At 69.5% G+C, this 57,671-nt stretch carries 23 protein-coding genes and 2 pseudogenes (2 of these 25 only partly in view); 16 read left to right on the plus strand and 9 right to left on the minus strand.

Annotated elements, in window-relative coordinates:
- The 7 genes from ACZ63D_RS12605 to ACZ63D_RS12635 all read left to right on the plus strand — a co-directional run.
- Positions 1–862, plus strand: partial view of an AMP-binding protein gene (locus ACZ63D_RS12605; RefSeq protein WP_465354401.1) — the 3' portion only. Its footprint begins 608 nt before the window's first position; only the last 862 of its 1,470 coding nucleotides appear in the window; its start codon lies off the left edge, out of view; it ends in the stop codon at positions 860–862.
- The gene (locus ACZ63D_RS12610) at positions 859–2,073 is read left to right on the plus strand and encodes a type III PLP-dependent enzyme domain-containing protein (protein WP_465354402.1); all 1,215 of its coding nucleotides are present in this window, start codon (positions 859–861) and stop codon (positions 2,071–2,073) included. The genes ACZ63D_RS12605 and ACZ63D_RS12610 overlap by 4 nt, the downstream gene beginning before the upstream one ends.
- Positions 2,070–2,546, plus strand: a complete 477-nt coding sequence (locus tag ACZ63D_RS12615) for a cobalamin B12-binding domain-containing protein (RefSeq protein WP_465354403.1) — start codon at positions 2,070–2,072, stop codon at positions 2,544–2,546. Before ACZ63D_RS12610 ends, ACZ63D_RS12615 begins: the two co-directional genes overlap by 4 nt.
- Positions 2,543–3,811 carry a methylaspartate mutase gene (locus ACZ63D_RS12620; RefSeq protein ID WP_465354404.1) on the plus strand — a complete coding sequence of 423 codons (1,269 nt, stop codon included), beginning with the start codon at positions 2,543–2,545 and terminating at the stop codon, positions 3,809–3,811. Before ACZ63D_RS12615 ends, ACZ63D_RS12620 begins: the two co-directional genes overlap by 4 nt.
- Positions 3,808–5,004: a cytochrome P450 gene (locus ACZ63D_RS12625; RefSeq protein WP_465354405.1), complete on the plus strand. Its 1,197-nt coding sequence runs from the start codon at positions 3,808–3,810 to the stop codon at positions 5,002–5,004. Before ACZ63D_RS12620 ends, ACZ63D_RS12625 begins: the two co-directional genes overlap by 4 nt.
- A 108-nt stretch (positions 5,005–5,112) precedes the next feature.
- Complete coding sequence (locus tag ACZ63D_RS12630) at positions 5,113–20,871, plus strand: SDR family NAD(P)-dependent oxidoreductase (RefSeq protein WP_465354406.1); 15,759 nt, start codon at positions 5,113–5,115, stop codon at positions 20,869–20,871.
- The gene (locus tag ACZ63D_RS12635; protein ID WP_465354407.1) at positions 20,868–26,852 is read left to right on the plus strand and encodes a type I polyketide synthase; all 5,985 of its coding nucleotides are present in this window, start codon (positions 20,868–20,870) and stop codon (positions 26,850–26,852) included. The genes ACZ63D_RS12630 and ACZ63D_RS12635 overlap by 4 nt, the downstream gene beginning before the upstream one ends.
- Before the next feature lie 36 nt (positions 26,853–26,888).
- Here the strand turns inward: ACZ63D_RS12635 and ACZ63D_RS12640 are convergent, their stop codons facing one another.
- The 5 genes from ACZ63D_RS12640 to ACZ63D_RS12660 form a co-directional block, all read right to left on the minus strand.
- Complete coding sequence (locus ACZ63D_RS12640; RefSeq protein ID WP_465354408.1) at positions 26,889–27,863, minus strand: glycosyltransferase; 975 nt, start codon at positions 27,861–27,863, stop codon at positions 26,889–26,891.
- 50 nt (positions 27,864–27,913) lie between these two features.
- Complete coding sequence (locus ACZ63D_RS12645) at positions 27,914–28,630, minus strand: GyrI-like domain-containing protein (RefSeq protein ID WP_465354409.1); 717 nt, start codon at positions 28,628–28,630, stop codon at positions 27,914–27,916.
- A gap of 391 nt (positions 28,631–29,021) precedes the next feature.
- Positions 29,022–29,291, minus strand: a complete 270-nt coding sequence (locus ACZ63D_RS12650; protein ID WP_100266930.1) for a hypothetical protein — start codon at positions 29,289–29,291, stop codon at positions 29,022–29,024.
- Between the two features lie 109 nt (positions 29,292–29,400).
- Positions 29,401–30,102 carry a thioesterase II family protein gene (locus ACZ63D_RS12655; RefSeq protein WP_465354410.1) on the minus strand — a complete coding sequence of 234 codons (702 nt, stop codon included), beginning with the start codon at positions 30,100–30,102 and terminating at the stop codon, positions 29,401–29,403.
- 131 nt (positions 30,103–30,233) lie between these two features.
- The gene (locus ACZ63D_RS12660) at positions 30,234–31,556 is read right to left on the minus strand and encodes an HNH endonuclease signature motif containing protein (protein WP_465354411.1); all 1,323 of its coding nucleotides are present in this window, start codon (positions 31,554–31,556) and stop codon (positions 30,234–30,236) included.
- A gap of 288 nt (positions 31,557–31,844) precedes the next feature.
- Between ACZ63D_RS12660 and ACZ63D_RS12665 the strand changes: the two genes are divergently transcribed.
- Both ACZ63D_RS12665 and ACZ63D_RS12670 read left to right on the plus strand, forming a co-directional pair.
- Complete coding sequence (locus ACZ63D_RS12665; RefSeq protein WP_465354412.1) at positions 31,845–34,433, plus strand: helix-turn-helix transcriptional regulator; 2,589 nt, start codon at positions 31,845–31,847, stop codon at positions 34,431–34,433.
- 17 nt (positions 34,434–34,450) lie between these two features.
- Positions 34,451–34,594, plus strand: coding sequence for a LuxR C-terminal-related transcriptional regulator (locus ACZ63D_RS12670; RefSeq protein WP_465354413.1), 144 nt, complete (start codon positions 34,451–34,453; stop codon positions 34,592–34,594).
- 51 nt (positions 34,595–34,645) lie between these two features.
- Here ACZ63D_RS12670 and ACZ63D_RS12675 read toward each other — a convergent pair whose 3' ends face one another.
- The 3 genes from ACZ63D_RS12675 to ACZ63D_RS12685 form a co-directional block, all read right to left on the minus strand.
- A complete protein-coding gene (locus tag ACZ63D_RS12675; RefSeq protein ID WP_465354414.1) occupies positions 34,646–35,602 on the minus strand; it encodes an NAD-dependent epimerase/dehydratase family protein in 957 nt (318 codons plus the stop codon).
- 13 nt (positions 35,603–35,615) lie between these two features.
- Positions 35,616–36,908, minus strand: coding sequence for a nucleotide sugar dehydrogenase (locus ACZ63D_RS12680; RefSeq protein WP_465354415.1), 1,293 nt, complete (start codon positions 36,906–36,908; stop codon positions 35,616–35,618).
- Positions 36,909–36,976: 68 nt separating this feature from the next.
- Positions 36,977–37,660, minus strand: a complete 684-nt coding sequence (locus ACZ63D_RS12685; RefSeq protein WP_465354416.1) for a PIG-L deacetylase family protein — start codon at positions 37,658–37,660, stop codon at positions 36,977–36,979.
- 268 nt (positions 37,661–37,928) lie between these two features.
- Between ACZ63D_RS12685 and ACZ63D_RS12690 the strand changes: the two are divergent.
- Positions 37,929–47,363, plus strand: a pseudogene (locus tag ACZ63D_RS12690) (type I polyketide synthase); the annotation flags it as partial.
- A 676-nt stretch (positions 47,364–48,039) separates the two neighbouring features.
- Here ACZ63D_RS12690 and ACZ63D_RS12695 read toward each other — a convergent pair.
- Positions 48,040–48,750: a TetR/AcrR family transcriptional regulator gene (locus tag ACZ63D_RS12695; protein ID WP_465354417.1), complete on the minus strand. Its 711-nt coding sequence runs from the start codon at positions 48,748–48,750 to the stop codon at positions 48,040–48,042.
- 70 nt (positions 48,751–48,820) lie between these two features.
- Between ACZ63D_RS12695 and ACZ63D_RS12700 the strand changes: the two genes are divergently transcribed.
- From ACZ63D_RS12700 to ACZ63D_RS12725, 6 genes and pseudogenes are all read left to right on the plus strand, one after another.
- Complete coding sequence (locus ACZ63D_RS12700; protein WP_465354418.1) at positions 48,821–49,240, plus strand: hypothetical protein; 420 nt, start codon at positions 48,821–48,823, stop codon at positions 49,238–49,240.
- A 109-nt stretch (positions 49,241–49,349) separates the two neighbouring features.
- A complete protein-coding gene (locus tag ACZ63D_RS12705) occupies positions 49,350–49,580 on the plus strand; it encodes a hypothetical protein (protein WP_465354419.1) in 231 nt (76 codons plus the stop codon).
- 23 nt (positions 49,581–49,603) lie between these two features.
- A complete protein-coding gene (locus tag ACZ63D_RS12710; protein WP_465354420.1) occupies positions 49,604–50,344 on the plus strand; it encodes an ABC transporter ATP-binding protein in 741 nt (246 codons plus the stop codon).
- Positions 50,341–52,896, plus strand: a complete 2,556-nt coding sequence (locus tag ACZ63D_RS12715; RefSeq protein ID WP_465354421.1) for an FtsX-like permease family protein — start codon at positions 50,341–50,343, stop codon at positions 52,894–52,896. The genes ACZ63D_RS12710 and ACZ63D_RS12715 overlap by 4 nt, the downstream gene beginning before the upstream one ends.
- 100 nt (positions 52,897–52,996) lie before the next feature.
- Positions 52,997–53,869, plus strand: a complete 873-nt coding sequence (locus tag ACZ63D_RS12720; protein WP_465354422.1) for a nucleotide disphospho-sugar-binding domain-containing protein — start codon at positions 52,997–52,999, stop codon at positions 53,867–53,869.
- A 221-nt stretch (positions 53,870–54,090) separates the two neighbouring features.
- Positions 54,091–57,671 (plus strand): annotated as a pseudogene (locus tag ACZ63D_RS12725) (type I polyketide synthase); its annotated part runs 1,432 nt beyond the window's last position; the annotation flags it as partial.

The raw sequence follows: 57,671 nt of genomic DNA on the forward strand, positions 1-57,671 counted from the left end.
GACGCTCGGCCGCAGCGAGATCGTGCTGGCCGACGCCGAGTCCGATCTTCGCCTGCTGCAACGGATGCGCGAGGTCGGCGCGACGGTTGTCCCGATCGTGCCTTCGCTCGCCACGATGATCGCGACGCTGGCCGAGCGAGAGCGGGGCGAATCCGCTCCGGTGCGGCTGTTCACCAACACCGGCGCGGCGCTCCCGGACTCGACGATCGCGAAGCTGCGCGACGCATTCCCCGGCGTGCGCGTCGTCCGGCAGTTCGGCCAGACCGAATGCAAGCGGATCACCATCATGCCGCCGGAGGAAGACGCCGAACGTCCGGGTTCGTCGGGCCTTCCGCTGCCGGGGACGACCGTGCACATTCTCGCCGCCGACGGAACTCCGCTGCCCGCTGGGGAAATCGGCGAGATCGTCGCCGCCGGCCCGCACGTGATGCCCGGCTACTGGCGTGCCCCGGAGCTGTCGGAGCGAGCGTTCCGCCGCGACGAGGCCACCGGTGAACTCCGGTTGCACACCGGCGATTACGGCCGCCTCGACGAGGACGGTTACCTCTACTTCGAGGGTCGCCGCGACGACATGTTCAAGCGCAAGGGAATCCGGATGTCCACTTTGGAGATCGAGGCGGCCGCGATGGACATCCCGGGTGTGCGCGCGGCGGGCGCGATCCCGCCGAGCGACACCCGCGACCTGGCGATCTGCGTGGAAAGCGACCTGCCGCCGACCACGGTGCTCAAGGAACTGGCGCAGCGGCTCGAGCCGCAGAAGGTGCCCGCGCTGTGCCACGTCGTGGACGAGTTCCCGCTCACCGCGCACGGCAAGAACGCGACGAAGGAACTGGCCCTGCTGGTGGAAGGTGCCCGCAAATGAGCAAGTACGACGAGCTGGCCGCACGGTTCGGCACGCCGGCTTACGTGTACGACCTGGACGTGACCGCCCAGTCGCGCGATCAGCTGTTCGGCCTGCTTCCGGAGGGGTTCGCGGTCTACTACGCGCTGAAGGCCAACCCGCATCCGGAGATCGCCCGCGAACTGCGCGAGGGCGGCTGCCGCGCGGAGATCAGCTCGACCGGCGAGCTGGCCAACGCGCTGACCGCCGGGTTCGCGCCGGAGGACATCCTCTACACCGGGCCCGGCAAAACCGACGGCGAGCTGGACGCGGCGATCACCGCGGGCGTTCGGCTGTTCTCCGTCGAATCGTTGACTGATCTGCAGCACGTCGGTGCCGCGGCGGAGCGGCAGGACACCGTCGCGCGGTGCCTGCTGCGGGTGAACACCACGCAGGGCAGCGCGTCGACCGGGATCCGGATGATGGGCCGTCCGTCGCAGTTCGGCGTCGACGCCGAGACGTTGCCCGAGCTGATGCCGCTGTTCAAGGCGGTTACCGGGGCGAAGATCGTCGGCGCGCACTTCTTCACCATGAGCAATGCCCAGGACGAGGACGCGCTGCTCGGCGAGTACGAGTTCGTGCTGCAGTCGGCGGCACAGCTGCGTCAAGAAACTGGTCTCCCGTTGGAGCTGCTGGACATCGGCGGCGGATTCTCGTCGCCGTACGCGGTTCCCGGCGAGCGCACCGACTACCCGAAGCTGCGCAACGGTTTGGAGCAGCTGCTCGACCTCTACCTGCCCGAATGGCGCAGCGGCGAGGTGGAGCTGGCTTGCGAATCCGGCCGGTACCTCTCCGGGACGTGCGGGACGCTGCTGGCCGGTGTCGTGAACGTCAAGGAGAGCCGGGGCCACCGGTTCGTCATTCTCGACGCCGGGATCAACGTGGTCGGCGGGCTTTCCGGGATCGGACGTCTGTTGCCCGCCGCGGTCGGGGTGGATCAGATCGGGGACAACCCGGGGCAGCTCGTCGGTCCACTGTGTACTCCCGGTGACTCGCTTTCCAAAGCCGCGAAGCTGCCTGAGCTGGCGGCCGGAGACCTGCTGACCGTGCCCAACGTGGGCGCGTACGGCGTCACCGCGAGTTTGATCAGCTTCCTCGGCCGTCCGGCACCGACCGAAGTCGTGGTTCGTGGCGACGAGGTCATCTCAGTGTCGCGATTGGACTATCAGCGAGCTTATGAGGTTTCCCCATGAGCGAGGAAGTCCGCGCTTACGGCGGCAGTGTCATCGAGGAGCCCAGCGGGCGCACGGTGATCGTGAGCAGCATGGCGTCGGACTCGCACACCTGGAACCTGGTCTACCTCGAACTTCTCGTCGGGGAACTCGGCTTCGACGTCGTCAACCTGGGCGCCTGCGTGCCGGACGAGCTGCTGGAGTCCGAATGCGTCAGCCGCCGTCCGGCGATGCTGGTCCTGAGCAGCGTCAACGGCCACGGCTACCAGGACGGGCTCCGAGTGGTGCAGCGGTTGCGGGCACTCCCCGAGTTGCGTCGGTTGCCGATCGTCATCGGCGGCAAGCTGGGCACCGGCGGGCCACTGTCCGACGAGCAGACCGCGGAACTGCTGTTCGCCGGGTTCGACGGAGTGTTCGACGAGCAGAACGCCGCCGCCTTCCGGCATTTCGCCGCCTCGCTTCCCGGCGGGGTCAGCCAGCTGGAGGGAGCGTGAGCTTCGAGCGGTTCGTAGCGCAGCGGCACGCGGCCGGGGAACTGGTCGTGCAGCCGCGCATGGGTTTCGACAGTCCGGCCGCGATGCGCGCCGGTCTGGTCGCGACCAAGCACGCGAACGCCGCGACCGTCGGCACGCTCACGCTCGACAGCTACACCCGCGTCCGCGACACCGACTCCGCGGAACACGCACTGCGCAACGGGATTCCGCTCAACGGCTACCCGATCGTCAACCATCCGCCGGAAGTGACCCGGGCGATGCTCGACGGTCTCGAAGGTCCGGAGTTCCCGGTGCAGGTCCGGCACGGTTCGGCGCGGCCGGTGGACATCTTCCGCGCGATGATCGCCGCTGGTCTGCACGCCACCGAGGGCGGGCCGATTTCCTACTGCCTGCCCTACAGCCGGACTCCGCTCGACGAATCCGTGCGGAATTGGGCGTACTGCTGCGATCTGCTGGTCGACGCCGAACATCCGGGGGGCCGTCCGCATCTGGAGACATTCGGCGGCTGCATGCTCGGACAGCTGTGTCCGCCGAGCGAGCTGGTCGCGATCAGTGTGCTGGAGGCGTTGTTCTTCTACCGCAAGGGTGTGCGCAGTATTTCGGTGAGCTACGCGCAGCAGACGAACCTCCATCAGGACCGTGAAGCCGTTGCCGCACTGCGCCGCTTGTGCGCTGAACTGCTGCCGGAAGCGACCTGGCACGTGGTGATCTACGCCTACATGGGCCTGTTCCCACGCACGCCGGACGGCGCGATGTTGTTGCTGGGCAAGGCCGCTGAGCTGGCGATGAGCACTGGCTCGGAGCGGTTGATCGTCAAGACCGCCGCCGAAGCGCATAGGATCCCGACTGTCGCGGAGAACGTGACCGCGCTCGAACACGCGGCAGCGTCGGCAAAAGGCGTCAAGGCCATTGTGGACGAAGACAATCAGGTGTACCGCGAGGCCTGCGCCTTGGTCGACGCGGTCCTCAACAGCCACGCCGATCTCGACCGCGCTCTCGTGGTCGCCTTCAAACGCGGCCTGCTCGACGTGCCGTACTGCCTGCATCCGGACAACGCGGGCCAGGCGCGCAGCACGCTCGACGCGGACGGCCGGCTCGGCTGGTCCGAGCTGGGTTCGCTGCCGTTGCGCGGGATCGCCGAACGCGCGCCGAGCGGCCGGATCACCTCGTCGACGCTGATGTCGGCGCTTTCCTACGTCCAGCACACCCATGACACCCAGGCATTGGAACAGCCGATGACCCCGATCGGAGGGGATTCGAGATGAGCACTCGCCGGACCGTCCGGGCGTATCCGTTCGACATGCACGAGACATCCGTTTCGCAGACCTACCACCAGTTGCAGCGCGACGAGCCGATGAGCCGGGTGCAGCTGCCGTTCGGCGAGCAGGCCTGGCTGGCGACGAAGTACGCCGACGTCAAGCTGGTGACCGCCGACCCGCGGTTCAGCCGCGAGCTGGCCCAGGGCCTCGACCAGCCGAGGATGCGCCGCCAGCAGATGGGCGACGGCATCATGGGCATGGACCCGCCGGACCACACCCGCTTGCGCCGCCTGGTGATGAAGGCCTTCACCGCGCGCCGGCTGGAAGCGATGCGGGAGAGCGTCCGCACGCTGACGCACGAACTGATCGACGCGATGATCGAGAACGGCGCGCCCGGCGACATCGTCGAGGACCTCGCGCGGCCGCTGCCGGTCACGGTGATCTGCAACCTGCTCGGCGTGCCGAAGGAAGATCACACGATCTTCCGCGAGTGGACCCAAGCGCTGGTCAGCGACGCCACGGCGAAGGGCGATGTGCTCGACGTCTACGGCGATCAGCTCGACAACTACGTGGCCCAGCTGGTCGCGCAACGCCGCGAAGACCCGACCGACGACCTCCTGGGCGCGCTGGTCTACGCCCGCGACGCCGGAGACAAGCTCACTGAGAACGAGCTGATCTCGATCGCCGGCGCGGGTCTGCTGACCGGTGGCGTGGAGACGGTTTCCTCGGCGCTGCCGAGCTTCGTCTTCACCCTGCTGACTCAGCCGGAGTTGCTCGCGCAGTTGCGGGCGCAGCCGGAGATCCTGCCGACCGCGGTGGAGGAACTGCTGCGCTGGGTGCCGATCAACACCGCGGCGATGTTCGCCCGGTACGCCCGCGAGGACATCCGGATCGGCGACGTCGTGGTGCGGGCGGGCGATCCGGTGCTGCCCGCGCTGCACGCGGCGAACCGCGATCCGGAGGTGTTCGCGAACCCGGACGTCATCGACCTGACCCGCAGCCCGAACCCGCACGTCGCGTTCGGGCACGGTCCGCACCACTGCATCGGGGCGCAGCTGGCGCGGCTGGAACTGCAGGAGGCGCTGAAAGCGATTCTGGAGCGTTTTCCGGAATTGCGGCTCGCGGACGGCCGCGACGGCGTGAAATGGGAGTACGGGGTGATCGTGCGCGGCCCGTCGCTGCTGCGCGTCGCCTGGTGATTTCCCGCCCCTAACGACGTTTTCTGGGGATCCGGCGCGGCCCGAGCCCGCCTTACGATCCGACCGACGACCCATGAATGCTGCCTGGCTACCGCGGTGGAGTGCGCAATGCGTGAGAGTGAGAAGAATCGGGAATCCGGCTTCGCGGAGCGGCTGACGCTTCTGCCGCCGGCGGACCGCGCGGGGTTCCTCGCCGGCGTGGTCCACGACGCGACGCGGGCCGCGCTGCAGGCCGCGCTGCCCGAGGTGCCAGCCGTGCTCGACCCGGAGAAAGCGTTCTCCGACCACGGTTTCGACTCGCTCGCGGCGGTGGAGCTGCACGCGCAGCTGACCGATGCGACCGGGCTGGAGCTGCCGGTGACGCTGGCATTTGACTATCCGACCCCGGCCGCGGTCGCCCGGTTCCTGCACGCCGAGGTTTTCGGCGCGGAGGAATCAATCGCGGCGCTGGCCAGGGGTGGCTCGGACGACGAGCCGGTCGCGATCGTCGGCATCGGCTGCCGTTACCCGGGCGGCGCGGTGTCGCCGGAAGCGTTGTGGCAGCTGGTCGCCGACGAGGTGCACACCATTTCCGGCTTCCCGGAAGACCGCGGCTGGGATCTCGACAGCCTGTATGACCCGGACCCCGACAAGCCGGGCAGCAGCTACGTCACCGCGGGTGGATTCCTTCCTGGCGCTGGGGAATTCGACGCCGGGTTCTTCGGCATCGCCCCGCGCGAAGCGTCCGCGATGGACCCGCAGCAGCGGCTTGTCCTGGAGACCGCGTGGGAAGCGTTGGAGCGGGCCAAGATCGACCCGTCCACGCTGCGCGGCACACCGGCGGGCGTGTTCATCGGCGCGGAGGCGCAGGAGTACGGTCCGCGGCTGCACGAAGCCCCGGACGGACTCGACGGCTACATGCTCACCGGCAACGCGCCCAGCGTCGTTTCTGGTCGCGTCGCTTACGCGCTCGGCCTGGAAGGGCCGACGCTGACCGTGGACACTGCTTGCTCCGGTTCGCTGGTCGCGCTGCACTTGGCTGTGCAGGCGTTGCGGCGTGGGGAAACGCAGCTCGCGCTTGCCGGTGGCGTCGCGGTGATGGGTGCCCCGGGCACGTTCACCGCGTTCAGCCGTCAGCGGGGTCTCGCGGAAGACGGTCGCTGCAAGGCTTTCGCAGCCGCTGCGGATGGCACTGGGTTCGCCGAGGGTGTCGGTGTCCTGGTGCTGGAACGGCTTTCCGACGCGGTCGCGAATGGACACACCGTGCTGGCGGTCGTTCGTGGTTCGGCGATCAACTCCGATGGCGCGTCGAACGGCCTTACCGCGCCTAACGGTCCGTCGCAGCAGCGTGTGATCAAGCGCGCGCTGGCCGATGCTGGGCTGGAAGCGTCCGATGTGGACGCTGTCGAGGCACACGGCACCGGTACCCGGCTCGGCGACCCGATCGAGGCACAGGCGTTGCTGTCCGCCTACGGGCAGGACCGCGAGACGCCGCTGCTGCTCGGGTCGATCAAGTCGAACATCGGCCACACGCAGGCCGCGGCGGGTGTCGCGGGCGTGATCAAGATGGTCGAGGCCATGCGGCACGGCGTGCTGCCGAAGACGCTGCACGTGGACGAGCCGACGCCGCACGTCGACTGGACCGCGGGTGCCGTCGAGCTGCTGACTGAACAGCGGGAATGGCCGGAGAGCGAACGTCCGCGCCGCGCTGGCGTTTCCTCTTTCGGCGTGAGCGGTACCAACGCGCACGTCATCATCGAGCAGGCTCCGGCTGTCGAGACGGCGGAAATCACGAGTGACGAGCTTCCGGTTGTGCCGCTGGTGGTGTCGGCGCGCAGTGAAGAAGCGTTGAAGGCGCAGGCCGCCGCACTGGTGTCCACTGTGGAAAGCAACAACCTGACTGATCTTGGCTTCTCGCTCGCCACTACCCGCGCCGCGCACGACCAGCGCGCGGTGGTGGTCGCGGAGAACCTCGCGGACGCCGTGCGCGGTCTGCAGGCTCTCGCGGAGGGGGAGCAGGACCCGAACGTCGTGGTCGGCGAGCGCACGCCGGGCAAGCTCGCGATGCTGTTCACCGGCCAGGGTTCGCAGCGCCTCGCGATGGGGCGTGAGCTGTACCTGGCGTACCCGAAGTTCGCTGAGGTCTTCGACGAGGCTGTCGACCACCTCGACGTGCAGATGGAGACCCCGCTGCGCGACGTTCTCTTCGGCGACAACGCTGAGGAACTGAACGAAACGCAGTACACCCAGTGCGCGCTGTTCGCGGTCGAGGTCGCGCTGGCGCGGTTGCTCGAATCGTGGGGCGTGCGGCCGGACATCCTGCTCGGCCACTCGATCGGCGAACTGGCCGCCGCGCACATCGCGGGCGTCTGGTCGCTGGCGGACGCGTGCCTGGTCGTCGCCGCTCGCGGACGGCTCATGCAGGCGTTGCCCGAAGGAGGCGCGATGGTCGCCATCGCGGCGACCGAGGACGAGGTCCAGCCGCTGCTGGGCGACCAGGTCAGCCTGGCCGCGGTGAACGGTCCGGCGTCGGTCGTCGTTTCCGGCGAGCGCGAAGCGGTGGAAGCCGTCGTGTCGGTGTTCCGCATGCAGGGCCGCAAGATCAGCGAGCTGCGGGTGTCGCACGCGTTCCACTCGCCGCTGATGGAGCCGATGCTGGCCGAGTTCCGCGAGATCCTCGAGGTGGTCGACTACGCGGCCCCGGCGATCCCGGTCGTCTCGAACGTCACCGGCCGGATCGCGACCGCCGAGGAACTGTGCTCGCCGGGCTACTGGCTGTGGCACGTCCGCCGCGCGGTGCGGTTCGCCGACGGGGTGCGGGCCTTGGCCGAAGCTGGCGTGACGACCGCGATCGAGGTCGGTCCGGACGCCGTGCTGTCCGCGATGGCCGCCGGCACGAGCGACGCCATCGCTTTCACCCCCGCGCAGCGTCGCGACCGGCCCGAGGTCACCACCCTCGCCGCCGCGCTCGGCCGCCTGCACACCCGTGGCGTGGCGATCGACTGGACGGCGTTCTTCGGCCCCGCGCGGGTTGTCGACTTGCCGACGTATGCCTTCCAGCACAAGCACTACTGGCTCACCGCGCCGACCGGTCACGGCGACGCGGCGGACTTCGGCCAGCTGGCGTCCGGGCACCCGCTGCTCGCCGCCGAGATCGGGCTGGCGGGCGACGACGGCCTGGTCCTCACCGGCCGCGTCGCGCTGCGGACGCACCCTTGGCTGGCTGACCACGCGATCGCCGGTACGCCGGTGCTGCCGGGCACGGCGTTCGTCGAGATGGCTCTGCACGCCGCGGCCCAGGTCGGCTACGGCGTGGTCGACGAGCTGACCCTGCAAGCCCCGCTCGCGCTGCCGGAGAGCGGCGGTGTCGCGCTGCAAACGCTGGTTGGCCCGGATGTCGACGGCCGCCGCACCATCGAGTTCCACTCCCGTCCCGACCACGACGCCGACGCGGCCTGGACTCGGCACGCCGTCGGTGTCCTCGCCGCTGGCCCGGTGGTTGAGCCCGCCCCGCGTGGCGAATGGCCGCCCGCTGGCGCCGAAGTGGTCGCGACGAACGAGCTGTACACCGAACTGGCCGAGCAGGGTTACGGTTACGGCCCGCTGTTCCAGGGCTTGCGCACGGCGTGGAAGCGCGATGACGTCGTGTTCGCCGAGGTCGCGCTGCCCGCGACCGGGCGAGACGCGGCGTTCGGCGTCCACCCGGCGCTGCTCGACGCGGTCCTGCACGCCACCGACTTCGCGCCGGGTGAGGCGCGCGAGCCGGACGAGATCCGGCTGCCGTTCGCGTGGACCGGCGTGCGGTTGCACGCTTCGGGCGCGACTGAGGTCCGGGTGCGGATCACGTCCCCGGCCACCGGCGGCGTCTCGATCGACGTGACGGACGTGGCCGGTACGCCGGTGCTGTCCGTGGAGTCGTTCCGCTCGCGGCCGGTCCGCGAGGCCGACCTCGGCACCCAGGCGCGCGACCTGCTGTACACCGTCGAATGGACGCCGGTCACCGGTGAGTTCGAGCTGCCGACGCTCGCGTCGCTGGGCTCGATCAGCGGTTTCGACGTGCCGGTGGTCGACTCGCTGGTGTCGCTGGTCGATGTGCCGGACGTCGTGCTGCTGCCGGTTTCCGTGCCCGGCAAGAACATCGCCGCCGCCGCGAAGCAGACCGCGCACCGTGTGCGGACTGTGCTGCAGCAATGGCTGGAAGCCGACCGCTATGCGGGAGCACGCCTGGTCGTGCTGACCCGCGGCACGCTGGCCGACTCCGCCGTCCGCGGGCTGGTGCGGTCGGCTCAGGCCGAGCACCCCGGTCGCGTGATCCTGGTCGAGGGCGCTGCCAATGCGGAGACGCTGGCGACCGCGCTCGGCTCGGGCGAGCCGGAGCTGCGGATCGACGGCGACGCGGTGTCAGCCGGTCGGCTGGTCCGGCTGGTGGCAGAAGGCGGCGAGCCGACCTGGCGGGCCGACGGCACCGTGCTGATCACCGGGGGCACCGGCGGTCTTGGTGCGCAGGTCGCGAAGCACCTCGTCACGAAGCACGGCGTCCGCAGCCTGCTGCTGCTCAGCCGCCGGGGCCTTAACGCGCCGGGCGCGGCCGAGCTGGTCGAAGAGCTGGCGGAGCTGGGCGCGACCGCGAAGGTGGTTGCCTCGGACGTCAGCAAGAAGCGTTCGCTGTCGGCGGCGATCAAGAAGGCCGAGCACCCGCTGTCCGCCGTCGTGCACACCGCTGGCGTGCTGGACAACGCGATGATCGGCTCGCTGACCGCTGAGCAGCTCGACGCAGTGCTGGCTCCGAAGCTCGACGCCGCGTGGGCGCTGCACGAGCTGACCGCGGAGCTGGACCTGTCCGCGTTCGTCTTGTTCTCCTCCTCGGCGGGTCTCGCCGATGGTGCCGGACAGGCGAACTACGCCGCTGGCAACACCTTCCTCGACGCACTCGCCGAGCACCGGCACGCTGCCGGTCTACCCGCGACGTCGCTGGCGTGGGGGCTGTGGGCTCCCGACGCCGGTCAGGCGATCGGCATGGGTGCGACCCTGTCCGAAGTAGACCGAAACCGCATCACGCGGCTGGGTCTGGCTCCGCTGACTGTGTCGGAAAGCCTTGCCGCCCTTGACGCTGCTCTCGGCACGGGTGTTCCGACGGTCGTGCCGACCCGCGTTGACCGCGCTGCTCTGCGGTCGCGCGGCGAGGATGTTCCGGCCGTGTTGCGCGGGCTCGTTCCCGCCGGTCGCCGCCGGATCGCGGTCGCCAGCGGCGAAGTTACACCCGAGCAGCAGTTCGCCGAGCGGTTCGCACACCTCGCCGAGGCCGACCGGGACCGCGCGCTGCTCGACCTGGTGCGCACGCACGTCGCGGCCGTTCTCGGCCACGACAGCGCCGACGCGATCAGCCCGGCCCGCCCGTTCGGCGAGATCGGGTTCGATTCGCTCGCCGCGGTCGAGCTGCGCAACATCCTCGATTCGGTCACCGGCATGCGGCTGCCCGCGACGCTGGTGTTCGACTACCCGACGCCGCGCGCGCTCGCCGAGTACCTGGCGTCGCGGCTGGCCGGGCTGGCTCCGGCACGCCCGATCACGCCGGTGACCACTGTGGACCCGGAGGAACCGATCGCCATCGTCGGCATCGCTTGCCGCTACCCGGGTGGCGTCACGACGCCGGAAGACCTGTGGCGGCTCGTTTCCGAGGGCGAGGAAGCGCTCTCGGGCTTCCCGGTCGATCGCGGCTGGAACGTCGACTCGCTGTACGACCCGGAGCCCGGCAAGCCCGGCCGCTCCTATGTCAAGCACGGTGCTTTCCTGCACGACGCGGCCGAGTTCGACGCGGACTTCTTCGAGATCAGCCCGCGCGAGGCGGCGGCGATGGACCCGCAGCAGCGGTTGCTGCTGGAGGTCTCGTGGGAGGCGTTCGAGCGGGCCGGAATCGACCCGGTCGCCTTGCGCGGCAGCGCCACCGGGGTGTTCGCCGGCGTGATGTACCACGACTGGGGCACCCGGCTCGGCACGGTCTCCGACGACATCGCGGGCTACCTCGGCAACGGCAGCCTCGCCAGCGTCGTGTCCGGTCGCGTCTCGTACGCGCTGGGGCTGGAAGGCCCGACGGTCACTGTGGACACCGCGTGCTCGTCTTCGCTGGTCGCGCTGCACTGGGCGGTGCAAGCGCTGCGTCGCGGCGAGTGCACGCTGGCGCTGGCCGGTGGGGTCACCGTGATGTCCACTCCGGACACTTTCATCGATTTCAGCCGTCAGCGCGGGCTTTCCGCAGACGGCCGGTGCAAGGCGTTCGCCGAAGCGGCGGACGGCACCGGCTGGGGCGAGGGCGCGGGCATGCTGCTCGTTGAGCGGCTGTCGGACGCTCGCCGCAACGGTCACCCGGTGCTCGCGGTCCTCCGCGGCTCCGCGGTGAACCACGACGGCGCGTCGAACGGCCTGACCGCACCGAATGGTCCTTCGCAGCAGCGAGTGATCGCCAAGGCGCTGGCCGACGCTGGCCTGCAGCCGTCCGAAGTGGACGCTGTGGAAGGTCACGGCACTGGCACGACGCTGGGCGACCCGATCGAGGCTCAGGCCTTGCTGGCCACCTATGGCCAGGACCGCGAAGAGCCGTTGTGGCTCGGTTCGATCAAGTCCAACATCGGGCACACGCAGGCCGCAGCGGGTGTCGCGGGCATCATCAAGATGGTCATGGCGATGCAGCACGGCCAGTTGCCGCAGACGTTGCACGTCGACCGTCCGTCCACTGTGGTCGATTGGGAGACCGGCGCGGTCCGGCTGCTGACCGAAGCCCGGGAGTGGCAGGCCGACCGGCCCCGCCGCGCCGCGGTGTCGTCGTTCGGCATCAGCGGCACCAACGCGCACGTCATCCTGGAGCAGGCTCCGCCGATTCCGGTCGAGCGGCCTTCCGAGACGCAGACGATCGTTCCGGTCGCGCTGTCCGGCCGGTCCGCCGCCGCGGTGCGCGGACAGGCGGCACGGTTGCGTTCCTGGCTGGCCGACGGCGTTTCCGTCGCGGAGATCGCACGTTCGCTGGCTGCGACGCGGGCCTCGCTGGAACACCGCGCGGTGATTGTCGCCGAGACCGCGGGAGAACTCGCGGACGGCCTCGACGCGCTGTCCGGCGGGGACGCACCGACCGGTCAGGTCGTGGACGGGAAGCTCGCTTTCCTGTTCTCCGGCCAGGGCGCGCAGCGGGTCGGCATGGGGCGCGAGCTTTACGACGCGTACCCGGCCTTCGCGACGGCGTTCGACGCGGTGTGCGCGGCGATCGACCCGCTGGTCGACGTGCCGTTGCGGGACGTCGTGTTCGGCACCACCGAACTCGCCGACCGCGGCCTGCTCGACCAGACGCAGTACACCCAGACCGGGCTTTTCGCGGTCGAGGTCGCGCTGTTCCGGCTCGCCGAATCGTGGGGCTTCCGGCCCGACGCGCTCGCCGGGCACTCGATCGGCGAACTGGCCGCGGCCCACGTCGCGGGCGTGCTTTCCCTTGAGGACGCAGCGAAACTGGTCGCCGCGCGCGGCCGGCTGATGGGCGCGCTGAATGACCGGCGCGGTGCCATGGTCTCGTTCTCCGCGACCGAAGACACGGTCCGCGAACTGCTGCACGGCCACGAAGACGCGGTCAGCATCGCGGCAGTGAACGGCCCGGCCGCCGTGGTCATCTCGGGTGACGCGGACGTGGTCGCCGAGATCGAGCGGGCCGCTGGAGATGTCCAAACGCGACGGTTGCGGGTGAGCCATGCGTTCCACTCGCCGCTGATGACGTCGATGCTCGACGAGTTCCGCGAGATCGCCGCTGGATTGACGTACGAGACGCCGAAGATCCCGATCGTCTCGACGGTCACTGGGAAACTCGCCACTGACGACGAGTTGCGTTCACCGGAATACTGGGTCACCCATGTCCGCGAGACCGTCCGTTTCGGTGCCGCGGTCACGACACTGGCGGAGAGCGGCGTCCAGACGTTCCTGGAGATCGGCCCGGACAGTGTGCTGTCCGCGCTCGGCCCGCAGAGCGTCGACGCGGAGTTCGTCCCGTTCGGCCGGCGCGATCAGGACGAGGTGCGCACCGCGCTCACCGCGGCTGGTCGCCTGCACGTTCGCGGAGCTGTGAAGCTCGGCCCGCTGCTCGGCGACGGTCCGGTTCGGCTCGACCTGCCGACGTATGCCTTCCAGCACAAGCGTTACTGGCTGGACGCGACTCCGTCCGGCGACGTCACTTCGGTCGGTCAGCAACCGCTGGCGCACCCGATGCTGGGCGCGGTGGTGGCACTGTCCGGTTCGGACACCACTGTCCTCACTGGACGGTTGTCCGCGTCGTCGGTGCCGTGGGTCGCTGACCACGTGGTGAAGGGCGCGATCCTGGTGCCCGGCACCGGATTCGTCGAACTGGCTGTCGCTGCCGGTGACCAGGTGGGCCACCCGGTGGTCGAGGAGCTGACGCTGCAAGCGCCGCTCATCCTGGCCCCGGACGGCGCGGTCGCGCTGCAGGTCGTGGTCGGTCCCGCGAACGGCGACCGCCGCCCGGTCACCGTGTTCTCCCGCCCGGTCGAATCGGATGGCGACTGGACCCAGCACGCGCTGGGCACGTTGTCCGCCACCGCGCGGCCGGAACCCGCTGGCCTCACCGAATGGCCGCCGGCGGGCGCGACCCCGATCCCGGTCGAGGGCGCCTACGATCGGCTCAACGAACGCGGCTACGGCTACGGCCCGGCCTTCCAGGGCCTCACGGCCGCGTGGCGCCGGGGCAACGAGGTGTTCGCCGAGGTCGCGCTGCCGGAACCGGCCGCCTCCACGGCGGGCTCCTACGGCCTGCACCCGGCATTGCTCGACACCGCGATGCACGCCGACCTCCTTGGCGACCCGAGCGGTTCGACGCTGCTGCCGTTCGTGTGGAACGGCGTCACGCTGCACGCGGTCGGAGCTTCGGTGCTGCGGGTGCGGATCGTGCGGCTGGACGGGGACGAGCTGTCCTCGATCGAGGTCGCGGACGGCGAAGGCAACCCGGTCGCTTCGGTCGAGTCGCTGGTCTCGCGGCCCGTGCGGACCGAACTGGCCGCGCAGGCGGAGACCACTGACGGATCTCTGCTCAAGATCGGCTGGCAGTCCGTGCCGGTCCCGGCCGCGGAGCCGGGCGATGTCGTCGCGATCGGCCGTGGCCGGGTCGGCGTGGCCGCTACCTACAGCGGGTTCGCGGACCTGCTCGGCGCGGTGGACCGCGGCGAACCGGTACCGGGTCTCGTGACGCTCTCGGTGCCTGTCGCGGAGGGCGCGGTGCCGGAAGCGGCACGGGCCAACGCGACCTGGCTGCTCGCCGAAATCCAGGCGTGGCTGGCCGAATCACGGTTGACCGACACGAAACTCGCCATTGTCACGCAGTCGGCGGTTCCGGCTGGCGGGTCCACTGTGGACGTCACGCAAGGTCTCCTGTGGGGCCTGGCCCGCGCTGCGCAAGCCGAACACCCCGGACGCGTCTTCCTGATCGACGCGGACGCAGAGACGAAGGTCGAGACGATCGCCGCGGTGGTCGCCTCGGGCGAGCCGGAGTCGGCGATCCGCGCCGGTGCGGTGCTCGCTCCGCGCTACACCCGCACCGAATCGACCGGAACCGCCTCGTGGGACGGCACGGTCCTGATCACCGGCGGCACCGGCGGTCTCGGCAGCCTGCTGGCGCGTTACCTGGTCGCCGAACACGACGTGCGGAGCCTCGTACTCACCAGCCGTCGCGGTCTCGACGCACCCGGTGCCGCGCAGCTGGTCGAAGAGCTGACCGACCTGGGTGCGACGGTTCAGGTGGCGGCCTGCGACGTCGCCGACCGTGCGGCGGTCGAGCAGTTGGTCAACGGCCTGCCGGACCTCGGCGCGGTGGTGCACGCCGCCGGTACCGCCGACAGTGGCGTCTTCGACTCGCTCACCGCGGAGCAGCTTGCCGCGGTGCTGCGGCCGAAGGTCGACGCGGCCTGGCACCTGCACGAACTGACCGCAGACCGGCAGCTGTCCGCGTTCGTACTGTTCTCCTCGGCGGGCGGCCAGGTGCTTCCTGCCGGACAGGCGAACTACGCGGCGGCCAACGCGTTCCTCGACGGGCTCGCCGAACACCGGCGCGCGGCCGGACTCCCGGCAACCGCGCTGGCCTGGGGTCTGTGGGCGGAGAACACCGGACTCGGCGGCGACCTCGCCGAAGCCGACCTCGCCCGGATGGCCCGCCTCGGCCTGCCCGCGGTGACCGCCGAGCAGGGATTGGCCCTGTTCGACGCCGCCGTGGCCACCGAAGACGCGGTCATCGCGCCGCTTCGCGTGGACGTCCCGGCGCTTCGGGCGCGTACTGACGAACTGCCCGCACTGCTGCGTGGTTTCGTGCCGCCGAAGGCACGTCGCGTGGCGAAGGCGGCCAAGGCGGCGGACAACGCGCTCGCCGACGAACTGGCCGCGCTGGTCGAAAGCGAACGGGACCGGGTGCTGCTCGACCTCGTCCGCACGCAGGTGGCCACGGTGCTCGGCTACGCGGACAAGTCCGAAGTGGACGGAACCAGGGCGTTCAAGGAACTGGGCTTCGACTCGCTCGCCGCGGTCGAACTCCGCAACCTCCTTGGCACCGCGACCGGACTGACGCTGCCCGCGACGCTGATCTTCGACCACCCGACCGCCAAGGCCGTCGCGGACTTCGTGAAGGGCAAGCTGCTCGGCGCGGTCGCGAAGACCCCGGCGACGACCGCCCGGACGAATGCGTCGATGCAGGAACCGATCGCGATCGTCGGCATGGCCTGCCGCTATCCCGGCGGCGTCCGGTCGCCGGAGGACCTGTGGCAGCTCTTGGTCGACGAGGTCGACGCGGTCTCCGGCTTCCCGACCAACCGCGGCTGGGACATCGAGGGCATCTACGACCCGGAACGCGGCAAACGCGGCAAGACCTATGCCAACCAGGGCGGCTTCCTGCACGACGCGGCGGAGTTCGACCCGGCGTTCTTCGGCATCGGCCCGCGCGAGGCGATGGCGATGGACCCGCAGCAGCGGCTCCTGCTGGAAACCGCGTGGGAGGCCATCGAGCGCGCCGGAATCGACCCGACCGTGCTGCGCGGCAGCCTGACCGGCGTCTTCACCGGCGCGATGTACGACGACTACGGCAGCCGCGCCCCGGGCGCTCCGGCCGACGTCGCCGCCTACATCCCGAACGGCAGCTCCGGCGCGGTCGTCTCCGGCCGGATCTCCTACCTGCTCGGCCTTGAAGGCCCGAGCATGACGGTGGACACCGCGTGCTCGTCCTCGCTGGTCACGCTGCACCTCGCGGTGCAAGCGCTGCGGGCGGGGGAGTGCGGGCTGGCACTAGCCGGCGGTGTCACGGTGCTGTCGCAGTCGGACCTGTTCGTCGACTCCAGCCGTCAGGGCGTGCTTTCGCCCAACGGCCGGTCGAAGTCGTTCTCCGCGGCTTCCGACGGCGTCGGCTGGGCCGAGGGCGCGGGCCTGCTCCTGCTGGAGCGGCTGTCCGACGCGCAGCGCAACGGGCACGAAGTGCTCGCGGTGGTCCGGTCGAGCGCGGTCAACCAGGACGGTGCGTCGAACGGCCTTACCGCGCCGAACGGCCCGTCGCAGGAACGCGTCATCCACGCGGCCCTCGCGGCCGGTGGGCTGCGACCGTCCGATGTGGACGCTGTCGAGGCGCACGGTTCGGGCACGAAGCTGGGCGACCCGATCGAGGCGCAGGCCTTGCTGGCCACCTACGGCCAGGACCGCGACCGGCCGCTGTACCTGGGTTCGGTGAAGTCGAACATCGGCCACGCGCAGGCGTCCGGTGGCGCGGCAGGCGTGATGAAGGTCGTGCAAGCGTTGCGGCACAACATGCTGCCGAAGACGATGCACGTCGACGCGCCGTCGCCGGTCGTCGACTGGACCACGGGCAACATCGAGCTGCTCACCGAGCCGCGGCCGTGGCTGCCGAACGGACACCCGCGTCGCGCTGGCGTCTCGTCGTTCGGCATCAGCGGCACCAACGCACACATCATCATCGAGGAGGCACCGCCCGCTCCGGCTACCGAAACCCGGCGCACCGCACCGGAACTCCCGACGATTCCGTTGCCGCTGGCTGGTTCGGTCGCGTCGGCGCTCGCCGACCAGGCCGCCCGGCTGGCCGCGCACCTGCGGGCCAACCCGGACGTCAGCCTGACCGACATCGGCTACTCGCTCGCCACCGGCCGCGCGGCGCTCGACCACCGCGCGGTGGTCTTGGCGGCCGACCGCGAAGCGGCTCTGAAGGCGCTCGACGGACTGGCCGACGGCCGGACCCCGGCGGGCACCGTGGCCGGCACGGTCAGCGCGGCCGACCTGACGGCGTTCCTGTTCACCGGCCAGGGCGCGCAGCAACCGGGCATGGGACGCGGGCTGTACGAGGCGTTCCCGGCCTTCGCCGGAGCGTTCGACGAGATCTGCGGACTCTTCGACGCCGAACTGGACACCCCGCTCAAGCAGGTGATCTGGGAAGACTCGCCGCTGCTCAACCAGACCGCGTACACGCAATGCGCGCTGTTCGCGATCGAGGTCGCGCTGTACCGGCTGGTCGAATCCTGGGGTGTCAAGCCGGATTACGTCGCCGGGCACTCGATCGGCGAACTGGCCGCCGCGCATGTCTCCGGAGTGTTCTCGCTGGCCGACGCCTGCTCGCTGGTCGCTGCTCGCGGCCGGCTCATGCAGGCGCTCCCGACCGGCGGCACGATGGCGGCGATCGCCGCGACCGAGGACGAGGTGCGAGCCTCGCTGCCCGCGGGCGTGGACATCGCGGCGGTCAACGGTCCGCGGTCGGTGGTCATCTCCGGTCCGGAAGAGGCGGTGGTCGCGGCCATGGCGACCTTCTCCGACGCTGGTCGCCGGACGAAGCAGCTGGTCGTGTCGCACGCGTTCCACTCGGGGCTGATGGAGCCGATGCTGGCCGAGTTCGCGGTGGTGGCGGAGAAACTGACCTACTCCGCGCCGTCGATCCCGGTGGTGTCGAACGTGACCGGCAAGATCGCGACCGCCGCCGAGCTGTGCTCGCCGCAGTACTGGGTGGGCCACGTGCGGGAGGCCGTCCGGTTCGCCGACGGCGTCAGCACGCTGCTCGGTGCGGGCGTGACCAGGTTCGTCGAGCTGGGTCCGGACGCGGTGCTCACCGGGATGGCTCGCGAATGCGACACCGCGGTGGCCGACCGGCCGGACCGGGTCGTCCAGGTGCCCGCGATGCGCCGGGGCCGGGCCGAGGTGCCGACCGTGTTCACCGCGCTGGCGACGCTGTTCTCCCGGGGCGCGAAGATCGACTGGAAGGCGCTGTTCGCCGGCCAGGGTGCGTCCACTGTGGACTTGCCGACCTACGCGTTCCAGAACAAGTCGTACTGGCTCGACGCGACGAAGCCGACCGGCGACGTGAGTACCTTGGGCGCGCAGTCCGCCGGACACCCGCTGCTGGGTGCGCTGGTCGAACTGCCCGACGGTGGCGCGGTGCTGACCGGACGGCTGTCTGTCGCGACGCAGCCGTGGCTGGCCGACCACGTGGTGATGGGGCGGACGATGCTGCCCGGCACCGCGTACGTCGAGCTGGCGGTGCACGCCGGGGGCCAGGTCGGCTGCGACCTCCTGGAGGAGCTGACCCAGCAGGCGCCGTTGCTGCTGCCGGAAGACGGGGTTGACCTGCGCGTGGTCATCAGCGCGCCGGACGCTAGCGGTCGCCGGGAGCTGTCGGTGCACTCGCGGACCGAGTCTGGCTGGGTCCAGCACGCCGCGGGGACGTTGGCCAACGGCGCGGCCGCGGACTTCTCGCTCAGCGAGTGGCCGCCGTCCGGTGCGGAATCGGTTGACCTGACCGGGTTGTACGACGACCTGGCCGGGCTCGGCTTCGGCTACGGGCCGACGTTCCGCAACCTGCGGGCGGTCTGGCTCCGCGAAGGCGAGGTGTACGCCGAGGTCGCTCTGCCGGAAGGCACCGCGGCGAACGAATTCGGCCTGCACCCGGGCCTGCTCGACTCGGCACTCGGCGCGACGGACTTCCTGATCCCGGGCGGTCCGAAGGCGTTGACCGAGACCACCATCCCGTTCGCGTGGAACTCGGTGTCGCTGCAGGCCAGTGGCGCGACCGCGCTGCGGGTGCGGGTCCGGAAGACCGAAAGCGGTTCGTCGCTCGACCTGGCCGACACCGCGGGTGCTCCGGTGGCCCAGATCGCTTCGCTGGTCACGCGGCCGGTGTCGGAAGGCCAGCTCGGCGCGAAGGTGCCGGACTCGCTGTACCGCATCGAATGGCAGCCCGCCTCGGGTGTCCGCCTGGTGCCCTCGCTGGACGGCTGGGCCGTGCTCGGTACCGACGACCTCGGTCTCGGTGTACCGCTTCGGACTGAGCCGGGCGGCGCGGAGGTCTTGGTGCTGCCGGTTGGTTCTGGCTCCGATTCTGTGCCAGCGCAGGTCCATCAAGTCGTGCAGGAAACGTTGCGGCACTTGCAGAACTGGCTGTCGGCCGGAGACGGAAAGCTGGTCGTGGTCACTCGCGACGAGCTGGCGCAGGCCCCGGTCTGGGGCCTGGTGCGGGCCGCGCAGGCGGAGAACCCGGGCCGGATCCAGGTCGTGGACCTCGACGCTTCTCCCGCGTCGGCCCGAGCGCTGCCCGCGGTCGTCGCGTCCGGCGAACCCGAAGCTCGGGTGCGCGACGGAGAGGTGCGCGTGCCGAGGCTGACGCGGGTCACCGAAGTCGGCGAGACAGTCGAGTGGGACCCGGACGGCACGGTGCTGATCACCGGCGGCGCGGGCTTGCTCGGCGGGCTGCTGGCCCGGCACCTGGTCGCTCGCGGGGCGCGTGACCTAGTCCTGACCAGCCGTCGCGGACTCGACGCAGCCGGGGCGCGGGAGTTGGTCGACGAACTGGCCGGCGAAGGCGCGAAGGTGACGGTGGCCGCGTGCGACGTCACCGACCGGGACGAGCTGGCGAAACTGCTCGACACGCTGCCGCGGCTGACCGCCGTGGTGCACGCGGCCGGGCAGATGGACAGTGCGGTGCTGAGCGCGCTGACGCCAGAGCAGGTCGAGAACGTGTTGCGGCCCAAGGTCGACGCGGCCTGGAACCTGCACGAACTGACAGCTGACCGGGACCTGGCGGCGTTCGTCCTCTACTCCTCGGCGGGCGGTCTGCTGCTCGCGGCGGGGCAGGCGAACTACGCGGCCGGGAACGTGTTCCTGGACGCGCTGGCTGAACACCGCTCTTCTCTCGGCCTCCCGGCGACCTCGCTCGCGTGGGGTCCGTGGGAAGGCACCGACGGCGAAGTGGACCTGGCGCACATCGCCCGGTCCGGGGTCGCGGAGCTGTCCGCGGCTGAGGGGCTGGAGCTGTTCGACGCCGCTCTGGCGGCTTCCTCGGCGACTTTGGTGCCGGTGAAGCTCGACCTCAAGGACGCCGACCGCGCGTCGGCGCTGCTGAAGGGTCTCGTCACCGCGGTGCCACGACGGGCGGCTGTCGCCTCGTCGACAGCTCCGGAGGCCGGGTTCGCCGACAAGCTCGCCACGCTCCCGGCGGACGAGCGGGACTCGGCGGCACTGAACCTGGTGCTGGAGCACACGGCGGCTGTCCTCGGATACGACGACGCTTCGGCGGTCGGGGTCGAAAAGGGCTTCACCGACCTGGGCATCGACTCGCTCGCCGCGCTGGAGCTGCGCAACCGGCTCGGCGCCGCGACCGGGCTGCGGCTGCCCGCGACGCTGATCTTCGACTACCCGAGCCCGCTTCCGCTGGCCCGCCACCTGCTGGCCGAACTGGCTCCCTCTGCTCTGGAAGAAGAAGCGGTGGAAGAACTGAACGGCACCGACGACGCGGCGGCTGCGGTCGCCTCGATGGACCTGGCCGACCTGGTCCGCTCCGCGATGAGCGGCACCGACGAACGGGGTGAATCCCAGTGACCGACAAGTCCGCTCCTTCGACCGAGCAGATCGTCGCCGCGCTGCGGCAGTCCATGACGGACAACGAACGGCTCCGTGCGGACAACCAGCGGCTGGCCGCCCGGCAGTCCGAGCCGATCGCCATCATCGGCATGGGCTGCCGGTACCCCGGCGGGGTCGCCACTCCCGCGCAACTGTGGGAGCTGGTGGCCGGCGGCGTCGACGCGATCGGCGAATTCCCCGCCGACCGCGGCTGGGACACCGCCGCCCTGCACGACCCGACCGGCACCCGGCCCGGCACGACCTACTCGAACGAAGGCGGTTTCCTCTACGACGCCGCCGATTTCGACCCGGAGTTCTTCGGCATCAGCCCGCGCGAGGCGATCACGCTGGACCCGCAGCAGCGGTTGCTGCTCGAAACCGCCTGGGAAGCAGTGGAACGCGCCGGAATCGTGCCGTCGACCTTGCGCGGCAGCGCGACCGGGGTGTTCACCGGCGTCATGTACCACGATTACGGTGCGGGCAGCAGCGACGGCAGCCTTATCTCCGGGCGGGTGTCGTACACACTCGGCTTGGAAGGCCCGTCGGTGTCGGTGGACACCGCCTGCTCTTCCTCGCTGGTCGCGATGCACCTCGCCGCCCAAGCACTTCGCCGCGGCGAATGCTCGCTGGCGCTGGCGGGCGGGGTGACGGTGATGGTCACGCCGGACATGTTCGTATACTTCAGCGAACAACACGGCCTCTCTTCGGACGGCCGCTGCAAGGCTTTCGGCAGCGGCGCGGACGGCGTCGGATGCTCCGAAGGCGCTGGAATGCTGCTGCTGGAACGGCTTTCCGACGCTCGGCGCAACGGCCACCACGTGCTCGCCGTGCTGCGCGGCAGCGCGGTGAACTCGGACGGCGCTTCGAGCGGAATCACCGTGCCCAACGGCCCAGCCCAGCAACGGGTCATCCGAGCGGCCCTGGCCGACGCCTCCCTGGAACTGTCCGATGTGGACGCTGTGGAGGCGCACGGAACCGGCACCAAGCTAGGTGACCCGATCGAGGCCCAAGCCCTGATCTCGACCTACGGCAAGGTCGCTACCCCCTCGCGACCGTTGTATGTCGGTTCTTTCAAGTCGAACGTCGGGCACACCCAGGCCGCGGCCGGGGTCGGCGGGGTCATCAAAATGGTGGAGGCCCTGCGCCGGGGCGTGCTGCCGCCGACGCTGCACGCGGACGAGCCTTCGCCCCACGTGGACTGGACGGATGGCACTGTCGCGCTGCTGAATGAGCCCACGCCGTGGCCCTCGACCGGCCGTCCCCGACGAGCTGGGGTTTCGTCGTTCGGCATCAGCGGGACGAATGCGCATGTGATTGTCGAGCAAGGCGATCCGGTTCCGGTGCCGTCTCCTTCTGATGGGCCAGTTACCTGGCTGCTCTCGGCTTCGTCACCGGAGGCTTTGCGGGCGCAGGCTGGGCAGTTGGCTGGGTTCGCTGCCTCGGGTGCTGTTGCTTCGGGCTCGGTTGCGGCGGGCTCCGTCGTTTCGGGTTCGGCTGCGCCGGGCGCTGTTTCGGGTCCTGGTGCTCCGGGCTCCGTCGTTTCTGGTCTAGTTGGTTCGGGCACCGTCGTTTCGGGTTCGGCTGCGCCGAGTCCTGTCGCTTCGGGTTCGGCTGCGCCGAGGCCCGTCGCGTTGGGTTCTGCTGCGCCGAATGCCGTTGTTTCTGGTTCGGTTGTGCCGGGTGCCGTCGCGGTGGGTTCTGCCGCGCCGGGTCCCGTCGCTTCGGGTTCAGCTGTGCCCGGTACCCCCGCTTCGGGCCCCGCCGCTTCGGATTCGGCAATGCCGGGCTCCACCGCGGATATCGGTCTTTCCCTCGCCACCACGCGAACCCTCGGCGAGCACCGAGCTGGCGTGGTGGCTGCGGACCGGGAAGCCGCCGCGCGCGCTCTCGAAGATTATGCAGCAGGCAGAGCTTCCTCCGCGGTGGTCGAAGGCGTGGCCACCACGCGTCGCACGGCTTTTCTCTTCACCGGCCAAGGCGCCCAGCGTGCTGGCATGGGCCTGGACCTAGCTGCCGCGTCCCCCGTCTTCGCCGCCGCCCTGGACGAGGTCGCCGCCGCTCTGGACCTCGACGTCCCCCTGCACTCCCTGCTCGCCGACGCGGACCGGCTCGACCAAACCGGCTACACCCAGCCCGCCCTGTTCGCGGTCGAAGTCGCCCTGTACCGGCTCCTGGAATCCTGGGGCGTCCGGCCTGCCTACCTGCTGGGCCACTCCGTCGGAGAAATCGCCGCCGCCCACGTCGCCGGGGTGCTTTCCCTTGCCGACGCCGGAAAACTGGTAGTCGCCCGAGCCCGGCTGATGCAAGCTCTGCCCGCCGGCGGCGCGATGGTAGCTGTGCAAGCTACCGAAGACGAGGTCCTTCCGCTACTAACCAATGGTGTAGGAATCGCCGCGGTGAACGGCCCTCGGTCGGTGGTATTGTCGGGTGCAGAAGAAGAAGTACTTGCGGTTGCTGGGAAATTCACTAATACTTCGCGGTTGCGCGTTTCGCACGCGTTCCATTCGCCGCTCATGGACCCGATGCTGGACGAGTTCGCCGCAGTGGCGCGCACGCTGACGTACTCCGAGCCATCGGTGCCCATTGTGTCCACAGTGGAACTTTCGGCGAATGTGGCGACGCCGGACTACTGGGTGCGCCAGGTCCGTTCGGCAGTGCGCTTCGCTGACGGCGTGCGAGCGCTAGCCGAGGCCGGGGTAGACACGTTCGTCGAGGTCGGCCCGAGCGCGGTGCTGACGGCGATGGGCCAGAGCTGCGCCGACGCCGCTGCGGTGGGCGGAGCCGGTGGTGGCACGTTCGACGGTGGCGTGAATGGTGCTGCCGTCGGCGTGAATGACGCAGCTGCTAGCGCGAATGGCGCGGCTAGCGGCGTAAACGGTGCCGCTGGTGGCGCGAATGGCGCAGCCGGTGGCGATCGTGCCCGCGGCGATGCTGCCAGAGTCGGCAGCGCGGGCCCGGTTGGCCACGTCGCTGGAGCCACCGGAATCGGCGGCGCAGGCCGGACTGGCGCTGCCGCTGGTGGCACCGGAGTCGGCAGCGCTGGCCGTGTCGGTAGCACCAGTGGTGCCGACAGCATCGCCGCTGCCACCCTCGCCAACGCCGCCTTCATCCCCGTCCTGCGCAAGGACCGAGCCGAAGCAGAGTCGGCCGCCGCCGCGGTCGCGACCCTGTTCACGCTCGGCGGGACGGTCGACTGGGACGCGTTCTACTCCGGCGCGCACGTGGTCGAACTGCCGACCTATGCCTTCCAGCGTAAGCGTTACTGGCTGGACAACCCGACCGGCGCGCGGGCTCGCGGCGTGGCCGAGGTCGGGCAGCGCGAAGCCGCCCACCCGCTGCTCGGTGCGGTGGTCGGCACGGCGGACTCCGGCGGCGTCGTCCTCACCGGACGGCTGTCGCTGGCCGCGCAGCCGTGGCTGGCCGATCACGTCGTCCAAGGCAACGCGCTGTTCCCCGGCACGGCTTTCGTCGAGCTGGCGGTGCGCGCGGGCGACGAGGTCGGCTGCGGCAGGGTCGACGAACTCACGCTGGCCGCTCCGTTGATCCTGCCGAAGCAGGGCGCGGTGCGACTGCAGGTGACCGTCGGCGCGGAGGAAGACGACGGCACCCGAGCGCTGGGAATCTTCTCCCAGCCCGAGGACGCCGACGAATGGACTCAGCACGGCAGCGGCCGGCTCTCCCCAGCTGGTTCACCGTCCGCAGTGGCCGCCGAATGGCCGCCCGCCGGAGCCACGGAGATCGACGTGACCTCCCGGTACGACGACCTGGCCGCCCAAGGCTTCGACTACGGCCCGGTCTTCGCTGGCCTGCGACGAGCCTGGCAGTCGGGTGACGTGCTGGCCGCCGAGGTCGCCCTGCCCGAGCATGCGGACGGCAGTGCGTTCGGCCTGCACCCCGCGCTGCTGGACGCTGCCCTGCACACGATCGGTCTCGCCGGACCGACCGAGGACAAGCCAGTGCTGCCCTTCGCGTGGTCCGGCGTCTCGCTATACGCCGGCGGCGCGGCGACCCTGCGCGTGCTGATCTCGTCAGACGTCGAGAACACCGTCTCGCTCACTGCGACGGACGCGTCCGGCACACCGGTGCTGCGCGTGGACTCTCTAGCGCTGCGCCCCATCGCGGACGACGCCTTCGCCACCGCCGCGCGTTCGGCAGTGGACGATTCGCTCTTCCGCGTCGACTGGATCCCGTGGCAAGGCGACGACGTCACCGCAGTGACTACCGCGATCCTGGGCGACAACCCCTTCGGTCTCGCCGGTGAGTCCTATGTGGACCTCAATGCCCTGCTGGAAGCAATCCAGAACGGTGCCCGAGTCCCAGACGTTGTGTACGTACCCTTCACCGCCCCGGAAACCGCCACCCCGGAAGGCGCACGCGCAGCCGTCCACGACCTCCTCTCGCTGTCCCAAGCCTGGGTCGCCGAGGATGTCCTGGCCGCTTCGCGCCTGGTCGTCATCGCCTCCGGCGCGATCGCTACTCGCCCAGACGAGGGCGCGCCCGACCTCACCCACGCGGCACTGTGGGGCGTGATCCGCACCGCGCAACTTGAGTACCCAGACCGATTCATGGTCGTGGACCTAGACAACGGCCCGCTCCCGATCGGCTCCGTGCTCGGCGCGATGTACGCCGACGAACCCGGTGTCGCAGTCCGCGACGGCGCGGTTCTGGTGCACCGCCTGGCAAAGTACGTCCCGTCCGGCACCGTCGCCTTCGACCCGGACGGCACCGTCCTGGTCACCGGCGGCACCGGCGTGCTCGGCCAACTGATCGCCCGGCACCTGGTCACTGAACACGGCGTCCGCCACCTGCTCATCACGAGCCGCCGCGGCGGCGCCGCCCCAGGAGCCACTGAATTCGCCGCCTCCCTCACGGACCTCGGTGCCTCAGTCTCGCTGGTGGCCTGTGACCTGTCGTCTCGAGACGCAGTCGCAGCTCTCCTCGCCGACGTTCCGTCCGACCACCCGTTGACCGCGGTAATCCACACCGCCGGCGTCGTCGACGATGGCGTGCTCCTGTCGCTGACCCCGGAACGGATGGACGCCGTCCTCCGCCCGAAGGTCGACGCTGCGTGGCACCTGCACGAACTGACCGCGTCCCTGGACTTGGCCGCCTTCGTGCTGTATTCGTCCGCCGGCGGAACCCTAGGTGCCGCAGGCCAAGCCAACTACTCCGCGGCGAACGTCTTCCTGGACGCGCTCGCACACCACCGCGCCGCGCAGGGCTTGCCAGCCGTGTCGCTCGCCTGGGGCCTATGGTCCGAAGGCGGCATGTCCGGCGATTTGGCCGACACCGACCTGATCCGCATGGCCAGGTCCGGCGTCTTCGGCCTGTCCTTCGCCGACGGCCTGGAACTCTTCGACGCGACGGTCGCCGCCGGCCAACCGTCGCTGGTCCCGGTACGCCTGGACATGTCCGGGCTACGCGCCGACGCCCACAGCGTCCCCGCGATGCTGCGCGGCCTGGTCCGAGGCCGCCGCCGCGTCGAGGTCGTCGACGATTCCTGGAACCAGGTACTCCGCCTGTCCGGTCCTGAACGAGTCCGGGCCGCCGTTGACCTGGTCTGCGGCACCGCCGCCGTAGTCCTAGGCTACGAACGCCGAGACGCGGTAGACCCCCGAAAGGGCTTCATCGAACTCGGCTTCGATTCCCTGACCGCCATCGAACTGCGCAACCGCCTCGACGTCCTCACCGGAATGCGCCTGCCCGCGACGCTGATCTTCGACTATCCGTCTGTGCAGGTCCTAGGAGAACACCTCGTAGCAGACGGTGCCCCGTCCGCAGTCGAGGTCCAGCTGGACGCGCTGGAGAACGTCGTACGGGGCTTGGAACCGGACGAAGTCACCGGAGTCGTGACGCGATTGAAGGCAGTGCTGGCTTCGCTGGTCCCAGACGAGGAAGTGGAAGGAGCCAGCGCGGACGAGCTGTTCGCGCTGCTGGACGAAGAACTGGAAGCCCGATAACGCTTTGGGGCCGCCCCTCACCGGGCGGCCCCGGCGTTATTCGACCCACCTAGCCAAGTCACCGGCGACCTCCTTCGGCGACGGCATCCGCGCGATCTCCTCCGCGATCACTTGGGCCGCGTCGCGATAGCCGCTGTTCCGGGACAGCAGTTTCCGGACACTCTCAGCCACGCCGTCCGCACTCAGTTCTCCGGGAGGAATGCGCAACGCCGCTCCCGCAGCGCTGAGTGCCTCGGCATTCGCGAACTGGTCTGCTCCCTGCGGTAGAACCAGTTGCGGCACCCCGGCCGCAAGCGCGCCGAGCGTCGTGCCGCTACCGCCGTGATGCACGACCACGTCGACGTGGGGCAACAGCTCCGCCTGCGGTACCCAACTGTGAACCGTGACGCTATTCGGCACCGCACCGAGCTGGACGTTCCCCGCGGCGACCACCACGTCTGCGTCAAGCGCGGCCAAGCCCTTGATAGCAGTCGTGAGGACCTTCTCCGTGCCGAACGCCGTACCGAGCGTCAGGTAGATCAGCGGACGCGCAGCCCTCTCGACACGCCACTCTGGCATTGGCTCGGAGTAGGCGACCGGCCGCAGCTGGATACGCTCAGCTGCCGCGAGAAAGTCGTTGTCCTGTAAGGACGGCGGACAGATATCAAGATGCAGCCGATCCCCCGCAGGCCTCTCCAGCCCGATCCCTTCGGGAAACATTCGGCCGAATCCGTGCCAAAAACTCGGAATCCCCGCCCGCCGCGCCGCGATGGCCGCCCCCGGCTGCCCCCATTCGTGGACGACAAGATCGGGCCGCAACCGGGCCAGGTCGGGTTCGAGGTCCTCGGCGTAGATCTCGTAGAACGAATCCGCCGGGCGGAACGGCCGCAGTCCGTTGCGGCGCAAGCACGCGTGGACGTTCTGGCCAGCGGCGAAATGCACCTCATGCCCGACCTCCTGGGTGGCGACTGCGAGCGGAATGAGCGGGTAGGTATGACCGACCGACGCGAGGCTGGTGAAGAGCACACGCATCGCTGACCAGCTCCTTTCGAGCTCGGAGGGCGGAGGTTGATGCACAACGCTCACAGTAAGATGTCGTACACAGATGTTTCTAACATCTGAATGAGAGTAGCCTGTTCGAAGTCGCCTGGCCAACTCGGTTCAGCGAACTGCGGCACCGGGGCGGTGAGGAAGACTGGCCAGCCGATCTCGGTTCGCCACTGGGTGTCGTCGGTGCTGTCTCGTTGGCCGACCAAGTAGTTCTCGCGGATGGGCTCGTCGACAGCGAGGGCATGCCGGGCGACGTGCGTTGCGAGGGCAGCATAGGTGCGGTCGACGTCGGCGGACGGTTCGTGAGGCGTCATGACCGCCAGCTCGACGGCGGGAACGGTTTGAGCCGAGACCCACCCAAGGGGCGGATCGGCCTGGCGCGCGGGACGAAGACGGTCACCTGCCCGCAGTGGCGAGTGAACAGTTCGTCGGAGAAGATCCCGCCGACGGGGACGGTGCGGGGCAGGTGCTGCGCTGCCAGGGGTCGAGTGAAGTTCGCCGAGCGCGCCTCGCAGCCACACGACCGCGTCTTGGGCGGCGACAGTCCCGGCGATCACCGCGGCCGGAACGGCAGGCACTCGACGCAACTCGACCTCGGGAGCATCCGCGGCGGGTTCGGGCGCGAGAAGATTCCGCTTTGCGCGGACGGTCTGCTGGGTGCGACTGAGTTCGTTCTCGAGTTGGTTCAGGTGAGCGGCGATCCGGTGGTTGCAGGCCTGCGGATCGCTGGTGGAGAAAGACCGGGCCATCTGCGACTGGATGGGAGTGTCACTTCAAGCCACGGTGGCCTGCACCGAGGCCAACCTGGCGGCGGATGTCAGGCCGGAAATGCGGAATCCGAATCCCCGCCCTGATCGCGCACGGCGACCAAGATGCGTTCGCCCACTCCGGACCTGCGGGCAGTGCTCGGCCGGCTTGGTGCCCGACAGCACGCTCGTGGTCTATCGGGACGCGTCGCATATGCCATCTCTTGCACCGCCAGAAGCTCAACGATGGCGTGCTGGCCTTCGCCGGAGCGCAGAGCATGCGGCCGGGTCGCTAGCCCTCAAATGTGCCGAGATCCCGCACCACCTGAGCGAGTGCGTGCTGCGGACGCGGGGAAGGCGCGTCCCCGAGGGAGCAGTCGGGGCGCGATGCCTGTTACGACTCGGTGGCCATGCCCAGCGAGCACAGGGAACCGGCCAGGGCGATGAGGTCGTAGCGGGTGTCGTCCTCGTTCGTCTCCCACAGGGTGGAGAGAGTGGTGGCGGCCTGGTCGACGTCGCCGTTGTGCTGCTTCAGGGCGATCCACATCGCGGCGGCGACCGGCTCGCATTCGATGTGGCGGTTGGTGGTGCGGCAGGTCAGCTCCAGGTGGCCGTTGGCGAGCATGCGCTGGGTGACGCCGGGGGCGGTGGTGATCGCCATCATGATGGCCTCCTGGTTGAGGGGATGTTTCCTTGATGTACCTAGTTTCTCGGAATGGGGGTTCCGGGACCATGGGGTGTGCTCCTGAGGCTGCCCTGGGGTTTCCCCACCCTTATCCCCGGTGGATTCCCGGTTGCCATCCGGCCAGGGTTGTGATGATCGTGTCTAGGACGGCGTTGAGCTGGTCGTTCAGGTAGAAATGGCCGCCGGGGAAGATCTTCACCTGGCAGGGGCCGGTGGTGTGGCGGCGCCAGGCGTCAGCCTCGTCCAGGTCGGTTACCGGGTCCGTGTCGCCGACCAGGACTTGGATGGGGCAGCTTGGTTCCAAGCCGGGGTGGTGCCGGTAGGTTTCTACCGCGGTGTAGTCGCCGCGGATCGCGGGCAGGACCATGCGCAGCAGTTCGTCGTCCCCCAGTACGCCGGCGTCGGTGCCGCTGAGTTCCTTGAGTGCGGCGATCAGGCCTTCGTCGTCGCGTTGGTGGATGAACTCGATGCGGTGTGCGGACGGGGCTCGGCAGGCGGAGGCGAAGAGGCCTAGCGGGGGAGTGCCCTGGGCCTCCAGGCGGCGGGCTACCTCGTAGCCGACGGTGGCGCCCATGCTGTGGCCGAACAGGACCACTGGCAGGTCGGACCAGCCGGACAGGTCGGCGGTGATCGCGTCGGCGATGGCGGCGACCGTGTCCAGGCAGGGTTCGGCGCGGCGGTCTTGGCGGCCGGGGTATTGGACGGCGACCACCTCGAAGTCCTGTTCCGCCGCGGCGGCGGAGAGCGGGAAGTAGGCGGTCGCCGAGCCGCCGGCGTGCGGGAGGCACACCAGGCGCACCCGTGCCCTGTCGGTTGGGTGGAAGCGGCGGATCCATCGGCTGGTGCGTGCGTTCGCGGGTGTTTCGTCCACTGCGGTCACAAAACCAGGAGTGTTCGGGGCTTGTCGGCACTGGACAACCCCTAGCTGGCCCGGCGTGGGCGGGATGGGGTGGCGGCCGCGGCTGCGGTTCGCAGTGGGGTGGGCGGTGGGTTGTGGGCGGTGTTGCGGAGCGGTTTCCGCTCCGGATCGAGGATGGACGGCGGGATCCAGTACACGGCGCCGTCGCGGAGGACGATTTTCCAGCCGCTGTGGTGCAGGAGGCGGTGGTGGCGTTCGCAGCACGAGGCGAGGTTGTCCAGGTCCGTCGCGCCGCCGTGGGCCCAGTGGACGATGTGGTGCGGTGTGGTCCACTTTGGACCGCGGTCGCAGCCGGGGAAGGTGCAGCCGCGGTCCCGGATCGCCAGTGCCCGGCGTTGGGCGTTCGTCGCGGTGCGGGCGGAGCGGCCCAGGTCGAGGACTTGGCCTTCGGTGCCCAGGACCGCGGGGTAGACCTTGGCGTCGCACAGGATCCGGCGCAGGTGGGACGCGGGCAGCACCGATTCGTCGTCCGTGAAGATCGTTTTCGCGGTGCTCTGCAGGGTTTCCAGGCTGACGGTCACCGTCGCGACTGCTCGTTCGCCGGCTTTCGCCGGGAGATCCGGGGTGCGGGCGGCCAGGTCGACGATCGCGGCGAGGGCGTCGCCGTGCCGTTCGGCCGGGGTGCGGGGATCGGGGGTGCCCGGTGTGGCGGCGGGGTCCGGTGCGGCCAGCGGGACCAGCAGTTGCTCGATCAGGGTGCCGGTTTCGTGGTCTACGTTGCCGGAGAAGCGGAAACGGCCGTTCTGGGTCCAGTGCCAGCGGAATTCCCGCCAGGGGTGGGCGGCCTCAGCGGGACCGGAGCCTGAGCCGGAAGCCGAGTCCGAGTCGGGAAGCGAGTCGGCGTCCGCGTCAGGGGACCCGGGGACGTCGGAAGGATCGTTGTCCCAGTAGATCTTCAGCCGGGTCGCGGCGCGGCGGACGATGTTCGGATTGGCCTGGGCCGCGAGAGCCACCAGGGTGTCTTCCGCGATGGTGTAATCCTCCGGCGTCAGCCATCTCGGCGCGTCCGCGAGGAATTCGGCGATGACGGCCGCGTGCTGGGCGGTGAGTTCGCCTGCGGTCAAGGCTTTCCAAGTCAGCGGCAAGGAGCCGGTGGCTTGGGCGAGCCGGGTGCGGGCCTCGCGCGGCGTCACGTGCAGGATCGTCGCCAGGTAGGCCGCGGTGGAGGAGTAGCCCTCCGGCACGGCGCCGCGCGAGTCCAGTTCGCGGATGGCTTCCAGTTGTGCCGCGTAGGCGATGTTCTGCTGTCTTTGGGTGGTCAGGAGTCTGGTGGTCAGGTCCCGGTCTGCCAGTTGCCAGGCGGGGAGCGTCGTAGTCGTGGACACCTCTTCATTGAATCGAACGCAAGTTCGATTACGCCATCGCTCGAAATGGTCAACCCCGAGTGCGGAAACCTCCCCGGCAAGATCACTGTCCGGAGCCAAAACCCGGCTCTGGCAGCGGAAAACCGCCCCTCGCGTCCGGAAGGCAAGCGGGCAAACCCCAGCCGCCGGCAACGCCAGGTAATCGTGATCACCTGATTGAGTGACTTTAGATCGCGGTTGGCTGTGCTTAGGGGGTGGCTGCGACTGTTGCAGACGCAGGAAGATGACCGTTGGGTCGAGGAGCTTGCGATGGGCGTGAACTGGGGGCAGAACCGCCGCACCGAGCCAAACGAAGCAGTGTCCCTTCTTGAAGGGCTGCTGATCGAATGCGATGCGGGGGCCGGAGACACGGTATTGGTCGGCGGAGGACCGGCCAGCGGCAAAACACAGGTACAGAACCAAGTCGTGGCGCGAGCCCGTGAGCTGGGCGTTCTGACGCTCACCGCGGCGGGAGCGGCGGACGAGCGCGACGTCGACGGAGGCGTGCTCGACCAGTTGCTGGCCAGTCCGGCGTTGCCGCGCGAAGTGCTGGCCGCGGCGGATGGCGAGGATCGGATCTCGGCGTTGTGCAGTGCGTTGCACCGGCTGGCGCGCGAGCGATCTTTGCTGATCGCGGTCGACGATTTGCAGCACGTGGACGATACGTCGGCGCGGTTGTTGCTGAGGTTGCAGCGGCGGGCGAGGTCGGCCGCGATGTTGCTGGTGCTGACGCAGCCGGACGGCTGGTATTCCGGCGAGGGTGTCGAATTCGCCGCGCAGCCGCACCGGTACGTGCATCTCACGCCGTTCACCGTGGAAGGGATCGCGCAGCTGGTCCCGGACCACGGTGAGGCTGAGCGGATCCACGGGCTGAGCGCGGGGAATCCGTTGCTGGTCAGCGCGTTGGTCGACGCTTGTCGTAGCTCGGTGGACGACGGTGCGGCGTATTCCGATGCGGTACAACGGCTTTTGCATCGTTATGGTTCGCCGCTGCGGGAAGTCGCGACGGCGATCGCGGTGCTGGACACCGACGTGACGACGGATGCGGTGGCGGCAGTGGCGGGCGTGGACCCGGTCGAGGCGGAAGCGTCCGCGGGGTTGCTCGTGGAGACTGGGCTGGTCGACGGGGTGCGGTTCCGGCAGCCGCCAGCCGCGGCGGCGGTTGTCGGCGGGTTGCGCGGGTCCGAGAAGGTTCGGCTGCACATCCGCGCCGCTGAGGTGAAGCACGCACGCGGGTTGTCGGCGCCGGAGGTCGCGCGGCATCTCGTGGCGGCGGGCGAAACGCGGGCGGAGTGGGCGTTGCCGGTGCTGGTCGCGGCGGCGGAGCAGGTGATGCTCGGCGACGACGTCGACTTCGCGACTCGCTGTCTGCAGTTGGCGGCTTCGACGACCACCGCGTCGTGGGAGCAGCAGATGATTTCCCAACTGCTGGCCAAGATCACCTGGCGGGTCAACCCGGCGGCGGCCGCACCGCATCTCGCGGCGTTGCGCGAAGCTGATTCGCTCGATCAGTCCGACCGGATCGCGCTGGTACGGCAGTCATTGTGGTTCGGTGATCGGGGAACGTTCGAGTCCGCGCTGGTCCGGCTGGGCGACGACCTCGAGCCGCTGCACCCGCGAACTGCTGCGGAGCTGACCCTCGCCGCGCATTGGCACTACGGCAAGGCACCGGAGCTGTCGATCGACGCATCGGATCCCTGGATGCGCACGGCGAGCACGCTCGCCTCGGTTTGGCAGGTCGGCGGCAGCGAAGAGACTTCGGTGTGCGCGGAGCGGATTCTGCAGAACTGTCGGCTCTCCGACACTTCGCTGGAAGCGTTGGCCACGGCGATCCTCGCGCTCGCGTACGACGGCAAGGCGGAGCGCGCGGAAGGCTGGTGCACTTCGCTGGCCGAGGAGGCCGAGTATCGCGGAGCGGTGACGTGGAAGGCGATGCTCGACGCTCTGGGCGCGAGTCTGCTGCTGCGTCGCGGCGAACCGGCCGAAGCGGCGGAAGCAGCACGCCGTGCGCTTGCCCTGCTTGACGAACCGAACTGGGGCGTCGCGATCACGTACCCGCTAGCCACGATGCTGACCGCGTACACCGCGGCAGGAGCGTTCAAGGCCGCAGCGGCGGTGTTGCGCCACGCGCTGCCCGAAACGGTGTACACGACACTCGGCGGCGTACGGTTCCTCCGGGCGCGCGGGCAGTTCCACCTGGCCACGAACCGGGGGCTGTCGGCAGTGAGCGATTTCCAGCAATGCCAACGGATCCTTCGCGACAGCGATCTCGATCTGCCCGCGGTGGCACCGTGGCGGACCGATCTCGCCGAGGCGAACCTGCGGCTGCGCAACCCGACGCTCGCGGTAGAGCTGGCGAAACAGCAGCTGGCGGACACGAAGGACGCGTTTTCGCAGGCAGTGGCTCTGCGGGTGCTGGCATTCGCCGGGGACAGCGGGGCGCGGTCCGGCCTGCTGAACCGGGCGGCGGAGGCGTTCAAGGAGTCCGGCGACCGGCTTGAGCTGGCCCGCACGGTCCGCGCGATCAACCAGCTGGGCCAGCGCGCGGAACGTTCGGCAGGCCTGGTGAAGCCGGTGCAGGTGCCGCGGCAGCCGATGCGTCCGCTCACGCCGCGGCCGGTGGTGTCGAGACCGGAGCCGCCGCGCGCGGATCCGGAGGGGCCGGCGGCGACGACGTTGAGCGAGGCCGAGCTGCGCGTCGCGGAACTCGCGGCGCACGGGCGGACCAACCGTCAGATAGCCGAAACGCTGTACATCACAGTGTCCACTGTGGAGCAACATCTGACCAGGGTGTATCGCAAGCTCGGCGTGGCTGGGCGGAGCGCGCTGGCGGGCGAACTGGCCGGTGCCGGGCAGTGACGGAAAGCGGGAGAACGGTGCTGACCGACGTAGAACTGCGGGTCGCGGAACTCGCTGCGCAGGGCATGCCGGTGGCGGTGATCGCGGAGGTACTGGGAGTGTCCGCGAACACCGCCGCCCGCCACCTGACGGACGTCTACGTCAAGCTCCGGAACGCGTGAAGGGCCTCTCGCGAACTCTGCGAGAGGCCCTTCACCAGAACCGGGAACAGGTCAGGATCGGTCGGCGACGACTGCGCTGATGATGTCGTCCAGGGTGCGCGTCGGCACGAAGCCGATCTGGTTGTACGCGCGGGTGCAGTCAGGAATGCGGCGCTGCATGTCCTCGTACCCGTCGCCGTACGCTTCCTCGTACGGCACCTTCGTGATGGTGCTGCTCGAACCGGTCGCGCCGATGACGCGCTCGGCCAGCTGCGAGATGGTGGTCTGCTCGTTGCTGCCGAGGTTGAACACCTTGCCGTACGCGGACTCGTCGGCGAGCAGGTCCGCGAGCGCGGGCACGACGTCGTGCACGTGGCAGAAGCAGCGGGTCTGCTGTCCGTCGCCGAACACCGTGATCGGCTCGCCGGCCAGGGCCTGGGTCACAAAGCGCGGGATGACCATGCCGTAGCGGCCGGTCTGGCGCGGGCCGACGGTGTTGAACGGCCGCACGATCACCGTGCGCAGGCCGTGCTCCACCGCGTACAGGTGGGCGAAGGTCTCGTCCAGCGCTTTCGCCTCGGCGTAGGACCAGCGGTTCTTCAGCGGCGACCCGATGATCCGGTCGTCGTCCTCGCGCAGGCCGTCGGCGGTGTTCTTGCCGTAGATTTCGCTCGTGGACGCGACGAGGATCGGCACGTCGTGCCGCAGCGCCGCGTCGAGCATGTTTTCCGTGCCGTGCAGGTTGGTGCGCAGGCTGTCCATGGTCTTGTCGAGGATGGTGAACACGCCCACCGCGGCGGCGAGGTGGAACACCGCGTCGATGCCCGCCATGCACGATTCGACCGAGTTCGGGTCGGTGATCGAACCGCGCACGAACCGGAAGCCGGGGTGCCCGGCGACGCCGGAGAGGTTGTCCAGGGTGCCGGTGCTGAGGTTGTCCAGTGCGACGACCTCGTCGCCGCGGGCCAGCAGATGCTCGGTGAGGTGGGAGCCGATGAACCCGGCGCCTCCGGTGATGAGGTAACGCACAGTAGGTCCTTTCTCAGTTCGCGAAGAGCGCGCGGTCGAAGCGATAGGTGGCGTCGATGACGGTCGGGCAGTCGGTGAGCCATTCGTAGTCGTGGCCCGGCTGGACGGTGTGGATGAGCGCGACGTCCCAGTCCTGGCCGTCCGGTTCAGGGACGGTGTCGAGCGAACCGCCGGTCACTCGGACGTTCGGCACCAGCGGGTCGTAGTAACCGACCTTCGCGCCCTTCGCGGCGAGCAGGTCGAGGATGTCGAGCGCGGACGACGAACGCACGTCCTGCACGCCGGGCTTGTAAGTCACGCCGACCACTAGCACCCGCGTACCGGACATGCCCTTGCCTTCGCGCGACAGTGTGTTCAGTACGCGGTCGACAACCTGCTTCGGGCGCTCCGCGATGGCGTGCATTGCCTGAGTCACCAGCGGCGCGTTGCTCTGCGTCGCGCGAAGCTGCCACAGCAAGTAGTGCGGGTCGCAGGGAATGCAGTGTCCGCCGACGCCGGGGCCAGGGTGGAAGGCCATGAAGCCGTACGGTTTGCTCGCCGCCGCGTCGATGACCTCGATGGGGTCGATCGAGAAGCCGTCGCTGATCTCGGCGAACTCGTTGGCCAGCGCGATGTTCACCGCGCGGAAGGTGTTCTCGTACAGCTTGGTCATCTCGGCCGCTTCCGGCGAGCTGACGCAGTGCACGCTCGGGGTGAGCACGTTGATCACACGCTGCGCCATCGCGGTGCACACCGGGGTGACACCGCCGAGCACGCGCGGGGTCTCGGCCTGGGTGTGCGTGACGTTGCCCGGGTCGATCCGCTCCGGGCTGGAAGCCACGAACAGGTCGCGGCCGATCGTGAATCCCTTGGCCACCAGCGGCTTCACCAGCAGCCGGTTGGAGGTGCCGACGTAGCTCGTGGAGGTGAGGATGAATGTCTGGCCGCGGCGGGCGTTCGCGACCAGCGCCGCGCACGCCGCCTCCAGCGGGCCGAGGTCGGGCATCAGGTACTCGTCAAGCCCGGTCGGCACGCACACCAGCACCGCGTCCGCCTCGGCCATCCGCGCCGAGTCCGCGGTGAGCTGGAAGTCCTCCTGGTGCACGGCTTTCTCGAGCCGGCGGTGGTCGGCTTCGATGAGGTCGACGTCGCCGGAGCGGATCGCGTCGAGCCGGTTCTGCGACAGGTCGATGCCGATCACACCGACGCCGCCGGCGTGCAGGCCGAGCGCGGTCGGCAGGCCGACGTAGCCCATCCCGATCACCGCGACCGAGGTCAGTTCGTTCCGTTCGGCGAGGGCCTCGAATTCAGCGACTGTACTGGTCATTCCTGGTCACCCGTTTCTGGATGGGCTGTGGAAAAGCGAAAGGAAAAAGCGAGCGGGAAAAGCACCGGTCATCGGACCGAGCGGACGATTTCGAAGGCTTCGGCGAGGCCAGCGCTGACCTGTGAGCCGCGGTATTCGGCCAACGCGCGCACGCCGCGTTCGCTGCGCGGACTGGGCCACGGCTCGAGCTCTTTGCCGTAGGCGCGCAGCGCTTCGATTTTGCGTTCGAGGTGGCTTTCGTCGAGCAGTTGCCAGCAGTTCGGCCGGAACGTGACCGGCAGTCCGGAGGCCTCTCCGACGTCGGTGGCGGAGCGGATCTCGAACGTGCGGACCTCGCGCACCGGGCCCTTGCCCGGCCGTCCGGCGACCCGCGCGGCGCGGCTGACCAGCGCGTGGTCGGTGCTCAGGTCGCACATGCTGGTGGCGAAGATGGTGTCCGGCTCGAATTCGCGGACCTCGCGTTCGACGACCTGGTTCAGTTCGAGGTGGCTGACCGTGTCGAGCCGGTTGTCGCCGAATTCGTGGATTCGCACGCGCTCGATGCCGAGCGTTTTCGCGGCCAGTTCGATCGCGTCGGTGCGATCGGTGACCTCGGCGCCGGCCGCCGAACGCGAACCGTCGTCGTTGGTGAGAATGCAAAGCGAAACGGTGACGCCCTCGTCGGCGAGCCGGGCGATGGTCCCGCCCGCGCCGAGCGTTTCGTCGTCGCCGTGGGCTCCCACCACCAGCAGCCTGCGTGTCAACGTGTGCATACGATTCCCCAGTCCTTGTCCGGGCGGTGAAACCCCCAGCGGAAACGAGCCGTGCGAAATGGCTTGGAACGCCAGCAAAATCTGACACCCGGCGGTGGTCAGCGACAACCCCTAAAGACCGTCTAAAGCGGACCTTGGCCGGGCGGGCGGACCGGCGCGGCAGGGGCCGTTAGGGGTGGGTCCGCGCGTGGCCGCGCTCGTATCGTCACGATGTCCGGCGAGCATTGTGACGCGGAAGGAACGTGGGCACGTGGGCAACTCCGAAGAGAAGCTGGTCGGTGCGCTCCGGGCTTCGGTGAAGGAAACCGAGCGGTTGCGCGAAAAGAACCGCAAGCTCACCGAAGCCGCGCGGGAGCCGATCGCGATCGTCGGGATGGCCTGCCGGCTTCCCGGCGGCGCGGGCACCCCGGAAGCGTTGTGGGAATTGCTGTCCGGCGGGGTCGACGCGATCGGCGAGTTCCCGTCGAACCGGGGCTGGGACCTCGACCGGCTCTACGACCCGACCGGGGAACGGCCGGGTTCGAGTTATGTGCGCGAGGGCGGATTCCTGCACGACGCGCTCGATTTCGACGCCGACCTGTTCGGCATCAGCCCGCGCGAGGCGCTGCTCATGGACCCGCAGCAGCGGTTGCTGCTCGAAACGTCCTGGGAGGCGTTCGAGCGCGCCGGGATCGCACCGCATTCGGTGAAGGGCAGCCCGACCGGCGTTTTCGCGGGCACCATGTACCACAACTATCAGGGCAGCTACGGCTCTTCCGGCGTCATTTCCGGCCGCCTCGCCTACACCTTCGGGCTTGAAGGACCCGCGGTGACCATCGACACCGCGTGCTCGTCCTCGCTCGTCGCCCTGCACTTGGCGGTGCAAGCCTTGCGCAACGGTGAATGCACGCTCGCGCTCGCCGGTGGCGTCTCGGTGATGTCGACGCCGCGCACGTTTGTCGAGTTCTCCCTCGACGGCACGCTCGCTCGCAGCGCCCGCTGCCGCACCTTCGCCGACTCGGCGGACGGTACCGGCTGGTCCGAGGGTTGCGGCATGCTGCTGGTGGAGCGGCTGTCCGACGCGCGGCGCAACGGACACCCGGTGCTGGCGCTCGTCCGCGGCACCGCGATCAACCAGGACGGCGCGTCCAACGGGATGACCGCGCCGAACGGACCCGCGCAGCAACGCGTGATCCGGCAAGCATTGGCGAACGCGCGGCTGCGGCCGGACGAGATCGATGTCGTCGAGGCGCACGGCACTGCGACGAAGCTCGGCGACCCGATCGAGGCGCAGGCGTTGCTCGCGACCTACGGTCAGGACCGCGAAGAGCCGTTGTGGCTCGGCTCGATCAAGTCGAACGTCGGGCACACGCAGGCCGCGTCCGGCGTCGCTGGCGTGCTGAAAATCGTGCTGGCACTGAACAACGACCTGCTCCCGAAGACGCTGCATGTCGACAAACCGACTCGGCATGTGGACTGGACCACGGGCAAGGTCGAGCTGCTCACCGAGGCCCGGCCGTGGGAGCGCGGGGAACAGCCGCGGCGTGGTGCGGTGTCGTGCTTCGGGCTGAGCGGAACGAACGCGCACATCATTCTGGAAGAAGCGCCCGCGCCGGAGGCCGCTGAGAACCCGCGCGACGAGGCAGCGGTTCCGGTCGTGGTTTCCGGCCGGACGCCGCAGGCGTTGCGGGCACAGGCAGCGCGGTTGGCGGAACACCTCGCCGCACAGCCGGAGCTGGACCTGCTCGACGTCGCCGCCACCTTGGGCGCATCGCGGACGCATCTGGACCACCGGGCCGCGGTGATCGGGAAGTCCATTGAGGACGTTCTGCCCGCGTTGAACGCTCTTGCGAATGGCGAACTAGGCGCGGTGAGCGGCCTGGCGCGCGGCGAGGCGTCGCTGGCGTTCCTGTTCTCCGGACAGGGATCCCAGCGGGTTGGCATGGGTCGGCAGCTGGAGATTTTCCCGGTCTTCGCCGAGGCTTACGCGGCGGCGTGCGCGGAACTGGACCGGCATCTCGCCCGGCCGATCCGCGAGGTGATCGACGGAGACGCGGACGCGTTGGCGCAGACCGCGAACACTCAGGCCGCGCTGTTCGCGTTCGAGGTCGCGTTGTTCCGGCTGGTCGAGTCGTGGGGTCTCACCCCGGCCGCGCTGTGCGGCCACTCCATTGGCGAGCTCGCCGCCGCACACTGCGCGGGCGTGTTTTCTCTGGCTGACGCGGCGAAGCTGGTCGCGGCTCGCGGAAGGCTGATGCAGGCGTTGCCGAAGGGCGGCGCGATGGTGGCCGTCGAAGGAACACCGGAAGAGGTCACCGCGCACGATCCACAAGGGACGGTCGACGTCGCCGCGGTGAACGGGCCGCGCTCGGTGGTCCTGTCCGGTGCGGAGGACGCGGTTCTCGCGGTGGCCGCGAAGTTCAGCGACGCGGGACGGCGGACGACTCAGCTCAAGGTCTCGCACGCGTTCCACTCGCGCCTGATGGAGCCGATGCTCGCCGAGTTCCGCGCGGTCGCGCAGGGCATCGCCTACGCACAGCCAGCCATTTCGGTGATCTCCAGCGTGACCGGTGAAGAGGTTTACGCCGAGCTGACTGACCCCGAGTACTGGGTGCGCAACGTCCGCGAGCCCGTCCGGTTCGCCGACGCGGTCCGCGCGCTCGCGGCCGACGGGGTCAACCGGTTCCTGGAGCTGGGACCGGACGCGCCGCTGACCGCGGTGGTTCCGCAGTCCGCCGGTGACGCCGTCGCCGTGCCCGCTCAGCGGCGTGACGTCTCCGAGGACGTGGCGTTGCTGACCGCCTTGGCGACCCTGCACGTCCGCGGCGTGGTGCCGGATTGGGCCGCGCATTTCGCCTCGCGCGGCGCGGACCGGGCCGACCTGCCGACGTACGGTTTCCAGCATCAGCGTTACTGGCTGGAGGTTTCGTCCGAATCCGGGGATGTCACGTCGATGGGCCTCGACCCGGTCGACCACCCGCTGCTCGGCGCGGCGACGTTGCTCGCCGACGCGGACGGCGTAGTGCTGTCCGGCCGCGTGTCCACCGCGACGCATCCGTGGCTGGCTGACCACGCTGTCGGCGGCTCCGTCCTGTTGCCTGGCACCGCCTTTGTGGAACTCGCCGTGCGCGCCGGCGACGAGGTTGGCTGCGGCCGGGTCCAGGAGTTGACCCTGCACGCACCGCTCGTGCTGCCCGCGAAGGGTGCCGCGCGGATCCAGGTGCGCATCGGCACTCCGGCCGCCGACGGGACCCGGCCGATCAGTGTCCACTCGCGACCCGACGACCTCGCCACCGCGGCGGGCTGGACCCGGCACGCGGACGGCACGCTCGCGCCCGCCGCTTCGGGCACGAACTTCGAGCTCAGCGAATGGCCGCCGGCCGGGGCCGAGACGGTCGACGTCGAGGGCATGTACGACATGCTGGCCGAGCACGGAATGGCTTACGGGCCGGTATTCCAAGGCCTGCAGGCAGCGTGGCAGCGCGGCGAGGACGTTTACGCCGAGATCGCGCTGCCTGAGCAGGAACGGATCGCGGCCGAGGCGTTCGGCCTGCACCCGGCGGTGTTCGACGCCACCCTGCACGCGGTCGGGCTCAGCTCGGCCGCGGGGGAAGGCACGACGCTGCCCTACGCCTGGTCCGAAGTGGAGCTTTTCGCGACGGGTGCGTCTTCGCTGCGAGTCCACGTGCGACCGACTGGTGAGCAGGCCGTCGAACTGCGGCTCGCCGACAGCACTGGAGCACCCGTCGCGCGCGTCGGCACGTTGAAGTTGCGGCAGATCAGTGAGGAACAGCTGGCAGCCGCGGCCCCGACTGTCTCGGACGAACTGTACGAAGTGGACTGGGTTCCGACCACCCTGCCGGACGCGCAAGCGGCCTACGAGGTCTACTCGGCGAAGCCCGGGAATGACGCTGTGAAAGCGAAGAAGGCTGTCCACAGTGCACTGTCCAAACTGCAATCGGACAGTAAAGAGAAGCTTCTGGTGGTGACCGGCGATGATCTCGCCGGGGCCGCGGTAGCCGGTCTCGTACGGTCCGCGCAGGTGGAGAACCCGGCCCGGATTGTGCTCGTCGAAGGCGACGCGACAGACGAACAGCTCGCGGCCATCGCGGCGGCGGACGAATCGGCGGTGCGGGTGTCCGGGGGCGAGGTGCGCGTGCCGCGGCTGGTCCGCGCGACGCCGGAGCCGGGCGAGCCGGTCGACTGGTCGGCCGGGACCGTGTTGCTTACTGGCGGCACCGGGGCGCTCGGCCGGATCGTCGCCACGCATCTGGCGAAGCAGGGCGCACGGAAGCTGCTGCTGGTCAGCCGCCGTGGCGATCAGGCACCTGGCACGGCGGAACTCGTCGCGGATCTGATCGAGCTCGGTGCGGAGACCACCGTCGCCGCGTGCGATCTCACCGACCGCAAGGCCGTGGCCCGGCTGTTGAAGAAGCACCCTGTCGCCGCTGTGGTGCATGCCGCGGGCGTGTTGGACGACGGTGTCCTGGCGTCGATGACCCCGGAGCGGATCGACGGTGTCTTCAACCCGAAGGCCCTCGCCGCCTGGCATCTGCACGAACTGGTGGGCGACGTCTCGGCGTTCGTCACCTTCTCGTCGGCCGCCGGGGTGCTCGGCGCTCCCGGCCAGGCGAACTACGCCGCCGCAAACGCTTTCCTCGACGCTCTCGCCGCGCACCGCCGCGCCGAGGGCAAACCAGCGCACTCGCTTGCCTGGGGGATGTGGGAATCGGCGGCCGGGATGGCTGGCGAAACGACCGGCAAGCGCGGGCTCGGTGCGTTCACCGCGGCCGAGGGGCTGGCGCTGTTCGACACCGCGGTCAGCTCGGCTGGCACGGTCTTCGTGCCGGTGAAGCTCGATCTGCCCGCGTGGCGTGAGGCTGGCGCGGTGCCGGACCTGCTGCGCGGCTTGGTTCCGACGGCTCGGCGTACGGTCTCCGACCGCGAGGCCGGTACGGACTCGTTGCTGGGCAAGCTGGTCCGGCTCCCTGCGGAGAAGCGCCTCGACCACCTGCGTGACCTGGTCCTCGAGCACGCGGCCGCGGTGCTGGGGCACGCGTCGACGGACATGATCGACGCCGACCGCGCGTTCAAGGACCTCGGCTTCGACTCGCTCACCGCGGTCGAGCTGCGCAATACGCTGAACGAAGCCACTGGCCTCAGCCTCACCGCGACGCTGGTCTTCGACCACCCGACCGCCGGCGATCTGGCCGCGCACCTGCACGACGAGCTGCTCGGCGACCTGGAGGCGGACGCGGCCGGGCCGGAAACCACCGTGGTGGGCAGCGACGAGCCGATCGCGATCGTGGGCATGGCCTGCCGGTTCCCCGGCGGCGTGACCACGCCGGAGGAGCTGTGGCAGCTGGTCGCCGCCGGTCAGGATGGGACCAGCGACTTCCCGACCGACCGTGCCTGGGACATGGACCACTGGCTGGAACAGGTCGCTCCGGACGGCGGCACCCCGCGAGGCGGGTTCGTCCCGGACGCCACCGATTTCGACGCGGCGTTCTTCGGCATCAGCCCTAACGAAGCCGTGATGATGGACCCGCAGCAGCGGATGCTGCTCGAGTCGTCCTGGGTCGCGCTGGAAAACGCGGGCGTGGACCCGTTGGCGCTCAAGGGAAGCACGACCGGGGTGTTCGTCGGCGTGATGCAGTCCGACTACGACCCGGGCGACGCGCTCGAACAGGGCGGCGGGGCGTATCGCGGATCCGGCGCGCTGAGCAGCGTGGTTTCCGGGCGGGTCGCCTACGCGTTCGGTCTCGAAGGGCCTGCCGTTTCGGTGGACACCGCGTGCTCGTCGTCGCTGGTGGCTCTGCATCAGGCGACCCAGGCGTTGCGCGGGGGTGACTGCTCGCTCGCGTTGGTCGCGGGGGTCTCGGCGCTGGTTTCCCCGGCTCCGTTCGCGCAGTTCGTCGATGGCGCTGTGGCTCGCGATGGCCGATGCAAGCCGTACTCCGCCGCCGCTGACGGGTTTGGCTGGGGCGAGGGCGTCGGGGTGCTCGTGATCGAGCGACTCTCCGACGCACAGCGCAACGGGCACGACGTGCTCGCCGTGGTGAAGTCCAGTGCGGTCAACGCGGATGGTGCTTCCAACGGCCTCAACGCGCCCAGCGCTCCGGCGCAGGAGAAGCTGATCCGGCACGCGTTGTCGGCGGCTGGCCTGGTTGCGTCCGATGTGGACGCCGTTGAGGGCCACGGCGCGAGTACTCCGCTGGGTGACCGGATTGAAACTGCCGCACTGCTGGCTACTTACGGCCGGGAGCGGTCGACCGACCGTCCACTGTGGCTTGGTTCAGTGAAGTCGAACATCGGACACACTCAGGCGGCGGCAGGTGTCGCTGGCGTGATCAAGATGGTGCAGGCGATGCGGCACGGAGTGTTGCCCGCGACCTTGCACGCCGCCGAGCCGACGCACGATGTCGACTGGGTGGCCGGAACTGTGCGGTTGCTGGACGAAGCCCGGGACTGGCCGGAAGTGGACCGTCCGCGCCGCGCTGCGGTGTCCGCGTTCGGGTACAGCGGGACCAACGCGCACGTGATTTTGGAGCAGGCTCCGGAAGCCGTGACGGAATCGGTTGAGTCGGTTGACTCCGGTGGAGTGTTGCCGCCGCTCGTGTTCTCCGCTCGGACGGCGGCCGCGCTTCCGGATCAGGCGCGGGCGTTGCTGGCGCATCTCGACGCATATCCGGTGTTGGATGTCGTGTACTCGCAGGCCAACCGTCAGCCGTTGTTCTCGCATCGGGCCGCGGTGGTCGGATCGGACGTGGCTGAACTCCGGGCCGCGCTGGCAGCATTGTCCACTTCGGACTCGGCAGTGACCGGGCGGACCCGTTCCGCCGGGCGGACTGCGTATCTCTTGCCGGGGCAGGGCAGTCAGCGTGCTGGAATGGGTGCGGAGTTGTCCGCTGCCTTCCCAGTGTTCGCGCATGAGCTGGAACGGATCGCTTCGAAGTTCGATCAGCATCTCGGCCGCTCGCTGCGCACGGTGATGTTCGCCGAGCCCGGGTCGGTGGACGCGCAGTTGCTGGACCGGACGCAGTTCAGCCAGGCCGCGGTGTTCTCCTTCTCGGTTGCGCTGTACCGGTTGCTCGAATCGTGGGGACAGCGACCGGACGTCCTGGTGGGACACTCGGTCGGCGAGATCGCGGCCGCGCATCTGGCCGGAGTGTTCTCTTTGGACGATGCGGTGAAGCTGGTCGCGAACCGTGGCCAACTGATGGCTGAAACGCGGGCCGGTGCCGTGGTCGCGGTCGAGGCCAGTGCGGACGAAGTACGGCCGATGCTGGGTGACGACGTCGCGTTGGCCGCGGTCAACGGGCCTCGGTCGGTCGTAGTGTCCGGTGTGGACGGCGTGGTGCAGGCGATTGCTGAGCACTTCGAGAAGCTGGGCCGTCGGACTAACCGGCTCGCGATCGACTGTGCGGTGCACTCGCCGCTGCTGGACGAAATTCTCGAAGAGCTGGAAGAGATCGCGCAGGAGTTGACGTTCGAGAAGCCGGCTGTGCCGGTGGTCTCGACGGTCACCGGTGCCGAGGTGACGGATGAACTGTCCGACCCGGCGCATTGGGTCGCGAACTGCCGCAACACGGTTCGTTTCGCGGACGCGGTGGAGGCTTCCGGGGCGACGCGTGTTGTCGAGTTGAGCACGAATGGGGTGCTCACCGCGGCTGCTGAGGCGGTGTTGGAGGACGCGGAGTTCGTTCCGGTGCTTCGGCGCAATCGTGGTGAGGTCGCTTCTGCGCTCCTGGCTGCCGGGCAGTTGCACGTTCTCGGCGCGGGGCTGGATGTCCGGCGGATGTTCGCCGGACGGTCCGCGAATATCGTTCCGTTGCCGCCGTATGCGTTCCACCGGACACGGTACTGGCCTTCGGTGGACATGGAGGCTCGGCGCGAGTCGGGCGCGGGGCTTGCGACGTGGTTCGGACCTGCGTTGACGGTCGCTGGATCGTCCACAGTGGTGTTGAGCGGCACGTTGCCGGCGAAGGAAGCGCTGCCGGTGGCTGGTTTTGCGGAGCTGGCCACTCGGGCGGGGGACGAGGTCGGCTGCGGACGGGTGGTGCGGTTGACCGTCGAGTCGCCGTTGGCGGCTGAGCACGTGCAGATCGTGGTGGGTGAGCCGGGCGAAGCCGGGCAGCGTTCGGTGACTGTCCACTCGCGACACGACGGTTCGTGGACTCGGCATGCCGAGGGCGTGCTGGCGGTGGACGACGGTGCTGAGCCGGAGGGGATTGGCCAGTGGCCGCCTGCTGGCGCGGAACCGGTGGCCGCTGGACGGCTTGACGCTGCTTGGTCTGCCGACGGGGTGGTGTTCGGGGAAATCGAAGTCACGCCGGACGAGCAGTTCGATCTGCATCCCGCGGTGCTCGACGCGGCCTTGTCCGCAGTGGGCGGGGATCCGGTGGAATGGCGGGACTTCCGGTTGTTCGCTACCGGGGCCGCGAAGCTGCGGGTTCGGTTGACTCCGCTGGGGGACGAGCGGGTGGCGGTGCTGTTCGCTGATCGTTCCGGACGTCCGGTCGCTGAGGCTGCGTCCGTGACTTTGCGGCAGCTGGTGGCTCCGGAAGCGGTGGCTTCGGGGCAGGCTGCGGTGAAGAGGCGGCGGGCGGTGGCGGATGAAGTCTCGGAGCTGGAGGTGACCGAGAAGGGGCTTCGGGCGTTTGTGCTGGAGCAGGTCGCTGGGTTGCTGGGGTATGCCGACACTGCTGAGCTTGACGAGGATTCGCACTTCCTCGAGATCGGGTTTGATTCGCTGACTGCGGTTGAGTTGCGGAATCGGATCAATAGTGCGGCTGGGATTTCGTTGCCCGCGTCTATTGCATTTGATCACCGGACGCCGGCGGGATTGGCTAAGCATTTGCTGACCGTGCTCACTGAGCCGGTGGTTGAGGCTGGCGGGGATCCGGTGACGGAGATGTTCTTCGAGGCTGTCCGGAATGGGCAGGTGGAGAATGGGCTCGCGTTGCTGGGGGCGGCGGCTAAGTTGCGGCCGGTATTCCGGGATGTGGCTGAGCTTTCCGAGGAGCCTCGGGCGGTCGAGTTGGCTGATGGGCCTGCTGGGGTGAGGTTGCTGGCTGTTCCTACTCCGGCTGGGATGGGCGGGGCTTATCAGTACGCGAAGCTCGCTGCTCGGTTCCGGGGGGTTCGGGCGGTGGCGGCGTTGCCTACTCCTGGGTTTGTGGCTGGGGAGTCGTTGCCTGCTGATCTGGATGCTTTGCTGGATGTGCTGGCGGAGAGTGTCCGGCTGGCTGGGGACGGGCCGTTCGTGTTGGTGGGGCATTCTTCTGGTGGGGTGCTGGCTTATGCGCTGGCGTCTCGGGTAAAGGCGGCTGGGGTTGTTTTGCTGGACAGTTATGCGATGGAGGACGGTGGGGAGGTCGGGGACACCGTTCGGGATATGGCCGCGGGGATGGTCGAGCGGGAAGAGCAGTACGGGCCGTTTGATCGGGACAAGTTGACGGCTATGGCTTATTACCTTGGGTTGCTGGATGGGGTCGAGTTGCCTGAGGTGGATGTTCCGGTGGTTTTGGTGCGGCCGGATCGGCGGTTTGTCACTGCCGGGGATTCTCCGGAGCGGGCTGGGGAGGATCCCGGGTTGTGGCGGACTACGTGGGATCGGGCGGATGTTGTGGTTACTGTGCCTGGGGATCATTTCAGTATTGTGGATGGGGATGTGGAGACTACTGCCAAGGCTGTGGAGGAGTGGGTTTGTAGTCTTGGGTGATTCGGGTGGGGGTTTCGGCTCGTCGCCCTGGGGGGCGACATTGCCGTGGGGGTCGTGGGGGCACCCCGAAGTTGGATTGTGACGACGGGCGGCGGGTGTTTGTCAAGGCGGGAAAGATGCCTTGACAAACACCCGTCGCCCGCGTTTTTGGCTTCGTATCGGGGTGCGGGGGAGTGTGGGCGCCTGGTGCGGGTGGGTGGTGATGTCCGAGCTCCGCCCGCGAATCCGACACGACCGCGTGTCCAATCTCCGGCACCCCTCACCCGCAAAGCCGCACTCCGCTGACCGCGGCCGCCACTACGCCAACCCCGGCACCTCACCCAACTGCCAGCTGCGAATCGCAGCCACCACCACAGCCCAACCCTCGCAAACCGCCCACCGTCCCGCCCAGTGAGGTTTTCTCGGTAACCGCCAGCCGCGAACCACGCCCGCCACGACAGCCCAATCCCCGCGAACCGCTCACCGTCCCGCCCAGTGAGGTTTTCTCGGTAACCGTCGTGCGTAGTTCCGCAGCTTGGGGGGCGTCGTCGGGGCTTGTGGCGGGTGGCGTGGGTGAGAGGTACGTGAGGGGAACCTTGAGGGAATCAGATTCCCTCAAGGTGGCCCTCACGGACGTTCGCGTCGTGGTCCGCCGGGTGCGGGCGGGTAAGTGAGGGGTTCCCCTCACCTGTCCAGATCAGGGAAGAAGGGCGCCGATTCCGTCCAGGACTCGCTCCAGCGCGAAGTCTTCGGGGGCGGCGGCGGGGAATTCGCCCACTTCCGTCAGCTCAGCCAGATGCGGATATCCGCCTTCGGCCAAGCGCGGGTGCAGAAAAGCGCGGACTTCGGAGGCGCGTTCGGTGGATTCTGGCGAGTCCGGGTCGGCGATCGTGCGGCGGCGGTCCGCGGTAGCGCGGACTACGGCGCTGACCAGTTCCGCGCACGGGAAGGCGTCCACTGTGGACAATCCAGCACCGGTGAAAATGGCCAGGAGTTGTTCGGTCCAGCGGAGACGGTGGGGGGTGAGGCCTTCGCGGACGTCCAGCAGCCACGGGCGGGCGGCGTAGCGTTTTGCCGCCGCGTCGGCCCACGTGCGGACGGCGGAGCGCCAGTCCAGGTCGACGGGGGCGGGCGGGGGTGGGCCGAAGCCAGCCTCGGCCAGGAGGATCAGGAGTTCGTCTTTCGAGGTTACGTAGCGGTAGAGCGCGTTGGTCGTCAGCCCGAGCGCGGACGCGATGTTCGGCAGGGACGCGGCTGCCAGGCCTTCGGTGTCGGCCAGGTCGACGGCGGCCGCCACGACCGACTCGACGGTGTGCGACGGCTTCGGGCCGCGGCGGGGGCGGGGGGTTCCCTCCCACGCTGGGGTCAGGCCCGGCGGCAGGGCGCGGGGATCGGGCTCGATCGGCATCTTTCGCTCCGGTACGTCTTTCAGTAAACTGTGCAAGTCTTACACTGATCTGGTCTGGGGGCGAGCCAACGTGAGCGAGACCAACCGGTTCGGGTTCGGGAAGGTGACCGAGCTGGATCGGAAGCTGGCGGCTACCGAGGTCGAGCACGCTCGTTCCGAAGGGATCTGCGACGGGCAGGAAGCCGCGCGCAGGCTGGCCCGGATCCGGCTGGCCGGGTCGCACGCCGCGTTGCGGGCCGCCGTCGAGGGGCGTACTTCGGCTTCGCCGCCTCCGCTGCTGGAGGCCGCGCCGCAGCTCGCGTTCAGGCTGTGGGTGCTGGTCGTGGCGGTCAACGCGCTGATCTGGTTCGGCATCGGCGTCATCGGCGGGCAGTGGGACCCGCTGTGGCTGCTCTGGGTGCTGCTCGGCGGCGGAGTACTGGTCGCGGGCGTGTGGAGCGTCCGGGATTTCGACCGGCGGGCCCGTGCTTCGGCGGGCGGAACGTCCTGAGCGGACCCGGTGCGAGGGTCCGGGGTTCCCCGATCACCCGGGGTCCGCTAAACTGTTCAAGCCTTACACAATTAATCCCGACTCCGTCGAAGCCGTATTGGGGGGCCTCATGTCGGAGAGCACCGACAAGACCCGCTCCGGGAGTGGACTCGCTCGCCGCGTCGTCACGATCGCGTGGGCGGCCATCACCGGCGTCCAGTTCGTGATCTGGCTCCTGATGAGCCTCATCAGCATGTCGTTCAAATCGCCCTTCTGGCTGTGGACGCTGGGCGGCGGGGCCATCGTGCTCGCGGTGTGGTGGTCGCTCGACCGCCGCGGTTCCGGGAACGGATCGGAGTGAACGACGTGCCCACCACCACTTCCGTGGCAACGCCCGTCCAGCTGGACGCGGTGCACAAAACCTACGGTCGCGGCGAGAGCGCGGTCGAAGCGCTCGCCGGCGTGTCCGTTGCCTTCCCGGCAGGCACCTTCACCGCGGTGATGGGCCCGTCCGGTTCCGGCAAGAGCACGCTGCTGCACTGCGCGGCCGGGCTGGACACGCCGACCTCGGGCCGGGTCACGCTCGTCGGGACCGACCTCAAGGGCAAGAACGAAACGCAGCTCACCGAACTGCGCCGCGAGCACGTCGCGTTCATTTTCCAGTCGTTCAACCTGATGCCGGCGCTGAACGTGGAGCAGAACGTCACGCTGCCGACGCTGCTGGCCGGCCGCGCGCCGGACAAGGCGTGGGTGGACCAGGTGATCGCGCGCGTCGGGCTGTCCCAGCGCGTGAAGCACCGGCCCGGCGAGCTGTCCGGCGGACAGCAGCAGCGCGTCGCGATCGCCCGCGCGCTCGCCGCCCGTCCGGCCGTGGTGTTCGCCGACGAGCCCACCGGCGCGCTCGACACCACCACCGCGCTCGAGGTGCTCGGCCTGATGCGCGAGCTGGTCAGCGCGGGCCAGACCATCGTGATGGTCACCCACGACCCGGTCGCGGCCTCCCACGCGGACAACGTCCTGTTCCTGGTCGACGGCCGGATCGTCACGCAGATGGCCACGCCCAGCGTCGACGCGGTGGCGAGCACCCTGGCGCACCTGGGCGAGCAAGCGCGGAGGCAGCGGTGAGCTCGCGGCGAGTCGTGCTCGCGCTCGCGCTGTCGAGCCTCCGGTACCGCGCGGCGGCGTCGCTCGCGTCGTTCGTCGCCATCCTCATCGGCTGCGGCCTGCTGATCGCGTGCGCCGGGCTGTTCGAAACGGCGATCGTGCTCAAGGCGGCTCCGCAACGGCTTTCCGCGGCTCCGCTCGTGATCGGCGGATCGGCTGGCTTCAAGCTGCCGGACGAGGAATCCCAGGTCGTCCCGTACGCCGAGCGTGCCACGCTGCCGGAGGACCAGGTCGCGAAGATCTCCGCGGTGCAGGGCGTCGGGCAGGCGGTACCGGACGTTTCGTTCGCGACGGTGCTGCTGCACGACGGTGCGCCCGCCGAGTCGGGCGCGTCTGTCCTTTCTGGACACGGCTGGGATTCGGCTTCCCTTGGCGGTTACAAGCTCACCGAGGGCGCGGCTCCGAACACGCCGGGACAGGTCGTGCTCGACGCGACCACCGCTTCCGCTGCCGGAGTGCACGCGGGTTCGGCCGTCGACCTGGCGGTGAACGGGCAGCGGCAGTCGTTCCAGGTTTCCGGCGTCGCAGAGCCTTCGCAGACCGTGCGCGCGCCCGCGTTCTTCTTCTCGGTGGCGGACGCGCAGCGGTTCAACCCGCATCCCGGCACAGTAGGGCTCGTCGGCGTTTTTCCCGCCGACGGAGTTGATGCGGCAGATCTGGCCGGAAAGATCTCCGCGCAGGTCCCCTCGCTTACCGTGCTGACCGGCGACGATCGCGGTTCGGCCGAATTCCTTGGCGTGAGCGGAAGCCAGCTGCCGCTGATCCTGCTCGCCGCGGTGTTCGGCGGCATGGTGCTGGTCGTGATGGCGCTCGTGGTCTCCGCGACGATCAGCCTCACCGTCCGGCAGCGGCAGCAGGAACTCGCGCTGCTGCGGGCGACCGGGGCGACGCCGAAACAGGTGCACCGCATGGTCGTCATGGAGACGATGGCGGTCGGCGGGATCGCCGCGGTGTGCGGGGCGTTCCTGGGCAGCCTGCTCGGGAACTGGATCTTCGCCACCAGCGGCTCGCTCGGCATCGTGCCGGACGAACTCGCCTTCACCCAGGACATCATCGCGTTCGCGGCCGGGATCGTCGCCACGCTCGCCATCACCTTCGGGGCCGCGTGGTTCGCCGCGCTGGCCGCCGCCCGGGCCCGGCCCATCCAGGCGCTGGCCGAAGCGGCGATCCCGGGGGTGAAGGTGAACGCGTTGCGCCGCACGGGCGCGCTGATCTGCGGGGCGGCCACCGTACTGCTCGCCGCGACCACCATTTTCATGCCCGCCGACACCGCGGCGGCGATCGGCGGTCCGGCAGTGCTGACCGGCGCGATCGCGGTCGCGTTGCTCGGTCCGGAGATCATCGCCTGGGTGGTGGACCGGTTCGGTCCGTTCGTGCGCCGGGTCGCCGGCCGCGACGCCACGCTCGCGGTCATCAACACCCGGGCGCGGGCCGTCGCGTTCGCCGCGGTGCTCACGCCGATCACGCTCGCCAGCGCGGTCGCGCTCGGCAACGTGTATTCCGAGACGACCGCGCAGAAAGCGCAGATCGCCGCGTACGCCGGGCAGTTGACGGCGGACGCGGTGGTCACGTCGACCGCCGGCGGGTTCTCGCCGGACCAGCTCGCGCAGATCCGCAGCACGCCAGGGGTTTCGACCTCGTCGCCGCTGCTCACCAGCTCCGGCTGGATCGAGGAACCCTATGATGGCAACGGAAGCGACCCGTTGCGGCTGCTGGGCGTCGCCGCGCAGGACCAGGGCGGCACGGTGCTCGCCACCGAGGTCACCGAAGGCTCGCTCACCGCGCTGAGCGGGAATTCCGTGGCATTGCCCGCGTCGGTCGCCGACAGTCTGGACATCAAGGTCGGGGCCAAGATCAAAATGCGGCTCGGCGACGGGGCGCAGGTCCCGGTGACCGTGGTCGCGCTGCTGGACAGCCCGTCCAGTTACGCGAGCATGGTGCTGCCCGCGGACCTGCTGGCCGCGCACACTACCAGTGGCCTCGCGTCGCAGGTGCTCGTGCGGGGCGGCGACGCCAGCGCGATCGTGTCGGCGCTGTCCGACCGGGCGAAGGAGTGGCCGGGGGTCACGGTCGGCGACGACAGTGCGCTCACCGAGAGTTTCCAGGCCAGCGCGGACGTCGAGGCGCTGATCAACTACCTGCTGGCCGTGCTCGCCATCGCGTATGCCGCGATCGCCGCGGTGAACACGCTTTCGGTGGCCGTGCTGGCCCGCCGTCGCGAGTTCGGCGCGCAGCGGCTCGCCGGCGCGGATCGCGGGCAGGTGCGGCGGATGCTGTTCGTGGAAGGCGGGATCGTGGCGGTGACCGGCCTCGTGCTCGGCATCGTGATCTCGCTGTTCACCGTGCTGCCGATGGCGCTGACCACCGGCGAGATCATCCCGTCCGGCCCGATCTGGGTGTTCCTCGCCGTGGTGCTCGCGATCTTCCTGATCGTGTGGCCGGCGACCGCGCTCTCGGCCCGGCTGGCGATGCGCCGCAACGCCATCGAAGCGGTGAAAATGCCCGGCCAGTAACGGTTTCTAGGGGTACGCCGGGCCGGCCCGGGGTGGATAGTCTCGTCAGGACTGTCCGCACCGGGCCGGCCCGGTTTTCGTCGTATCTGGAGTGATCCCCATGCGTGTACTCCTGGCCGCGCCGTCGGAAACGGCCCGTCTGCACACCCTGGTGCCGCTGGCCTGGGCGCTGCGGACCGCCGGGCACGACGTGAAAATCGCCGGACGGCCCGCGTTCGTCGAGGACATCCTCCGCACCGGCTGCGTCGCGGCCGAGCTGGAGGACGGCGACGCGGAGCTGACCGAATCCACCGCGCTGATCGAGTTCGCGCGACTGTGGAGGCCCTCCGTGGTGGTGTCGAACGCGCCCGCCGGAATCGCCGCGGCCCGAGCGGTCGACGCGAAGGCGGTACGGGTGCTCGGACCGCATGACGAACCGGACGACACTGCGGACCACACGCTCGACGTCGTTCCGCCTTCGCTGCGTGACTCTCCGGGGCAGCCGCTGCGGCACGTGCCGTACTTCGGTCCGGTGGAGGTGCCGAATTGGCTGCGGCGCAAGGCACGCCGTCCTCGCCTTCTCCTGTCGCTGAACGACCCGGCTTGGTACGAGCCGGTCTTCCGCTCAGTGTCCGATGTGGACATCGAGCTGGTATGCGCGGCGGAGGTGCCCGCCGGACTTGCCTTGCCGCAGAAGGTGAAACTCGTCGACACCGCGCCACCGGCCGCTGTGCTGCCAACATGCGCGGCGGTGGTGCATGACGGTGACGAGGCATTAGCGCTTGCCGCGGTGGCGTATGGACTTCCGCAGCTGGCCTTGGCCGAGTCCGCGTTCGGCACTCGCGTTGCCGTGGCGGGTGCTGGGCTTTCCGGTGCGGCGGAAGGGATTTCCCGCCTGCTGGACGAAACGCTGCGCGCCGGAGCGGACGCGTTGTGTGCGGAGGTGGCCGCGTCGCCGGCCCCTCGCGTGGTCGCCGCCGCGCTGGCCAGCTGAATGTGGGGCCGCTAGGGGTGGGGGCACGCCAGCGCCGTCGGTAGCGTTCCCGACGTGGCACTTTCCACCCTTTTTCGCGGTTAGGCGGGGCGATTGGCGTGAGTAGCGACTTCCAGTCCGGCGGCGAGAACGAGCGCAAACTGCTCGCCTACCTCAAACGCGCGACGACCGATCTTCGCGAGGCGAAGCGGGCACTGCAGGAAACGCGCGAGCGCGACGGTGAGCCGATCGCGATCGTCGGCATGGCCTGCCGGTACCCGGGCGGCGTCCGGTCGCCCGAGGATTTGTGGAACCTCGTCGCCACCGGAACCGACGCGATCGGCGGCTTCCCGGAGGACCGCGGCTGGCCGCTGGACACGCTGTACGACCCCACCGGGGAACGGCCCGGCACCACGAACACGCGCGAGGCCGGTTTCCTTTACGACGCGGCGGAATTCGACCCGGAGTTCTTCGGCATCTCGCCGCGCGAGGCGCTCGCCATGGACGCGCAGCAGCGGATCCTGCTGGAAACCTCGTGGACCGCGCTGGAACGCGCCGGGATCGTGCCGGAGACGTTGCGCGGCAGCGAAACCGGGGTGTTCACCGGCGTCATGTACCACGATTACGCCGGACACGCGGCCGCTGGCAGCGTCGTCTCGGGCCGGGTCGCTTACGCGCTCGGTCTCGAAGGGCCGGCGGTGAGCGTGGACACCGCGTGCTCGTCGTCGCTCGTCGCGCTCCACTGGGCCGCGCAGGCACTCCGTCGCGGCGACTGTTCGCTGGCGCTGGTTGGCGGCGTCACGGTGATGGCGACCCCGGAAACTTTCGTGTACTTCTCCGAGCAGCGCGGGCTTTCCGACGACGGCCGGTGCAAGGCGTTCGCCGCCGCGGCCGACGGCACCGGCTGGGGCGAGGGCGCGGGTGTCCTCGTGGTCGAACGGCTTTCCGAAGCCCGCCGCAACGGGCACCCGGTGCTCGCCGTGATCCGCGGCTCCGCGGTGAACTCCGATGGCGCGTCGAGCGGTCTGACTGTCCCCAATGGACCCGCGCAGCAGCGCGTGATCCGCCAAGCGCTCGAATCGGCCGGACTGTCCACAGCGGACGTCGATCTCGTCGAAGGCCATGGCACCGGCACGAAGCTCGGCGACCCGATCGAGGCGCAAGCGCTGCTCGCGACTTACGGCCAGGACCGTTCCGAGCCGCTGTGGCTGGGGTCGCTCAAGTCGAACATCGGCCACACCCAGGCCGCGGCCGGGGTCGGCGGCGTGATCAAGGTCGTGGAGGCGATCCGGCACGGCGTACTGCCGAAGACGCTGCACGTCGACGCACCCTCGCCGCATGTGGACTGGTCGGCTGGCGACGTCGAGCTGCTGACCGAGGCACGCCCGTGGCCGGAGACCGGACGCGCCCGTCGCGCCGCGGTGTCGTCGTTCGGGATCAGCGGCACTAACGCGCACGTGATCGTCGAGCAGGCCGAGCCGGTCGAGGAAACCGCTGCCCCGGCCGAGGTGCCGGTGCTCGCCTGGCCAGTCTCCGCGGACACTGCGGACACGCTCGATGCTCAGCTGAACCAGCTCTCGAACGTCGAAGGCTCGCCGACCGATATCGGTTACTCTTTGGCCACCACCAGGTCCGCTCTCGACCATCGCGCGGTGCTCGTCGGTGCCACCCGAGAAGAGCTGCGCGAAGTACGAGGCCGCCGCACCAACGGCCGGCTGGCGTTCCTCTTCACCGGCCAGGGCGCGCAGCGCGCCGGGATGGGCACCGAGCTGGCCGCGAAGTACCCGGTGTTCGCGGAGGCTTTCGACGCTGTGTGCGCCGAACTCGACCCGCACCTGGACCGTCCACTTAAGACTGTTCTCGACGATGCCGCCGAGCTGGAGCGCACTGGCTTCACCCAGCCCGCGTTGTTCGCGGTCGAGGTGGCGTTGTTCCGGCTGCTGGAGTCGTGGGGGATCAAACCGGACTTCCTGCTCGGCCATTCGATCGGCGAACTGGCCGCCGCGCACGTCGCCGGGGTTCTCTCGCTCCCGGACGCGGCCGCGTTGGTCGGCGCCCGGGCGAGCCTGATGCAGGCGCTCCCGTCCGGTGGTGCGATGGTGGCTTTGCAGGCGACCGAAGACGAGGTCACACCGCATTTGACCGCTGAGGTCAGTATCGCTGCGATCAACGGTCCGGACTCGGTGGTGCTTTCCGGTGCCGAAGAGGCCGTTGCTGCTGTGGTGGCGGAGTTCGCGGGTCGGAAGTCTTCGAAGCTCAAGGTGTCGCACGCCTTCCACTCGCCGCTGATGGAGCCGATGCTCGCCGAATTCGCCGTAGTGGCGGAGAAACTCACTTACGCGAAGCCGCGGATCCCGATCGTCTCGACGGTCGGAGTCGGCGAGGATCTGTCCACTCCGGACTACTGGGTGCGTCAGGTTCGCGCCGCGGTCCGGTTCCACGCCGGAGTCCAGACGTTGGTGGACGAGGGTGTCCGGACGTTTGTCGAGATTGGACCGTCCGCGGTGCTCACCGCCGCTGCCCAGAACGGATTCGACGACGACACGCTCGCGTTCGTCCCAGCCCTGCGCAAGGACCGGGACGAAGCGGTCACGGCCGTCACCGCCTTCGCGACCCTGCACGCTCGCGGCGTTCCGGTCGACTGGGCCGCGTTCTATCCGGGCGCGCGCCGCGTCGAACTGCCGACTTACGCCTTCCGCCGCACCCGTTACTGGCTTCCCGCCGACACGGCCAGCGGTGATGCGGCCGAGCACGGCCAGCGGCCCGCCGAGCACCCGATGCTGAGTTCCGTCGTCCATCTGCCGGAAACCGACGCCGTGGTGCTCACCGGCCGCTTGTCGACCACCAGCGTCGGCTGGGTCGCCGACCACGTCGTCCTCGGTACGGTTCTCGTGCCCGGCACGGCGTTTGTCGAGCTGGTGCACCGCGCCGCCGCCGAGGCCGGGTGCGCGCACGTCGAGGAACTCACCCTCGAAGCACCGCTCACCCTCACCGAAAGCGCGGCGATCCAGGTCTCCGTCGAGGCTCCGGACGAGAACGGCCGCCGCGCGGTCACCGTCCACTCGCGACAGGACAGCGCCGAGGCCTGGACCCGGCACGCGAGCGGTTTCGTTGCCCCGACAGCGGAACCGCCGTCCTTCGAGCTCACCGAGTGGCCGCCCGCCAGAGCTATCCAGGTCGAGCTGGACGACCCGTACGCGACCCTAGCCGCCTTGGGCTACGACTACGGCCCGGCCTTCCAGGGCTTGCACGCGATGTGGCAGGACGGCGACGTCATCTACGCGGAAGTCACGCTTCCCGACGGTGCCGAAGCCCGCGACTACGGCATCCACCCCGCTCTGCTGGACGCCGCCATGCACGCACAGCTTCTCGGCCCGGCTCCCGAAGGCGGCGCCGAACCGATGCTGCCGTTCTCGTTCAGCGGCACTACCGTGCACGCCTCGGGTGCGTCGTCGCTGCGAGTCCGGGTAGCCCCGGCGGGCACCGACGCGATCACCCTGCAGATCGCCGACGCCACCGGCGGCCCGGTGCTCACCGTCGAGGCACTCGCTGCGCGGGCGCTCAAACTGGCCCCGGCACAAGACACGCTGTACCGCACCAGTTGGGAGCCGGTCTCCGACATCGGAGAGCAGCACGACTACCGCATCCTCGAAGTCTCCACGCCGGAGCGTCGCGTGCCGGAAGCCGCGCGTGCGGTCGCCGCTCAGGTGCTCGCCGCGATCCAGGAAACCCTCGACGGAGACGGTCGCCTCGCGGTGGTCACCCGCGGCGCGGTGTCCGTGAACGGCGAGGACGTCGACCCGGCATTGGCCCCGGCTTGGGG

Source organism: Amycolatopsis sp. NPDC104775 (assembly GCF_055583325.1).

Bases quoted from the DNA above. Each gene is read 5' to 3' on its own strand.
- ACZ63D_RS12630 (WP_465354406.1), top strand. From the start codon at position 5,113: ATGCGTGAGAGTGAGAAGAATCGGGAATCCGGCTTCGCGGAGCGGCTG.
- ACZ63D_RS12680 (WP_465354415.1), bottom strand. From the start codon at position 36,908: ATGACCAGTACAGTCGCTGAATTCGAGGCCCTCGCCGAACGGAACGAA.
- ACZ63D_RS12625 (WP_465354405.1), top strand. From the start codon at position 3,808: ATGAGCACTCGCCGGACCGTCCGGGCGTATCCGTTCGACATGCACGAG.
- ACZ63D_RS12695 (WP_465354417.1), bottom strand. From the start codon at position 48,750: ATGCCGATCGAGCCCGATCCCCGCGCCCTGCCGCCGGGCCTGACCCCA.
- ACZ63D_RS12610 (WP_465354402.1), top strand. From the start codon at position 859: ATGAGCAAGTACGACGAGCTGGCCGCACGGTTCGGCACGCCGGCTTAC.
- ACZ63D_RS12720 (WP_465354422.1), top strand. From the start codon at position 52,997: ATGCGTGTACTCCTGGCCGCGCCGTCGGAAACGGCCCGTCTGCACACC.
- ACZ63D_RS12665 (WP_465354412.1), top strand. From the start codon at position 31,845: ATGGGCGTGAACTGGGGGCAGAACCGCCGCACCGAGCCAAACGAAGCA.
- ACZ63D_RS12685 (WP_465354416.1), bottom strand. From the start codon at position 37,660: ATGCACACGTTGACACGCAGGCTGCTGGTGGTGGGAGCCCACGGCGAC.
- ACZ63D_RS12650 (WP_100266930.1), bottom strand. From the start codon at position 29,291: ATGATGGCGATCACCACCGCCCCCGGCGTCACCCAGCGCATGCTCGCC.
- ACZ63D_RS12645 (WP_465354409.1), bottom strand. From the start codon at position 28,630: ATGGCCCGGTCTTTCTCCACCAGCGATCCGCAGGCCTGCAACCACCGG.
- ACZ63D_RS12615 (WP_465354403.1), top strand. From the start codon at position 2,070: ATGAGCGAGGAAGTCCGCGCTTACGGCGGCAGTGTCATCGAGGAGCCC.
- ACZ63D_RS12640 (WP_465354408.1), bottom strand. From the start codon at position 27,863: ATGCGTGTGCTCTTCACCAGCCTCGCGTCGGTCGGTCATACCTACCCG.
- ACZ63D_RS12705 (WP_465354419.1), top strand. From the start codon at position 49,350: ATGTCGGAGAGCACCGACAAGACCCGCTCCGGGAGTGGACTCGCTCGC.